Source organism: Acidisoma sp. 7E03, from assembly GCF_054665075.1.
The window spans coordinates 1-55,526 of record NZ_BAAFHE010000014.1; the positions used below are offsets into that span (position 1 = coordinate 1).

Here is a 55,526-nt window from a genome sequence, read left to right on the forward strand (position 1 = left end):
CATGGATGAGCTTGGTGGAGGCGGAGGAGGTGCCCGAGGCGAGGTCCCGCTGCTCGCAGAGGAAGACGCGCCAGCCCCGACCCGTCGCGTCCCGCGCGATGCCGCAGCCGTTCACGCCACCGCCAATCACGGCAAGGTCGTAGATCTGCGATGCAGAGTCCGTGTTCACCGGCGTTTCGTCTCCCGAAGCGCATGTGGCCTGCGCTCTTGAAGGGACCTAAACACGAAATTTCCGAAAGCGCAAGCGATCAAAGCGCGCACAATACGAAAATCGCGCGCGCCGAGAGTTCAGTCGGCTTCTTCCTCCCATTCTCCGCCGGTCTCGATGATCTGGATTCCAAGTCTTTGGAAAATTTCAGTCATTTTCGAAGGAACTTTATCGGTCACCAGCGTATGAATCTCGTCCAGCCGGGCGATCCGCACCGGCGCGCGACGGCTGAACTTGGTCTGATCGGTGACCAGCACCACCTGGCGCGCATTTTCGATTATGGCGCGCGAAACTTGCACTTCGCGCACATCGTAATCCAGAAGGGTGCCGTCTTCGTCGATTGCCGAAGTGCCGATGATGGCGAGATCCACCTTGAACTGGCGTATGGCATCCGCCGCCATCTGCCCCACCACGCCGCCGTCGGTGGGCCGGATGGTGCCGCCCGCGATCACCACGTTGATCGAGCTATTGCGATAGAGCAGGTTGGCAACGTTGATGTTGTTGGTAATGACGAGCAGCCCGGTATGTCCGACCAGCGCTTGCGCCACCTCTTCCGTCGTCGTGCCAAGATTGATGAAGAGCGAGGAGTGGTCGGGAATGAGCTTGGCTGCGGCTTCGCCGATGCGGCGCTTGTTCGATTGCGCGACCAGCTTGCGCGCCTCGTAGGCGAGGTTTTCGACGCCCGAAGCGACGACCGCGCCGCCATGGGTGCGGGTAATCAGCCGCGCTTCGGAGAGATCGTTGAGGTCACGCCGGATGGTCTGCGGTGTCACGCCAAAGCGTGCAACCAGGTCTTCGACCGAAACACGGCCCTTTTCGCGCACGAGACCGACGATTTCTTGTTGGCGGCGGGAGGCGGGGCGGAGAATGTCCATCGAACAGCGATCCTGCAGGTCGAAACTTAGGCGCCGATGCCGACGGGCTGGGCCAGGGCAAGGTTGAAGGCGATGGAGATGCGCAGCGCCTGGCCGCGATAGGGCCGCACCTGGTGGAAGAGCCAGGAGGGAAAGAGAAAGAGAAGGCCGGGGCGGGGCCGGATGGTCTCACCAGAGCCGACAGAGGCGCCGTCTTCCCCGGCGAATTTCAGCCCCGGCGCATACATGCCCGGGCCTGGTCCACGGGGATCGATCATCTCGAACTCTCCTCCGAGCGACGGGTCCTCCGCACAGCCACCGTCATCCACGTAATAGGTGCCAGACCAGAAGCTGCCCGGATGGTAGTGACAGATATTGGCGTCTCCCGGCCCGTTGACGTTGGCCCAGGCCTGCGTCACCCAGGCGGGCGTCACCGGCTGCCCGTGGCGATCCGCCGTCATGCGGTTGGCGACCTGGCGCGCGGCGGCGAGCACTTCTGCAGCCCGCGGGCCACCCCACTCGGCGAAGCCGCGATCCGAATGCCAGCCGCCCGCATTGGACGCCTGGACGGAGGGATGGGCCGCGCGGTGCTCGAGGATAATACGGCGGAGCTCCGCATTGCGCGCCTCCGCGTCCGGCAGTTCGACGGCGGCCACGGGCGTCGCGAAAAGCCCGCGAATGTTGATTTCGATGCGCGCCATGTTCGTTTCTCCCAGCGGCGACCGTGGGCGCGAAAATGCGGCCCGTCAAGCGGGGCGGATGCAGAACGTCGCCGTAAGGCGCGCGCAAGCTCAACCGTGCAGAAGCACAGGCTGCTTCACCTCGGGGTGCCGACCATGGTCTGCTGGCATTGTGACACTTGGAAGGACGGATGGGGCGGGGGCGCGCCGAGGCGCTGCCCGGTCTGCCTCGGCGATGACGCGGATGAATGCCGGCTGGCCGAGGACGAGCAGGAGACGGAGGCGGAGACGGCGCGCCTCGCCGCACGCATCGGCGGCGTCCTGCCGTTCGAGCAGTAGCCGCTGCGCTCTTCGCACGCGGTGGCGTGCGAAGAGACCCGCAGTCAGAAAGTAGTGAGACGCTTCACACCCAGTGGCCTGGGATCCAAACCCAATTGCCACCTCTCCAAGCCCAGTGCGGCGGCTGCCAGCGCCGGCCCGCGACCCGTTCGATGTAATGTCCGCCGATCCATACATAGGTCGCGCCGTTCCAGTGCCAGTGCCCCGGCTCCCACACGAGATAGGGACGTGGTGGCGGAGGGATTACCTCGACGCGCGGCGGTGGCGGCGGCGGAAAGGGGTTGGGTGGCGGCGCGACGGGAGTGACGACACAGCCGGCCAGAGCCAAGGGAAGAAGAGCCAGAAACTGACGGCGCATGAATGCCTCATGATCTGTTGCGGCACGCCTGCGGGCGTGCGCATGCCGAAGACCAGAGGAATGTGGCGGAAACCCGCAAGGTGCCGACACGAAGCCACGCGCCGTTCAAACGTCAACAGGTCAGGCGGAATTTTGAAAATGGTGCCGGCAGTGGGAATTGAACCTACGACCTACTGATTACGAATCAGTTGCTCTACCCCTGAGCTATGCCGGCGTTAGCGGTCGTTTATCGCCATCCCGCGCGCGGTGCAACACCCGAGTTTGCCGGGGGCGGTTCCCTATCGCGCTTGCCTCCGGCGCCGGGGCAGGCCAAGTCTGCGACGATGCGCGAACGGAAGGAGCAGGGCGATGGGCTATGCGGAAGACGGCGTCTGGCATACCGGCTGGTACGACACGAAGTCCCATGGCGGGCGCTTCCAGCGCACGGTCACGCGCTTCCGCAACTGGGTCACGCCGGACGGCAGCCCGGGCCCGAGCGGAGAGGGCGGCTTCCCGGCGGAGGCCGGGCGCTACCGCCTCTATGTCTCGCTTGCTTGCCCCTGGGCGCATCGCACCCTGATCTTCCGCGCCCTCAAGGGGCTGGAAGAGATGATCCCCGTCTCCGTCGTCAACTGGGTGATGCGTGAGCGCGGCTGGACCTTCGATCCCGCGCCCGGGGTGGTCGCCGATCCGGAGGGGGCGGCGACCCTCTTCGATGTCTATTGCCGGGCCGATCCCCGCTTCTCCGGCCGCGTCACCGTGCCCGTGTTGTGGGACAGCCAGCGCCGCACCATCGTCAGCAACGAAAGCGCCGAGATCATCCGCATGCTGGGCCATGCCTTCGACGGTCTCGGCGCGCGGCCGGGTGATTACTACCCCGAGGCGCTGCGGGCCGAGATCGACGCGCTCAACAGCCGCATCTACGACACGGTGAACAACGGAGTGTACAAGGCGGGCTTCGCCACCAGCCAGGAGGCTTATGAGGAGGGCGTCTTCCCGCTCTTCGAAACCCTGGACTGGCTGGAGGAGCGGCTGACAACCCGCGCCTTTCTGTGCGGCGATCTGGTGACGGAAGCCGATTGGCGGCTCTTCACCACGCTCATCCGCTTCGATTCGGTCTATGTCGGCCACTTCAAGTGCAACCTGCGCCGGCTCGCGGACTATCCCGAACTCTGGGACTATACCCGCGCCCTCTACCAGGCGCCCGCTGTCGCCGCGACGGTGAATTTCCAACACATCAAAGGCCACTATTACCAGAGCCATGACATGATCAACCCGACGGGGGTGGTGCCGGCCGGGCCCATCCTCGAACTCGGCTCGCCCACGCGCCGGCATGTGCCAGTGTGAGGCTCAGGGCCGGATGAGCGCTGCCTGATAGGCGGGCGGCGTCGAGAGCAGGAACTGCGCCGCCTGCAGGTCGAGCGAGGAGCCGAGGGCGGCGGGGCAGGCGTCGCGCAGTTGCAGGATCTGCGGCAGGGTGATGCCCGGCCGGGCCGCGCGCTCGGCCTGCAGCGCAGGCGCCAGGGGCTGCTGCCCGGCGGAGAGCGCCTGCAACTGGCTCTCGACCGCGGTCGCATCCCCGCTGGTGCAGACTTGCGGCAGCACCCCGAGCCCCTGCAGCGGCCAGCCGAGCGGGGCGAGAAGCCGGGCCCAGGTCACCAGAAGATGGCCGCCGTCCGGCAGCTGCGTCGCCGCCTGCACCAAACCCTTGCCGAAGGTGGCGCTGCCGATGACGACGCCGCGCCCGTCGTCGGCGATGGCGGCCGACAGCACCTCCGCGGCACTCGCGGTGCGCCCGTCCACCAGCACGGCGACCGGCAGCGCGCCGGACAGGTTCTGGCCCGTCGCGCGCCATAGCTGGTCGGCTTCCGGGTCGCGCCCGACGGCCTGGGCGATCGTGCCGCGCGGGATGAGGCTGTCGGCAACCGTCACCGCCTGCTCCAGCAACCCGCCGCGATTGCCCCGCAGGTCGAGGATGAGGCCGGAGGGCGGGGGCGACGCGGCGAGGCCGGCGGCGAGCTGCGCCTGGAAGGCGGCGGCCGTGCCGGGGTCGAAACCGGTGATCTGGATGAGCAGGTTCGACCCCTGCTGCTGCGAGAAGACGGTGGCAGGGGTCGCCGCGGTGCGGATCATCGACAGGTTACGCACCCGCCCGCGCCGCGGTTCGACGCGCAGCGAAACCTGGGATCCCTCGGCCCCGGTCAGCGCGCCGTTCAGGGTGTAGAGGTCCTCCCCCCGCGTCGCCACCCCGTCGATCGCGAGCACGCGGTCGCCGGGGCGGATGCCGGCGCGGTCCGCGGGGCCGCCTGGCGTCACGCTCTCCACCACGACGTGTCGGCCCTGGTTGCGCAGGCTGAGGCCGGGATCCGCGGGCGGGATGTCCGTCGTCTGCGAATCGGGCGCGACATAACGCGAATAGGGATCGAGGTGATTGAACAACTCGTCGAAGAAGCTCGTCACGATGCCGCCGGTGCCGGCGGCGGCCACGGCCGGGGAGAGCGCCGTCGCCCGGTTACAGAGGAGCGCCGCGAGCGCGCCCCAGGCAGTCGCATCCTCGCCTTTCGGCAGCGGCAGGCTGAGCGCCGGCTGCCCGCGGCTATAGAGCGTGATCTGATGCGCGGTCATCGCCGGAGCGACGGAAGGGTCGAGCGCGGTCAATCCGCGCAGGCCCCAGAGCGTGAGGTCCGCCATGGGAATGGGGGCGAGGGTTCGCGGCTGCATGAAGGCGAAGGCCGCGCCATAGACGCTACCCGCCAGGGCCTGGTTCCAGTTGCTTTGAGCTTCCGCCCGAAAAGGCAGGCTGAGGAACAGGAGGCAGAGAAAGGCGCGTCGCGTCACTGCCGGCGCATACGGGGCTTTTTGCCGCCGCCTCGCGCCTGAGGGCCGGGGCGCTCCGCGCGGCCGGGGCTGCCGAGAATCTGGAACAGCAGCCCCCCGGTCACCGGCCGCGCTTCGGCCAGCCGTACCGACACGGTCTGCGCCAGATGAAAGACCATCCGGCTGCGCTTGCCGCTCAGGCTTTGGGTTGCTTCGTCGTGCATCCAGAAATCATCGGGGAGGCCGCTCAGGGGAATCATTCCGCTGGCGCCCGTGTCCAGCAAAGTAACGAAGAGACCGAAACGCGTCACACCGGAAATCCGCGCATCAAATATGCAGCCGACCTTGTCTGCCATGAAGGCGGCCATGTAGCGGTCGATGGCGTCGCGCTCGGCCTGGGCCGCGCGCCGCTCGGTCGCCGTGATGTGCGCGCAGATGTCTTCCAGATGGGCGGCCTCCTCGGCCCGCAACCCATCCTGGCCGAGGTCCAGGCCTGCGATCAGGGAGCGGTGGACAAGCAAATCCGCGTAGCGGCGAATTGGGCTCGTGAAATGGGCGTAGCGGGTCAATGCCAGGCCGAAATGGCCGATGTTCTCCGGGCTGTATTCCGCCTGGGACTGGCTGCGCAGCACCGCATCGTTGACGAGCGGTGCCTCCTCGGTGCCGGCGACGCGGGCGAGCACCGCATCGAGGTCCCGCGGATGGATCTGGTCGCCGGGCGGCAGAGAAATGCTCATGCCGTGCAGATAGGTGCGCAAGCCCTCGAGTTTAATCTCCGAGGGCGGCGCGTGGACGCGATAGACGACGGGGCGGTGCAGACGTTCCAGTTCTTCGGCCGCCGCGATGTTGGCCAGCACCATGAATTCTTCGATCAGCCGGTGGCTGTCGAGCCGTTGGCGCTTTGTGACGCTCGCAACCCGCCCCTCCGCGTCCAATGCCACCTTCCATTCCGGCAGGTCGAGGTCGAGCGTGCCGCGCTGCCGCCGCGCGCCGAGAAGCTTGGAAAAGGCGCCATAGAGATCGGCGAGTGGCAGGCCCGGCGTCTCCCGGCCCGTATCGCGCGCCTCCTGCACCTCCTCATAGGTCAGCCGGGCGGCCGAGCGCATCAGGCCGCGGCCGAAGCGGTGGGAGATCTTCCGCCCGTCCGCGCCGATGCGCATCTCGGCAAAAAGGCAGGCGCGATCCTCGTTCGGCCGCAGGCTGCACCAGCCGTTGGAAAGGGCTTCCGGCAGCATCGGCACGACGCGGTCGGGGAAATAGACCGAGTTGCCGCGGTCGCGGGCGGAGCGGTCGAGCGCGCTGCCGGTCTTCACGTAATGCGAGACATCGGCGATGGCGACGAGCAGGCGGTAGCCATCGCCCTCCGGCTCGGCGAAGACGGCATCGTCGAAGTCCCGCGCATCGGCGCCGTCGATGGTGACGAGCGGGATCTGCCGCAGATCCTCTCGTCCGTCAGGGCCGACGCCGCGGGCCCGTTCGGCCTCCGCCAGCACTTCGGAGGTGAAGGCGTCGGGAATGTCGAGCGTTGCGATGACCAGCAGGCTGACGGCGCGGGCGCTGGAGGCGTCACCGAGACGCTCCACCACGCGGGCGGGCTTGAGGCCGAGGCCGCCCATGGGCAGCGGCTCGCCGCGCACGATCTCGCCGTCTTCGGCGCCGGCGTTCTCGCCCGGCGGCACCACCCATTCGGCCTTCACCTTCTTGTCGGTGGGCTCGATGCGCATGAGGCTGCCGCGCTTGCGGAAGATGCCGATGACACGGCCGGGCGTGCCCTCGATTCGGCGCAGCGTGCGGCCTTCGTATTTCCGTGCCCCATGCGCGCTGCCGATGGGGCGGATGCGCGCCAGCACGCGCTGGCCGGGAGCGAGCGCGGCCTGGCCGCGTCCCTCGGGTTGCATGAAGATGGTGGGCGCCGGACCGTCGCCGCGCCATTCGGCGGGGCGACCGATCGCATCTCCTTCGGTATCGATGCCGGTGATCTCGACGATGATGGCATCCGGCAGCCGGCCCTGCGGCCGCCGGCCGGTGAAGCGCGCGGGGGCAGGGTGATGCGGCACGCCCCGGTCGGGCATGCGCGGCACCACGGGGCCGGAGGGCGCGGTGAAGCGCTTGTGCCCGGCCGGCGCCAGCTCTCCCTTCTGCGCCATGTCCTTCAGCACCTGGCGCATGGCGACGTGATGCTCCGGCCCGAGGCCGAAGGCGCGCAGCAGCTCCCGCTTGCCCATGCGGCCGGTGCTCTGGCCCAGGAACTCGCGGATCTGCTCGCGGGAGGGAAAGGGGCGGGAGGGCGCGGGCGCCTGCGGCTCCCGCTTCGCTTTCGGCTTCTTGCGGGCGGTCTTGGTCAAGAGGTCGCCATCATTCGGCCGCCTCGCTCGCGGGTTTGGCCGTCGTCTTGCGGGACGCCGGCTTCTTCGCGGCGGCAGGCTTCTTCGCCGTGGCCTTCTTGGGGGCAGCCTTCTTCGGCTTCGGCGCCGCAGTCTCGGCGGATTTCACGGCCTTGCCGCCCTTCGTGGCCTTGCCCCGGGCGGCAGCCCCCTTGGGCTTCAGCTCCTTGCCTTTCTCGGCCAGGAGCGCGACCGCCTCATCCAGTGTGATGTCGTCCATTGAGACATTGCGCGGCAGGTTCGCCACCATCTTGCCGTGCTGGGCATAGGGGCCGAAGCGCCCCTTCTTCACCAGAATGCCCTCGCCATCCTTGGGATGGGCGCCGAGGCTGCGGACGCTGGCGAGCTTCTTGGCCAGCAGATCGACGGCGCGGTTGGCCCCCACCGTCAGCACGTCGTCGTCCCGGTCCAGCGACGCATAGACCGAGCCCATCTTGATGTAAGGGCCGAAGCGACCAATCGCGGCTTCCATTGGCTCGCCCGTCTCGGGGTGCAGGCCGATGAGGCGCGGCAGGCTGAGCAGGCCAAGCGCCTGATCCAGCGTGATGCTCTCGCCGTCCACGCCCCGCGGCAGGGACATGCGCTTGGGCTTCTCCTTCTTGGCCTTCTTATCCTCGGGGGAGGGCGCCGGCGGCTCGCCGAGCTGCACATAAAGGCCGTAGGGCCCGCGCCGCACCGTCACGTCCTCGCCGGTCTCCGGGTCCTGGCCGAGGACGCGCATGCCCTCCTTGAGCGTCTCCTCACCCTCTTCGCCGCCGGAGACGGCGAGGCGGCGCGTGTATTGGCAGGTCGGGTAGTTGGAGCAGCCGATGAAACTGCCATGCCGCCCGAGCTTCAGGCCGAGGCGCCCCGTGCCACAGGCCGGGCAGAGGCGCGGATCGCTGCCATCCGCCGTCGGTGGGAAGAAGTGGCGGCCGAGATCCTCGTCCAGCGCGTTGATGACGTCGGAGATCTTGAGGTCCTTCGTCTGGTCCACGGCTTCCGAGAAGTCGTGCCAGAAGGCGCGCATCACGGCACGCCAGTCGGCCCGGCCGTCGGAAATCTCGTCCAGCTTCTCCTCGAGATTGGCGGTGAAGCCGTAATCCACGTAGCGATTGAAGAAGCTCGAGAGGAAGGCGGTGACCAGCCGGCCGCGATCCTCTGGGATCAGCCGCTTCTGCTCCAGCTTCACGTAGTTGCGGTCGCGCAGCACGGAGAGGGTAGAGGCATAGGTGGAGGGGCGGCCGATGCCGAGTTCCTCCATCTTCTTCACCAGTGAGGCCTCGGTGTAGCGCGGCGGCGGCTGGGTGAAATGCTGGCTGGCCTTCACCTCGCGCTGCGCCAGTGGGTCGCCCTCGCTCATCGGCGGTAGCACGCGGCTCTCGTCGTCCTCCTCCGCCTGGTCGTCGCGGTCCTCGCGATAGAGCTTCAGGAAGCCGTCGAAGGCGAGCAGGGAGCCATTGGCGCGCAGCGTGTCCCCGGCCGCGTCCTTCATGTCGACCACGACCTGGTCGAACTCCGCCTGGGTCATCTGGGAGGCGACGGCCCGCTTCCAGATCAGCTCGTAGAGACGCGCCTGGTCCTGGCTCAGATAGCGCGCCACCCGGTCCGGCTGGCGGCTCACGTCGGTCGGGCGGACGGCCTCGTGCGCCTCCTGGGCGTTCTTGGCGCGGGTGGAGTATTCGCGCGGCGCCGCCGGCAGATAGTCGGCGCCGAAAGCCTCCTTCACATGGCCGCGGATGGCGGTGATCGCCTCGCGCGCCATCTGCACGCCGTCGGTCCGCATATAGGTGATGAGACCGACCGTCTCGCCGCCCAGGTCCACGCCCTCATATAACTGCTGCGCGATGCGCATCGTCTGCTGCGCGCCGAAGCCGAGCTTGCGGCTCGCCTCCTGCTGCAAGGTGGAGGTGGTGAAGGGCGGCATCGGATTGCGCCGCACGCGCTTCCGCTCGATGGAGGCGACCGCAAAGTCGCCGGCCTGCACGGCGGCGCGGGCGGCTTCCGCCGCCGCCTGGTTCGGCAGGTCGAACTGATCGAGCTTCTTTCCCTTGAGATGGGTGAGGCGTGCGGTGAAGGGGGCGCCGCCCGGCGTCGTCAGCAGCGCCTCGATCGTCCAATATTCACGCGCCCGGAAAGCTTCGATCTCGGCCTCGCGCTCGCAGACCAGGCGGAGAGCGACGGACTGCACGCGGCCGGCGCTGCGGCTGCCGGGCAGCTTCCGCCACAGCACGGGGGAGAGGGTGAAGCCCACCAGGTAATCGAGCGCGCGGCGGGCGAGATAGGCCTCGATCAGCGGCTGGTCCAGCTCGCGCGGCGCCTTCATGGCGGCAGCGACAGCGTTGCGGGTGATCTCGTTGAAGGTGACGCGGCGAACCGTGACGTTCTTCAGCGCCCGGCGGTCTTCCAGCATGGCACGCACGTGCCAGGAGATCGCCTCGCCCTCACGGTCCGGGTCGGTCGCGAGATAGAGGGTCGTGCCGGATTTGATCGCCTTGGCGATGGCCGAGACCTGGCGGCTGCCGCGCTCGTCGGCCTCCCAGTCCATCGCGAAGTCCTGATCCGGGCGCACGCTGCCGTCCTTCGGCGGCAGGTCACGGACATGGCCGAAGCTCGCGAGCACGGTATAGCCATCGCCCAGATACTTGTTGATCGTCTTGGCTTTGGCGGGTGATTCGACGACGACGACGTCCGACATGCTGATCCTGAACTAGGCGCCAATCCACCCCTACGCGGCGAGCAGGGCGACCCGATTGCCGGGCAGGGACTCGACGAAGCCACCGAGTTCAAGCTCCAGCAAGGCGGCCACGAGGGCGGCTCTCTCCGTGAACTGGCAGCGTCGGAGCAGATCGTCAACCGATGTCGGCGCGAAGCTCAATAGCGGCAACAGGGTGTGGCGTGCCCGCTCCACGGCCTCGGGGCTCGCCGGCGGCTCCTCCCGAACCGTCTCCGCATCCCGGCTGTCCGCGCTCATCGAGAGGAGATCCGTGCTGCCTTCGGGCAAAAGTGCAAGCACGTCGGCGGCGTTCTCCACCAATGCCGCCCCCTGACGGATGAGATCATTCGATCCCTGGGTGCGCGGGTCGAGGGGCGAGCCTGGCACGGCGAAGACCTCCCGCCCGTTTTCGAGAGCGAGGCGCGCGGTGATCAGACTGCCCGATTGCCGGGCCGCCTCGACCACGACGATCCCGAGGGCGAGGCCGGCGATCACCCGGTTGCGGCGGGGGAAGTGCCGGGCCTGGGGCTCGGTGCCGAGGGGTGCTTCCGTCACCACCGCGCCGCGCTCGGCGATCTGGGTCTGAAGGGCGGCATGGTGGAGCGGGTAGGGCCTGTCGAGGCCGCCGGCGACGGCCGCGACCGTCACCCCTCCGGCGGTTTGCAGCGCCGCCTCATGAGCGGCCGCGTCGATGCCGCGGGCCATGCCGGAGACGACGGTGATGCCGGCGACCGCCAGACCGGCCGCGATATCGGCCGCGATGTGGCGGCCGTTGGAGGAGGCGTTGCGGCTGCCCACGACCCCTGCGGCCCGGCCGCTGAGGCAGGCGGGGTTGCCGAGCACGGCGAGCGCCGGCGGCGGATCGGAGATACGGGCGAGCAGCACCGGATAGTCTGCCATGTGCGGCATCAGGAAACGGCCGCCGAGCCGGTGGGTGGCGGCGATCTCGTCCTCGATCTCGCCCGGGCTCGGCAGAGGCAGGCGGCTGCGGCCAGCCGCGCGGGCGAGGTCGGGCAGGGCCGCCAGCGCCGCCTGGGGCGAGCCGAACCGTTGCAGCAGCCTGCGATAGCCGACCGGTCCCACCCCCTCCGTGCGCGCGAGCCGCAGATGTGCCGCGAGATCGGAGGGGGGCGCGGTCATGCGGCGCCGATCCGGGGTTCCGTGCCGGTCAGCAGCCGGCGGATATTGGCGTGGTGGCGGGCGAGGACCAGCAGCGTGACGGCCAATGCCAGCAGCGCATGCGCGGGCCCTGCGAAGATCCAGGCGAGGAAGGGCGAGGCGACGAAGGCGGCCAGCGCCGAGGCCGAGGAGATTTTGGTGAGCTTGGCGCCGGCGAGCCAGATGAGGCACATCAGGGCGCCTTCGGGCCAACAGGCGGCCAGCGCGACACCCAGGCCGGTCGCCACCCCCTTGCCGCCACGGAAGCCCAGCCAGACCGGGAACATGTGGCCGAGAACGGCGAAGAAGCCGGCCCAAAGCCCGGCATGGCCGTCCGTCCCGCCCCACAGATTGGCGGCGATCAGCACGGCGGCCGCGCCCTTCAGCCCATCGAGCAGAAGGGTAGCGGCGGCCAAGCCCTTCCGCCCCGTGCGCAGCACGTTGGTGGCGCCGATATTGCCCGAGCCGATCTTGCGGATGTCACCGGCGCCGCCGAGGCGCGTCAGGATGAGCCCGAAGGGAATGCTGCCCAGGAGATAGCCGAGAAGGCAGGCAAGCGGCGGCACGTGGTTCATCCGAAGACCCTCCGGCCGGCTTTCCATGTTCCAAGGACACGGCCCTCCACGGCACGGCCGTCGAAGGGCGTGTTCTGCGACTTGCCGGGCAGCTTCCCGGCCTCGATCTTCCAAGCCCGGTCGGGATGGAAGAGGCAGAGATCGGCGGCCGCGCCGCGCGCAATCCGACCGGCTTCCACGCCGAGGACCCGCGCCGGCCCCGCCGTCAGCAAGGCGATCGCGCGCATGAGGCTAATCTGGCCGCTCTGCACCTGGGCGAGCGTGATCGGCAGCAGCGTCGCGAGCCCGGCGCCCCCGGCGGAGGCAAGGGCGAAGGGCAGGCGCTTGTCATCGGCATCGCGCGGCTGATGGTCGGAGGCCACGGCATCGATCGTGCCATCGGCGAGAGCGGCCACCACCGCCTGCCGGTCGACCTCCGTCCGCAGCGGCGGGGAGAGCTTGGCATAGGTGCGGAATTCGCCGATGGCGATTTCGTTGAGGTCGAAATAGGGCGGGGCGGTATCGCAGGTGACGGCGAGGCCCTCGGCCTTGGCGGCGCGGATCAGCGCCAGGGCTTCCGCCGTCGAGACATGGGCGAAGTGCAGCCGGCCCTCGGTGATGCGGGCGAGCGCGATGTCCTGCGCCACCTGGATTGCTTCGGCCGCCGCCGGGATGGCCGGCAGGCCGAGACGGGTCGCGAGTTCGCCTTCGGTCGCGCAGCCGCCCTCGGAGAGCGACGGTTCCTCCGGGTGCTGCACCACGATGCCGCCGAAGGCGCGGGTATAGGAGAGGACGAGGCGCATCAGCCGTGCCGGGCCAATGGTGCGTCCGCCTTCACTGAAGCCGACGGCGCCGGCTTCGCGCAGCAGGCCAAGCTCGGCCATCTGCTCACCGCCGCAGCCGCGTGTCACCGCACCATAGGGCAGGATGGACAGGCTGCCGGTCTCTTCGCCGCGGGCGATCAGCGCGCGCACCAGGGCCGGATCGTCCGTCGCGGGCTTCGAATCGGGCAGGGCGCAGAGGCTGGTGATGCCGCTGGCCGCGGCGGCCCGTGCCACGGACTTCACCGTCTCGCGATATTCCCGCCCCGGCTCGCCGAGTTCGACGCGCATGTCGACCAGGCCAGGGCACAGCACCGCGTCCTGCCCGTCCACCGTCTCCGCACCCTCGGGCCGGCCCTGGCCGCGGCCGATATCGGCGATGCGCCCCCGCTGGATCAGCACGTCGGCGATCGCGTCATGGCCGTTCGCGGGGTCGATCACCCGGGCGCCGGCAATCACCGTGTCGCGCAGCGCCGTCGTCATCATGCCGTCCATCAGTGGCGCCCTCCGAGTGGGGCTGCCGGCGGTCGGGACAGCATGTCGAGCACCGCCATGCGCACGGCAACACCCATCTCCACCTGCTCGCGGATCACGCTGTGGTCGGGGTCGTCGGCGACGGCGCTGTCGATTTCGACGCCGCGGTTCATCGGCCCGGGATGCATCACCAGGGCATCCGGCTTCGCGGCCGCCAGCGCCTGCGCGTCGAGGCCGAAGAAGCGGAAATATTCGCGCGCGCTCGGAACCAGGTTGCGGGACATACGTTCTTTCTGCAATCGTAACATCATGATCACGTCCGCACCCGCAAGTCCAGCCGGCATGTCGTGAAACACCGTGACGCCCAGCGCCGCGATGCTGTTCGGCATCAGCGTCGGCGGGCCGACCACGCGGACATGTGCGCCCATGGCGTTGAGCAGGTGGATGTTGGAGCGGGCGACGCGGCTATGCGCCACGTCACCGCAGATGGCGATGGTGAGGCCTTCCAGCTTGCCGCGATGCCGGCGGATGGTCAGCGCATCGAGCAGCGCCTGGGTCGGGTGCTCGTGCATCCCGTCGCCCGCGTTGATGACGGCCGCTTCCACCTTCTGTGCCAGCAGGTTCGGCGCGCCGGACTGGTCGTGCCGCACCACCAGCAGGTCGCACTGCATAGCGTTCAGCGTCGCTGCAGTGTCGAGCAGCGTCTCCCCCTTCTTCACCGAGGAGGTGGAGACCGACATGTTGATGACGTCGGCGCCCAGGCGCTTGCCCGCCAGTTCGAAGCTGGTGCGCGTGCGCGTGCTGTCCTCGAAGAAGAGGTTGATCAGGGTGCGCCCGCGCAGCCGGTCGCGCTGCGTCTTGCCGGAGCGGTTGAGCAGCGCATAGCTCTCGGCGAGGTTGAGCAGGTCCCCAATGACGAGCGGCGACAGGCCTTCGATCGCGAGCAGGTGGCGCATCGGCGTCCTCTTTCCTCAGACCTGGCTGACGGCGGCGATGCGCGCCAGCGCCTCGGTGCGGCCGAGGGCGGCGAGCGTCGCGTCGATCGGCGGGCTCGTCGTGCTGCCGGTCAGCGCCGCGCGCAGCGGCTGCGCCACCTGGCCGAGCTTCTTACCCTGCGCCTCGGCGAAGGCCCGCAGCGCGGCATCCACACCTTCCGTGGTGAATTCGGTCTCGGCGAGCATCTCCGCCAGCGCCGCCAGCATCTCCCGCGCCTCCGGGGTCAGCTGGGCTTCGGCCTTGGGCTCGAAGGGCAGGGGCAGGGGGCGCGCCAGGAAGGCAGCGGCCTGAGCCAGTTCCACCAGCGTCTTCGCCCGCTCCTTCAGGGCCGGCATCAGCGTCAGGATGCGGCCGCGCGCCGTCTCGTCCAGCGTCAGGTCGCGATTTTCGGAAAGCCGACGGATGACGTCCTCCGCCAGCCGCGCGTCATCCGCCTGCCGCAGCCAGACGCCGTTGAGATGGGTCAGCTTGGCGTAATCCATCCGGCTCGCGGCACGGCCCACGCCGTCCAGGTCGAAGAGCGCGATCGCCTCATCCCGGCTGAGGATTTCCGCGTCGCCATGGCCCCAGCCAAGGCGCAGCAGGTAGTTGCAGAGGGCCTCCGGCAGGAAGCCCTCGCGCTCGAATTCCAGAACGCTGACCGCGCCGTGGCGCTTCGAAAGCTTGGCACCGTCGGCGCCATGGATCAGCGGGATATGGGCGAAGTGCGGCGTCTCCCAGCCCATGGCGTGATAGATCTGCGTCTGCCGGAAAGTATTGGTCAGATGGTCGTCGCCGCGGATGACGTGGGTGATGCCCATGTCGTGGTCGTCCACCACCACCGCATGCAGATAGGTCGGCGTGCCATCGCTGCGCAGGATGATCATGTCGTCGAGTTCGCTGTTGGCGACACGCACGGTGCCCTGCACCAGGTCCTCGACCTCGGTCACGCCCTCGCGCGGCGCGCGGAGACGGATGACGAAGGGCTTGCCCTCCTGCTCCGGGCCCGGCACGCGGTCGCGCCAGCGCCCATCATAGCGCGGCGGCCGGCCGGCGGCCTGCGCCTCGGCGCGCATCTGGTCCAACTCCTCCTTGGTCGCGAAGCAGCGATAGGCATTGCCCTGCTCCAGCATGGCCAGCGCCACCTCGCGGTGCCGCGCCTCGCGGCTCGTCTGATAGACGGGCGGTGCGTCCGCGGTGAGGCCGAGCCAGGCGAGACCGTCCAGGATCACCTGCGTCGCTTCCGCGGTGGAGCGTGCGCGGTCGGTATCTTCGATGCGCAGCAGGAATTCGCCGCCATGATGGCGGGCAAAGAGGAAGTTGAAGAGGGCCGTGCGGGCGCCGCCGATGTGCAGCAAACCGGTGGGGCTCGGGGCGAAGCGGGTGCGGATGCGGGGCGTGTCGGTCATGCCGGCTGCTTAGAGCATTTCCGCCATGGCTGAAACTCTCGCAGAGCGAGGGGCGGCCCCCTTCGCCTCGCGGGTCCGTCTGCGTCTCGGCGCCCGCCTCCTGGCCCATTTTGAGCACTGGGAGGCGGCGGAGCACGGCCGTTTTCTGCCCTGGCTCGCCGTCTTCATGGGGGTGGGCAATCTGATCTTCTTCGGCCTGCCCCGCCTGCCCCCGATCGGGTTTGGCTGGGCCGGGCTCGCGCTCGCTGTCCCCGGCCTCTTCCTTGCCCGCCGCAGCCTGCATGGCCGCGCCGTGGCGCTCTGCCTGCTGGCCCTAGTGCTGGGCTTCCTCGCGGCCGATCTGCGCACCCATGCGCGGCCCGCCTGGCCGGTTCTGCCGCGCCGCGCCGTCATGCTGGAAGGCACGGTCGCAGCCGTCGATCCGCTGCCGCAAGGACGGCGGGTGCTGCTCGGCGCTTTGAGTCTGGAGGATGGGCCGGTGCTGCCCTGGCGCTTTCGCGTGCGGTTGCGGGACAAGGACCAGCGGCCGCTCGCGCCCGGCACGCGCCTGGCCCTGCGTGCCCTGGTGCGGCCCCCCTATGCGCCGAGCTATCCAGGTGGCTGGGATCAGCGGCGGGACGCCTTCTTTCAGGGCCTGGGCGGCATCGGCTTCGCCCTCGGCCCTGTCCACGTGCTCGCCGCACCTCGCGCGACGGGGCCGGCGGGCTTCCTGCAGCATATGCGGGAGGCGGTGGCCGCGCGCATCCTCGCCGCCATTCCGGGCACCGCCGGCGCGGTTGCGGCAACGCTGCTGACCGGCATTCGCTCGGCCATGCCCTATGCCGATCGCGACGCCTTCTCAGTCTCCGGCCTGTCCCACATCCTCGCGGTCGCCGGCCTGCACATCGGCATCGTCATGACCACCGTCTTCTCCGCGTGCCGACTGGCGCTCGCCTGCTGGAGCTGGGCGGCTCTGCGCCTGCCGATCCGGGAGATCGCCGCCTGCGCGGCGCTCGCCGTCGGCGGATTCTATATGCTGATGACCGGCATGCATCTGCCCATTCTGCGCAGCTTCGCCATGGCGGCGCTGGTGACCTTCGGCCTGCTCGTCGGCCGGCGGGCCATTTCGATGCGCAGCCTCGCCTTGGCCGCCGTGCTGATCTTGCTTCTGCAGCCGGAAGCCTTGGCCGGGGTGAGCTTCCAGATGAGCTTCGCGGCCGTCATGGTGCTGATCGCGGGCTATGAGGCGCTACGTGCGCGGCGGATGGCCGCACTTGCGCATCGCCCCGGCCTGCTCGGCTTCTTCCTGCGGGATTTCGCCCTCGTCACGGTGACGAGCATTCTCGCCTCTCTCGCGACGGCGCCCTTCGTTGCCTATCATTTCGGCCATCTGGAACTCTATTCGATCCCGTCGAACATGCTGGCGGTGCCGCTCACGGCCTTCTGGGTCCTGCCCTGGGGGCTCGCCGCCTATGCGCTGATGCCGCTGCATCTCGATGCGCTCGCGCTGGTGCCGATGGGCTGGGGTACCGCCGCCATCCTCGCCATCGCACGGGGGGCGGCGGCGCTGCCCGCGGCCGATCTTGCTCTCGGCGCCATGCCCGGCATCGCGATCGGCCTCGTCGCCTTCGGAATCGTCTGGCTCTGCCTGTGGCAGAGCCGGACGCGGCTACTCGGCCTCGTGCCGTTGCTCCTGGGCCTGCTGCTGCCCCTCTGGCTCGGCGCTTCGCCGGCGGTGCTGGTCTCGGCCGACTTCAGGATGGTCGCCGTCCGCGGGCAGGATGCCGTCTTTCTCGACGCGCAGCGGCCCGATGCCTTCACCCTTGGCGAATGGGCGCGCTTCTGGGCTGGCCGCCCGGTGCGGGGTTTCCCCCCGGCCGGCGGCAAGAGCGGCGGCGTCATCTGCACCGCCGACGGCTGCCTCGCTCCCGGCGGCGTGCTGCTGTGGCGCGCCGCTGCACCGCCCGCGGCCTGCCGCGGCATCGCCCTCATCGTCGCGCTAGCGCCTTGGCAGTTCCGCGCCGGCCCCGGCTGTGCAGGCCTCCCCGTGATCGACCGCGCGGCGGTCGCCGCCGGAGGAGCGGCGGCCGTCTGGATCGGGCAGGGCGGGGTGCGGCTGCGCTTCGATCGGCCGGGCCGCGGCGGCTGGCCCTGGCTTGATCCGCCGGCCCCCGCACCGGAATGAGAGGTGCATCGGAATGGGCTTGGCAATTGCCCGTTAAGCGAACAATACTTCGCCTAAAGGGTGCGATGGCATCCAAGGGTGGGGCGTTCCATGGGCGACAAGACGACGGCGGATACGCGATCCCGGCAGGGATTGCGGCTCGAACAGGCAGCGCGTGCGGCCTGGCTCTACTATGTAGGTCGACGCACGCAGGACGAAGTGGCAGGACAACTCAATATCTCCCGCCAGGCGGCGCAGCGGCTGATCTCGCTGGCGCTGACCGAACGACTGATCAAATTTCGCTTCGATCATGAAGTCGGTCCCTGTATGGAGGCAGGGGATGCGCTCGCGCGGCGCTACGATCTCTCCCTGTGCGAAGTGGTGCCCACCATGGGCAGCAATGCCGCGACCCTCGGCTCCATCGCCATCGCCGGCGCCCAGTTCGTCGAGAAGTGGCTGAGCCAGCGGACGCCCGTCGTGCTCGGCCTCGGTACTGGCCGCAGCTTGCGCGCCATCGCCAACGAATTATCGCCCGTTGCTGCACCGCAACACAAAATCTTCTCCCTCTGCGGCAGCATCCTGCCCATGGGCCGCGCCATCGCTCTCGACCCCGTCCTGCGAATCGCTGAGCTCTCCGGTGCCCAATGCTTCTCTCTTCCCTGTCCGGTGATCGCTGCGACGGTGGAGGAGCGCGACGTGTTGCAAAAGCAACAGCCCTATCAGACGATGCGGGAGCTGCTGCCGCAGGCGCGTTGCCTGCTGGTGGGTGTGGGCTCGGTCGACTGGAAATGTGCACTGCACAATGACGGTTGCGTCTCCGACGTCGAACTCACCTCTCTCATCGAAGACGGCGCAGTGGGCGAGATCTGCGGCTGGTCCTTCAATGCGGAAGGCCAGCTTCTGGGCGGTCCCGTCAACGAGCGCGTAGCGGGTGTCTGGAACCTCGCGCTGCAGACGAGTGCGCTCCGCGTCGGCGCCGCCTTCGGCCTGCAGAAGGTGGCGGCCATTCGCGCCGCCATGCGCGGCCGCATGATCCAGGGCCTCATCACCGACGAAGTGACGGCACAAGCCCTGCTCGCCGAGTGAGGGCGGAGGCGATGTCAGCGCCTTGGCTCTTGACAGTGCCGCAATGTCTTGATGTTCTGCTCGCGGGATGGGCATACGCTCGGTCAAGGGCGATGCCGGCAATGGACACGAACCAAGGGAACAGGAAATGCGTCTAAGAGCGATCGCGGCCTTTACGGCTGCCTTTATGGCCGGCACCTGCCTCGCCGCCCATGCGACGACCATTACCATCGCGACCGTGAACAACTCGCAGATGGTCGCGATGCAGAAGCTGTCGTCGATCTGGGAGCAGAAGACCGGCAATCACATCAACTGGGTGGTGCTGGAAGAGAACGTGCTGCGCCAGCGCGTGACGACCGACATCGCGACCCATGGCGGCCAGTTCGATATCGTGACGCTCGGTTCCTACGAGACCCCGATCTGGGGCAAGCAGGGCTGGCTCGCCCCCGTTGGCGACATTTCCGGCTATGACTACAACGACGTCTTCGAATCCGTCCGCCAGGCGCTGAGCCAGGGCGGCAAGCTCTATGCGCTGCCCTTCTACGCCGAGAGCTCCTTCACCTATTATCGCAAGGACCTGTTCCAGCAGGCCGGGCTGACCATGCCCTCCAACCCGACCTGGGCGCAGATCGACCAGTTCGCGGCCAAGCTCACCGACAAGGCGAAGCAGCAGTACGGCATCTGCCTCCGCGGCAAGCCGGGCTGGGGCGAGAACATGGCCTTCTTCGACACGCTCGTGAACACCTATGGTGGCGAGTGGTTCAACAAGGACTGGCAGACCCAGATCGACACCAAGCCGTGGCACGATGCGCTGACCTTCTACGTGCACCTGCTGCGTGACTATGGCCCGCCGGGCGCCAGCTCCAACGGCTTCAACGAGAACCAGGCGCTCTTCTCCACCGGCCATTGCGCCATGTGGGTGGACGCGACCTCGGGCGCCGGCCTGATCTACGACAAGAACAGCAGCCAGGTGTACGACAAGACCGCCTTCACCGCCGCCCCGGTGGATGTGACGCCGAACGGCTCGCATTGGTTCTGGGCCTGGGCGCTCGCCATCCCCTCCACCTCGAAGAACGTCGCGGTCGCGAAGGACTTCATGGCCTGGGCTACGTCGAAGGACTACATCAATCTGGTGGGCGAGAAGGACGGTTGGACCACCCTGCCGCCGGGCACCCGCCTCTCCACCTATGACAACCCGGAGTATCTGAAGGCTGCGCCCTTCGCCGGCGCGGTGAAGACGGCGATCCTGACCGCCGATCTTGACCACCCGACCAAGGACCCGGTGCCCTATACCGGCATCCAGTACGTCTCGATCCCGGAATTCCAGGCGATCGGCACGACGGTCGGCCAGCTCGTCGCGGCGGCCCTCACCGGCCAGCAGACGGTGGATGGCGCGCTCAAGGAAGCGCAGTCCTCCGTCTCTTCCACCATGGAGCAGGCCGGCTACACGCAGTGAGCCGCGTCTGAGGTGAAACGGGGGGCGGTCCGGTGACGTGTCGCCGGGCCGCCCAACTGTCTAGAGCGGCAGCGTGCTGCGCGAACCGCGCAGGCGTGCCGCAGCTTCGGAAAGGATCGTCATGAGTGCCACCTCATTGAGTGGGAGAGGGGCCCGCGCCGGGCGCGCCAAGGGCCGCGGCCCGGGTGGCGGCGTCAACACCCTGCCGCTGCTCGCCCCCTCGGTCGTCCTGCTGCTGATCTGGATGATCGTGCCGCTGGCGATGACGCTGTATTTCTCCTTCCGGCGCTACAACCTGCTCAACCCGATGATTCACGGCTGGGCTGGATTCAAGAACTTCAAGTTTCTCTTCCGCGATCCGGCGCTCGCCCATTCCCTGCTGGTGTCGGTGGTCATCGTCGTCGGCGTCATCGTCATCACCGTCTGTCTCGGTGCGGTGCTCGCCGCGATCTTCAACCAGCCCTTCCGCGGCCAGGGCATTGCCCGCGTGCTGATGATCTCGCCCTTCTTCGTCATGCCGACGGTCAGCGCACTGGTCTGGAAGAATTTGCTGCTCGATCCGGTGAACGGCCTCTTCGCCGCCATCTTCCGCATGCTGGGGCTGCAGCCTGTCGCCTGGTTCAGCGTCTTCCCGCTGGGGTCGGTGATGATGATCCTCTGCTGGGAGTGGCTGCCCTACGCCTTCCTCATTCTCTTCACCGCCCTGCAATCGATGGATGAGGAGCAGCTTGAAGCCGCGCGGCTGGACGGCGCATCGCCCTTCGACATCTTCTTCTCGATCCAGCTGCCGCACATGGCGCGTGCCATCTCCGTCACCATCATGATCGAGATGATCTTCCTGCTCGGCATCTTCGCGGAAATCTATGTCACCACCGGTGGCGGCCCGGGCTTCGCGACGACGAACCTGACCTTCCTGATCTACCAGCGCGCACTGCTCGCCTTTAACGTGGGTGGGGCTTCGGCTGCCGGTGTCATCGCCATCATTCTCGCCAATATCGTCTCCGCTTTTCTCACGCGGAGCGTCGCAAAGAGGCTCGAGGTATGAGCTACGGAGTGGCCAAGAAGGGCAGCCCGATCGCCGGCACTATTGCCTGGATCTCCGCCCTCGTCATGTTCTTCCCCATCGCCTGGATGGTGCTGGCGAGCTTCAAGACCGAGGTGCAGGCGGTGCAGACACCGCCCGTCCTCTTCTTCATGCCCACGCTGGTCAATTACCGGGACATCTTCCAGGAAGCGAACTACCTTCTCTTCGCCTGGAACAGCGTCGCGATCTCGGTGGGCGCCACGCTGCTGTCGCTGATCGTGGGCGTGCCGGCGGCCTTCGCCATGGCCTTCTACCCCTCGCACCGCACGCGCGGCCTGCTGCTCTGGATGCTGTCGACCAAGATGCTGCCGGCTGTCGGCGTGCTGGTGCCGATCTACCTGCTGTGCCGGGATGCCGGCCTGCTCGACAGCAAGACCGCGCTGATCGTCATCAACATGCTGAGCAACCTGCCGATCGCGGTCTGGATGCTCTACACCTTCTTTCGTGATCTGCCGAAGGACATCATCGAAGCAAGCCGCATCGACGGCGCCAATCTGCGCCAGGTGCTGGTGCATGTGCTGCTGCCCCTCGTCATGCCGGGCATCGCTTCCACTGGCCTGCTCGGCATTATCCTCTGCTGGAACGAGGCGTTCTGGAGCCTGAACCTCACCGCGCATCACGCGGCGCCGCTCACCGCCTTCATCGCCAGCTTCTCCGCGCCGCAGGGCCTCTTCTGGGCCAAGCTTTCCGCGGCATCGGTTCTGGCGATCGCGCCTATTCTCATCTTCGGCTGGATCAGCCAGAAGCAGCTCGTCAGTGGCTTGACCTTTGGAGCTGTGAAATGAGGCTGGAAAACAAAGTTGCCGTCATCACCGGGGGCGCGCGCGGCATCGGCCGCGCCATCGCCACCCGCTATGCCGCCGAAGGCGCGCGCGTTGTGGTGGCGGACATCAACGGGGCGGAAGCGGAGACGGTGGCGGCTGCGATCGGGTCGGGCGCCATCGGCGTCGGGCTCGACGTCACCAAGCAGGCCTCGATCGACGCCATGGTGGCGACGGTCGTAGAGCGCATGGGCCGGATTGACATCCTGGTCAACAACGCCGGCATCTTCGAGATGGCGCCGCTGCTGGAGGTGACGCGCGAGAGCTACGCGAAGCAGTTTGCCGTCAACGTCGAAGGCCTGCTCTTCACGCTGCAGGCGGTGGCGCGCCAGATGGTGGCGCAGGGCGAGGGCGGCAAGATCGTTAACTTCTCCTCCCAGGCCGGCCGCCGGGGGGAGGCTCTGGTCACCGTCTACTGCGCCTCGAAGGCCGCCGTGATCAGCCTGACGCAGAGCGCGGGCCTCGCGCTCATCAAATACGGCATCAACGTCAATGCCATCGCGCCGGGCGTCGTCGACACGCCGATGTGGGACGTGGTGGATGCGGCCTTCGCCAAATACGAGAACCTGCCGCTCGGCGAGAAGAAGCGCCAGGTGGGTGCGGCCGTCCCCTATGGCCGCATGGGCTTCCCCGAGGACATGACGGGCGCTGCCGTCTTCCTCGCGAGTTCCGACGCCGATTACATCTGCTGCCAGACGCTGAACGTCGACGGCGGCAATTGGATGAGCTGAAGAACAAGCCGGGTGCGGCGGTTAACCGCCGTGCCCGCCCGCGCTGTGCCGTTCAAGCGTCGGTGACGGACAGATAAACCAGCGTCTGGTTCAGCAGCATGTGGGCGATTTCGCCGAAGCTGATCGGCCCGGTGATGGGCCCGGTCTGCTTTCCTTCCAGCTCGGCATAGAGATAGTTGAGGATGCAATTGCAGGAGAGCGTGATCGACGTTCCCTGCAGGCCCTCCAGCTTCTGCTCGAAGCGGGCCATGTAGTTGTCCACCGGGCGGGCAAAGCGGTACTCGACCTCTTTGAAGACCGGCGCGAAGAATTCGACCGAGCATTCAATGTCGTCGATCGACCGGATCGACACGTTGATCAGTGCGCCGTTGTAGTCGGCGACCAGGGGCAGCTGGATGTCGATGCCGGCGGCGTTGATGTAGGCCGCCAGATTGCCGGGCTTGCCGTCGATCAGGCAATCATCCTCTACCGTCTCGAAACCTTCCACCGGGAAGGTCAGCACCGGTCCGTCCCCCGGCTCGAACAGGTTGATGGTGTCGAGCCGGCCGCGCTTGTTCGGCGGCAGGGTCACGTGCAGGGCGGCGGCGCGGTCGGCATGAGCGGTGCCGGAGCCCGCGAAGCTCTTGGGTGTGCGTTTGCCGATCTGGTCCAGGCCGACGCCGGAGACCCAGCCGAAGAGCGGGGACTGGAAGACGCCGGGATAGCTCCGGACATTGCGGGCGAAGTCCTCGAGGAGGGGGGAGAGCCCCGGCACGATCAGGGCGGTGAAGCCGTGGCTGGAATAATGTTGGCCGATGTCTCGCAACTCCCGGGCGTTGTAGGAGCGGACATGGCCGGAGGCCACGACCGGCGTCAGGTCGTTGACGAAGATGCGGTCGTCGCACGGCGTGCCGCCGGCTTCTGTCATGAAATAGGCTGCCGTGCCGCCGACCCATCGTCCGGCCGGCAGGGATGCCAGCAGCGCCTCGCTGCCTGCCAGCAGGAGGACGTGGTCCTGCTCGATGAGGGCGGAGACCTCCGCGACCGTCATGAGAAGCGGGTTCGTCATGCGTGTGATCCCCCGGGGGCGATGTCAGCCGAAGATCGACGCAAGGCCTTCTTGCGCGACAGATGTATTTCTTACGGAATAAAAATGAAGCTTCGGTATGCAGCGGCTTGCCAGGGCAGGTGGTCCCGCGTTCCGCATCGCGCCGACGCCGGGTGAAGCCTCAGACGCAGAGGGGCCGCAGGCGGCGGAGGTGATCGGGCATTTCCCGCGGCCCGATTTCCGCAGCCCGCAGCAACTGGTCGAAATGGCCGATCAGGGCGCGGATATGCTCCCGCTGATGCAGAACCAGGAAGGATTGGCCGATATAGAGCGCAGCGCGGATCGGCCCGTAGAGGGTGATGGGCGCCGCATAAAGCGCCCGGCCGTCGAAGAGGAACCAGCGGAAGCGCGGATACAGCTCCTCGCAGAGCGTGATCAGGTGGTCGATCTGGGCACGGCGCGTCTCGGCGGGAATGCCGCGCCAGCGGCCCTCGCCACGCGCGAAGGTTTCCATCACCTGCGCGGGCATGGCCGCCTCCATGTCCGTCTCCGGCCGCCGCAGATAATCGAGCCTGGACTGGGTGATTTCGATGCGGCGCTGCGGGGTGAGGGCAAGGAAGCGGGCATACTCGTATTCGATCACCGCCTCGGTCTTCAGCACGTCGGGGAAGGTCACCGGCACGTGGCGAATCTTGTAGCCGGCCGCCTCGTCCAGCCAGCTCATCAGCCGCTCGTCCACCGGCGACAGCGCGTCGCGCTCGAAGCTCAGCGCCTCGCTGATCAGGCCGGGCTCGGTCTCCTCCACCTCGCGCAAGCCCAGCAGCCAATCGAGCGAGACCTGTCCGAGCCGCGCGATGGCGGCGACCGACTCGAGCCGCGGCAGCCGGTCGTTCGCGGGTGAGAGGATCTGCGACAGGGTTGAGCGGTCGATGCCGGCGCGCTGCGCGAAGGCGCTCTGGTTGAGGCCGCTGCGCGCCATGACCGTCAGCAGGCGTTCGCGGAAGAGGCGGACGAGGTCGGCGCGATCGGCGGAGGTGAAGCTCATGCTGTGGATTATAACGCAATTTGACTTTCCACACCATGAATGTCGTTTTCGTTACGTATGTCACGCAAGATGCGCATTATCCACGATCACGGATAGGTTTAGCTCTTGAGGGCGCGATATCCACGACACAACATGTGGCTATGCCTTCTCGCGCCGCTCTGTCCCGCCCTGCCGTTGAGTGGCCGACTCTCGGCCTCTGCCTCCTCATCTACGGCGGCTGGGCCTTGCTCACCTGGCTCTACCGCGAACTGCCCTGGCCGCTGCTCGCCGCCTTGGGCGGCTGGACTCTGGCCTGGCAGATGTCCCTGCAGCATGAGGTGCTGCACGGGCACCCCACGCGCTGGCGGACGGTGAACGATGCCCTGGGCTTTCCGCCGCTAACCCTCTGGCTGCCCTACCGCGTGTATCGTGCGAGCCATCTGCGCCATCACCGGGATGCCCATCTCACCGATCCCTTGGAAGATCCTGAGAGCTATTATCTGACCGAGGCGCGCTTCGGCCGGCTCGGCCCTTGGGCGCGGGCCTTCCTCCGTTTCACCCATACCTTCGCCGGCCGCGTTACCTTCGGGGCGCTGCGCAGCCTGGTGCTGTTTCTCTGGCAGCAGGCAGGTGCCTGCTGGAAGGGCGCGCCGCTCGCCCGGCGCATCTGGTTCTGGCATCTGCTCGGCGTCGCCGTCGTCCTCGCCTGGGTCTGCGGCCTCTGCGGCATGCCGCTGTGGCTCTATCTGCTGTGCTTTGTCATCCCGAGCCGTATGCTCGCCTCCATCCGCTCCTTCGCCGAGCATCGGGCGGCGCCAGACGCGGATGAGCGCACGGCGATCGTGGAACGGGCGCCGCTGCTCGGGCTGCTCTTCCTGCACAACAACCTGCATGCCGTGCACCATGCGCGGCCGGGCCTCGCCTGGTATCGCATCCCGGCTTTCTACCGCGCCCACCGCACGGCGGTGCTGCGCGCCAATGGCGGGCTGGTCTATCGCGGTTATCTCGACGTTGCGCGCCGCTATCTGCTGACGCCGCATCATGCCGGGCCGCATCCGGGCTTCCTCGTCCCCCGCGCCCCGCTGCCGGGCGAGGCGGCGCCGCTGCCTCAGGCGAGCGTGGGATATCCGAGCGCGGCCGACTCCGCGTCGTATTCCGTCACCCGGTCATAGGCGCCGGCCTGCGGCGGGGCGATGCGCCGGATGGCGAGCGTGGCCAGCGCCGCGGCCAATGCGGCGGGCGGAAAGGGGCCGCAGAGCAGGGCCGTCAGCCGCTGGGCGAGCGTGGGCGGCGTAGCGGCCGCGGTGATGAAGGGGATGGCGGGCGAGTCCGGGGTTTCGGCCAAGACGCGCAGCGGCGCGGTCAGGGCAGGGCGGAAGCGCGCGGCATAACCGAAGGTTACGCAGTCGATCGCCGCCGCATCGGCCTCCCCTCGGCCCACCGCCTCCATGCTTGCGACATGGCTGCCGGTGACCAGGGTCTCGCTGAAGAAGCGGCCAGCGCGGGTCCAAGGGGCGAAGAGGCGGCGCGGCAGGTTCATGCCCGAATTGGAGTCCCGACCATTGAGGGCAAAGCGCCGGCCGCGCAGGCTCTCCAGCGTCCAGAAGGGCGCCTCGCGGCGCACCACGAGGAAGGAGCAATGCGTCGGCACACCGTCCGCGCGCAGCCGGCAGCCCGGCAGGTCGTAGAGCGGTGTGCCGAGCAAGCGATACTGGCCGGCATAGAGGGTCTTCAGCGGATAGCCGCACATCTGGCTGAAGACGGTCCCCGGGTCGATCGCCTCGGGCAAAGCGAGGCCCGCCGGCGCCAGTGCGTCGGGTAGCGCCGCATCGCCCAAGGCTGCGCGCAGCGCCGCCCACAGCGCCGCATTGGCGACCGCCATTTCCGGCAGTGCATACATGGGAAGCTGGGCGAGGAGGCTCATCGCGTCAGCGTCTCGACTTCGGCGAGGAGGGCGGCGATCTCCGCCGCCGCCTGGGATTTCGGGCTCGCCTCCGTCACCCCGAGGCCCTGGGCGAAAGCGTTGGCGAAGCCGGCGCGGTTGCCGAGCGTGGCCGAGAGCAGCGCGTAGCCGGCGCTCTGCGCCTCCCGCTCCACCTGGCTGCGCAGTCGGGAGGCGGCAGGGGCACGGTTGAGCAGCAATCGCACCGTCCGCTTCTCGGCGGCGGCCAGAGCCACCGTGCCGGCGGCCGCCCACAGGTCGGGCGGGCTCGGCTGCAAGGGTACCAGCACCAGGTCCGCGGCCCGGATGGCGCGCTTCGCCTCGGCCTCCACCTGCGGTGGGGTATCGACGATCACCACCGCATGGCTTGCCGTCAGCCGCTCCAGTTCCGCCTGCAGGCGCCAGCCCGAGACGTCGGAAAAGCCGATGGCGGGCAGGGGCTTGCGGCTCGCCGCGCGCAAGGCGTGCCAGCGGGTCAGGCTCTTTTGCGGATCGATGTCGAGCAGGCAGACCCGTCGGTCGGCGGCCATCGCCGCCGCCAGATTCGCGGCGATCATGCTTTTGCCGGCGCCGCCCTTCTGCTGGGCGACCGTCAGGACCAGGGCCATGGCACGACTCCGTTGCGGCGCAGCATGAATAGGACCGCGCCGCAGGCCCTGGCGTCAACGTCAGTCCGCGGCGTCCGCCACCTTCTGCCAGCCTTCGGAGGCGAGGGCGTGTAGGATTTCGTCTTCGCCGCACATGCCGAGGATCTGGCCGCCCTGGGTCACCAGCACTGGCATGCCGGTGGCCTGGCGCAGCTGGATGACGGTCTTCATCGTCGCCTCGCAGTCAACCGCGGCACAGACGCCGGCGCCGGGCAGGTCGAGGTCGCTCTCGACCGCGGCCACGGGCACGGGAACGCCCGCCGCCGTCACCGCGCTGCCGGGCACGGTGCCGGCGCTCTTCAGCAGCACTGGCCGATGCGGGTCGAGCACCGCCCAGCCGTCGCGCGCGGCGAGCTTGTCGAGCGGCGTCATGAAGGTGCGTCCGCGCAGCACGTTCAGCGGGTTCATGTGCTGCACGAATTCGCGCACGTAATCATTCGCGGGCGTCAGCACGATGTCTTCGGGGCTGCCGGCCTGGATGATGCGGCCGCCTTCGAGGATCGCGATCTGATTGCCGAGCTTCAGCGCCTCGTCGAGGTCGTGGCTGACGAAGATGATCGTCTTCCGTACCTCCTTCTGCAGCGCCAGCAGCTCGTCCTGCAGCTTGGTGCGGATCAGCGGGTCGAGGGCGGAGAAGGGCTCGTCCATCAGCAGGATGTCGGCATCCGTTGCGAAGGCGCGGGCCAGGCCCACGCGCTGCTGCATGCCACCCGACAGTTCGCGGGCGTATTTGTCGGCCCATTTGTCGAGGGCGACGAGCTTGAGCTTTTCGTCGACGATCCGGCGGCGCTCGGCCGGGCCCATGCCGCGCAGTTCGAGGCCGAGGCCGACATTTTCCCGCACGGTGCGCCAGGGCAGCAGGGCGAATTGCTGAAACACCATGGCGATGCGCCGCGTGCGCATGAAGCGCAGCGTCGCACGGTTACAGCTCGCGATGTCTACCGTTTCGTTCTCGTTCTTCACGAGCACGCGGCCGCGGGTGACCGGGTTGAGGCCGTTGACCGCGCGCAGCAGCGTCGACTTGCCGGAGCCCGACAGGCCCATGAGCACGCAAATCTCGCCTTCGCGCACGGTGAGCGACGCATCCTTCACACCCATCACCACGCCGGTCTTGGCCAGAATCTCTTCGCGGCTATGGCCCGCATCCATCATCTGCATCGCTTCCGCCCGGGCGCGCGCGCCGCCCCGGCCGGAACCCGTGAACAGAATGTCGACGTGGGAGAATTCGATCGCGGTCTTATGCTCGGTCATGGGTTCAGCCCTCGCTGTCACGCGGACGGCAGACGCGGTCCAGGATCACTGCCAGGACGACGATGCAAAGGCCGGATTCGAAGCCGACATCGACGCGCAGCGTGTTGAGTGCGCTCACCACCGGAACGCCGAGGCCACCTGCACCGACGAGCGCCGCGATCACCACCATGGAGAGGCTGAGCATGATGCATTGGGTGAGGCCGGCCAGGATGGTCGGCAAGGCATGCGGCAACTCCACTTTCCACAGCAGTTGGCTCTTTGACGCACCGAAGGCTTCGCCCGCTTCGATCAGTGCGGGCGGCACCGAGGCAATGCCGAGCTGGGTCAGGCGGATGGGGGCGGCGATCGCGAAGATGATGGTGGAGATCAGGCCAGGCACGGCACCGAGGCCGAAGAGCACCACGGTCGGGATCAGATAGACGAAGGTCGGCAGCGTCTGCATCAGGTCGAGCAGCGGCCGCACCAGGGTGAAGAGCCAGGGGCGATGGGCGCAGGCGATGCCTATCGGCACGCCCAGCACCATCGAGATGACGGTCGCGAAGATGATGAGCGAGGTCGTCTCCATCGTCGCCGACCAGTAGCCCTGGTTGAGGATGAAAAGCTGGGCGATGATGACGAAGACGACGAGTTTCCAGGAGCGCTGGATGGCATAGCAGAGCAAGCCGACCGCGAGGATCAGGAGGATGGCCGGAATGGCCTCCAGCACGGCGGTCAGACCGTTGATCGCGGCGCCGACACCGTTCGAGACAAGATCGATGACGTCGGACCCGCTGATCGAGTTGACGATGTTCGCGATCCAGTCGCCGAGCGGAATCTTGTGGCCTGAGACGAGATCGGCCAGCCCATTCAGCATGCGGTACTCCACGGCAAGAAGGTTCGCGCCAACGATCCCGCGCATGAGATCATAAGCCCGGGGGCTGCGCTTGGATTTTTTGCCATCCGGCGTCGCTCGAATGCGACGCCGCCCGGCCGGGACGAGGAGGTTCGCAGACCGGGGCGGGCAGGGACCCGCTGCAAGAACTGCGCGGGACGCATGGCCTTCCGAACCTTATGCCGGAAGGCCATGGCTCACTCTTACAGCCCGAGGGCCTTCTTCACAACCGGCAGCGCCGGCTGGTTGCCGTCGAAGGTGGTCACGCCGTCCAGCCACCGGGTCATTGCGTCCGGATGCGCCTTCAGCCACTGCGCGGCCGCGGCCTGCGGGTCCATCTTGTCGTACATGATGGAGCCCATGATCGTGTTTTCCATGTCCAGCGTGAACTTGAGCTGGGTGAGGAACTTGCCGACGTTCGGACACTCCTTCACGTAGCCGCCCGAGGTATTGGTGTAGACGGTGGCGCCGCCGTAGTTCGGCCCGAAGATCGCATCACCGCCCGACAGATACTTCATGTCGTATTTGGTGTTCATCGGGTGGGGTTCCCAGCCGAGGAAGACGATCGCCTTGTGCGCCTTGGTCTTGCGCGTCACTTCCGCCAGCATGCCCTGTTCAGAGGACTGGACAAGCGTGAACTTTCCGACACCATCGGTGTTGTTCTTGATCATGTCGAGGATGAGGCGGTTGCCGTCATTGCCCGGCTCGATGCCGTAGATCTTGCCGTCGAGCTGCTTGTAGAACTTCGGAATGTCCTGGAAGGACTTCAGGCCCTCGTCATAGAGATAGGTCGGGACGGCCAGGGTATATTTCGCGCCGTCCAGATTGGCGCCCAGCACGTCGACCGTCTTGTCCGCAACATAGGGTTTGATGTTGTCGGCCATCGTCGGCATCCAGTTGCCGAGGAAGACGTCGATCTTCTTCTGCTTCATTTCCTCGAAGGTGACGGGCACGGAGAGGATCGTCGTCGTCGTCTTGTAGCCGAGCGCGTCCAGAATATAGGTCGCGGTACCGGTCGTCGCCGAAATGTCCGTCCAGCCGACGTTGGAGAAGGAAACGTTCTTGCACGAGGCCGGGTCGCCCGCGGCCTGGGCGGCGGCGCCCAGGCTCATGCTGCCTGCGATCAAACCGAATGCCGCCACAGCCTGAAGAAGGTGTCTACGCATCTGCCGTCCTCTCTTGCACGAATGGGAAGGTCTTGAATGCTCAGGGCCGCTCCGCCCGGAGCCGTGAGATTGAACATACTTTCAATCTTTCGCGGCGGTCACCCCTTTTTATCGCGAAAAGGAGAGCAAAGAGATGATTTTTTGGAGGGGATTGGCAAAACTGCTGCCGATATGAGCAACATTTGCCCATAAATAGATCGAATGAGCGGCAAACGTGATCGCGCTTGATTGAACGTTCAAGCAATTATAGAAACGCGGGACGGCCCTGGTGCCGGTTATGGGTTGGAGAGACGCTTGTCACGACGGGATTCCGAAGACACGCGCCGGAAGCAACTGATCGACACGACGATCCTCGTCATGGCCAAGGTCGGCTTCCATGCGACGACGCTCGGCCTCATCGCCAAGCAGGCGAAAGTCTCGGCCGGTCTCGTCGCGCATTATTTCGGGGATAAGGAAGGGCTGCTGGAAGCAACGCTCCGCAGCCTCGCCTCCCGGCTCAGCCGGGCGGCCTCCGCGCGCCTCCAGGCGGCGCGCAGCCCACGTGCGCGGCTGCAGGCGGTGATCGACGCCAACCTCGCGCCCGAAGAAATGGATTCCGAAACGAGTGCGGTCTGGCTTGCCTTCTGGGGCCAGGCCAAGCATTCCGATCGTCTCAAACGCGTGCAGCGCATCTATCAGCTGCGGGTGCTCTCCAATCTGCGGCACGCCCTCCGCGAGCTTGCCCCCGCGGAGGATGTCGAGCGGCTTGCCGTCATCATCGCCGCCATCATCGATGGGCTCTGGCTGCGCACGACCCTGGCTGCCGCCTGGAGCCCCGCCGATTCGGAAACCGCCCGCCGCATCGCGGCCGGCTTCGTCGACACGCAGCTTGCCGCGGTCTTGGAAGGAAGTTCGATGTCCCATGCCTCCGGCGCCGCCGCGCCCAGCCCGCGCCTCGCCAATTGGATCGACGGCGCCTATCGCCCCGATGCCAAGGCGGAGACCTTCGTCACGCGCAATCCCGCGACCGGCGCGGTGCTGGCCGAGGTCGAGATCGCCGATGCCGCAGCCTTGGAGGCCGCGATCCTCGCCGCCCGGCGCGGACAGAAGGCTTGGGCGCGGATGACGGGGATGGAGCGCGGCCGCATCCTGCGCCGCGTCGCCGAGTTGCTGCGGGCGCGCAACGATGCGTTGGCCGCGCTCGAAACTCAGGATACCGGCAAGCCGATCCAGGAAACCTCGGTGGTCGACGTCATTTCGGGCGCCGACTGCATCGAGTATTTCGCGGGTCTCGCCGGCGGCATCGCAGGTGAGAGCGTGGATCTCGGCCCTGCGGCCATGGGCTATACCCGGCGGGAGCCCTTGGGGCTGGTCGCCGGCATCGGCGCCTGGAACTACCCGATCCAGATCGCCTGCTGGAAGGCAGCCCCCGCGCTCGCCGCCGGCAATGCGATGATCTTCAAACCCTCCGAACTCACGCCCCTCTCGGCCTTCAAGCTCGCCGAGATCATGAAGGAGGCGGGTGTGCCGGATGGCGTCTTCACCGTGCTCGCGGGTGACGGGCGCACCGGGGCGCTGCTCTCCACCCATCCGGCCATCGCCAAGATTTCGCTGACCGGCTCCGTGCCGACGGGGAAGAAGATCATGGCGGCAGCGGCCGAGACCCTGAAGCAGGTGACGCTCGAACTCGGCGGCAAGTCTCCGCTGATCGTCTTCGAGGATGCCGATATCGAAAGCGCCATCGGGGGCGCCATGCTCGGCAATTTCTATTCCGCCGGGGAGGTCTGCTCCAACGGCACGCGCGTCTTTGTCCATCGCGCGATCAAGGAGAAATTCCTTGCCCGCCTGCTGGAACGGACGGCGGCGATCCGCCTGGGCGACCCGATGGACCCCGAGACGCAGATGGGTGCGCTGATTTCGGAAGCCCATCTGCAGAAGGTCCTCGGCTTCGTCGCGCGCGGCCAGGCCGAGGGGGCGAAGCTCCTCTGCGGCGGCCAGCGCGTAACGGAAGGCGCTTTGGCCCAGGGCAATTTCGTGAGTCCGGCCATCTTCGACGCGACCGGCGACGATCTCACCATCGTCCGTGAGGAGATTTTTGGGCCCGTCATGACCATCCTGACCTTCGATGACGAGGAAGAGGTGATCGCCCGCGCGAATGAAACGGAGTTCGGCCTGGGTGCCGGCGTCTTCACGCGCGATCTGGCGCGTGCCCATCGGGTGGTGGCCGCCCTCGAAGCCGGCACCTGCTGGATCAACACCTACAACATCACACCGATCGAACTGCCTTTCGGCGGCTACAAGCAATCCGGCCTTGGGCGGGAGAACAGCCGTGCCGCGCTCGATCACTACACCCAGATCAAGAGCGTCTACGTGGCGCTGACCCCGGTGGAGTCCCCCTACTGATGTCGCGCTTCGATTACATCATCGTCGGCGCGGGTTCCGCCGGTTGCGTGCTCGCCAACCGCCTGACGGAGGACGGCAAGACCACCGTCCTCGTGCTCGAATATGGCGGCTCCGATTCCTCGATCTTCATCCGGATGCCGGCGGCGCTCTCCATTCCGATGAACAAGGAGAAGTACAACTGGTTCTACGAGACCGAGCCTGAGCCGCATCTCGGTGGCCGGCGGATGCACACGCCGCGCGGCAAGGTGCTCGGCGGCTCCTCCTCGATCAACGGCATGGTCTATGTGCGCGGCAATGCGATGGACTTCCAGAACTGGGAAGCGCTCGGCGCGCGCGGCTGGAACTACGCCCAGGTGCTGCCCTATTTCAAGCGGGCCGAGCATCGAGAGGAAGGGGGAGACGAATATCGCGGCGGCGATGGGCCGCTCCGCACCTCCTATGGGCCGACGAAGAATCCACTCTACCGGGCTTGGGTCGAAGCTGCGAAGCAGGCGGGTTATCCCGAGACCTCCGACATCAACGGCTACCAGCAGGAAGGCTTCGGCCGCATGGACATGACGGTCAGTCATGGCCAGCGCTGGAGTGCGGCGACCGCCTATCTCAAGCCCGCCATGAGCCGGCCCAATCTCGAAGTGCGCACCGGGGTCCTCGCCAAGCAGATCGTCTTCCAAGGCCACCGCGCAACGGGCGTTCGCTACCTGCGCGGCGGGCAGGAGCTCGAAGCCCATGCGACGCGCGAGGTCATCCTGGCCGGTGGACCGATCAACTCACCGCAACTTCTCAAACTGTCTGGCATCGGGCCGGCTGCCGAACTCGCCGAACACGGCATCGGCGTGCTGGCAGACCGGCCCGGTGTTGGAGAGAACCTACAGGACCATCTGGAATTCTATTTCCAAGTGGCGGTGAAGGAACCCATCACGCTCTTCTCCGCGCAATCCTTGCTCGCCAAGGGCATGATCGGCGCTCGCTGGATGCTGATGAAGGACGGGCTCGGCGCCACCAACCATTTCGAGACCTGCGGCTTCATCCGCAGCCGCGCCGGCATCCCCTGGCCGGACATCCAGTACCACTTCCTGCCGCTTGCCATCTCCTATGATGGTAACAGCCTGGCAACGGAACACGGCATGCAGGCCCATGTCGGGCCGATGCGCTCCAAGAGCCGCGGCTGGGTGCGCCTGCGCTCGGCGGAGGCGCGGGAGAAGCCGCGCGTCTTCTTCAACTATATGAGCCACCCCGATGATTGGGAGGAGATGCGGGCCTGCGTGCGCCTCACCCGGGAAATCTTCGGCCAATCCGCCTTCGATCCCTATCGCGGGCGGGAGATCCAGCCGGGCGCAGATTGCGTGACAGACGAGCAGATCGACGCCTTCATCGCCCAGAAGGTGGAGAGTGCTTATCACCCCTCCTGCACCTGCAAGATGGGCGATCCGGCCGATCCCATGGCGGTGGTCGATCCCGAAACCCGTGTCATCGGCGTCGAGTCCTTACGCGTCGTCGACAGTTCCATCATGCCGCAGGTGACCACCGGCAATCTCAACGCGCCCACCATCATGATCGGCGAGAAGGCGGCGGACCACATCCGGGGGCGGCCGATGCTCGCCCCCTCCAACGCGCCTTTTTATCAGGCTGGTCACTGGGAAACCGCGCAGCGCTGAGGCAGAAAGGCGGGCGGCGGGCAGGGGAGCCTGCCGCTTCCACCTTTGGCCGGACAGGAGAAATCTGCGCGCATGCCGATCGTTGCCTATATCGCCGCCCTGCTGGTGTTTCTGGCGCTCGACCTCATCTGGCTCGCGGTGATGGGGGCGAGCTATCGCAGCGTGCTCGGGCCGATGCTGACCTCCAACATCCGTTGGGGCGCGGCCGCGCTCTTCTATCTGCTCGACATCCTCGGCCTCATGATCTTCGTCATGATGCCAGGCCGCGCACGGGGTGCCGCGTGGGTGCTGGTGCATGGCGCGCTCTTCGGCCTCTTTACCTATGCCACCTATGATCTCACCAACCTGGCGGTGGTGAAGAACTGGACGACACAGCTCGCCGTGGCTGATGTCCTTTGGGGCATGGTCGCCTCCGCCGTCGCCTCACTCTTCGGCTGGGCGATGATGCGCGAGCGCGGCGGCAGCCGCCGCCGGCGCTGACAGGAAAAAGCCCGGGCGCTGGCGCACCCGGGCTTCTGCCGTCTCGAGCCTGAACCGAGGCTCAGACGACGCTGAGCTTGACGTCGATATTGCCCCGGGTCGCGTTGGAGTAGGGGCAAACCTCGTGCGCCTTGGCCACCAGTTCTTCCGCCGCCGCGCGGTCGACGCCCGGCAGCGACACCGCGAGCGAAACTTCGAGGCCGAAGCCGCCTTCGGAGCGCGGGCCAATGCCCACCGTCGCCGTCACGGTCGCATCGGCGGGGACCTTCGCAGACCCACCCTGGGAGGCGACGAACTTCATCGCGCCGATGAAGCAGGCGGCATAGCCGGACGCGAAGAGCTGCTCGGGGTTGGTCCCTTCGCCGCCGGCGCCGCCGAGTTCCTTCGGTGTCGCGAGCTTCACCGAGAAATTGCCGTCGAGGGTGCCGGACTGGCCGTCGCGGCCACCGGTGGCGCGGGCGGCGGTGCTGTAGAGGACGTTCACGGACATGGCTTCGTTCCTTTCAAGTGCTCTATAAGATATCGCGATATTGAATCGCATGCGACTTAGATAGCTGAGTCCGGGGTCGGCGTCAATCCTTGCGATTGGATCGTGCACGACCTATCTCAACCTTGTGATAGCGCGTGCGGGAGACCCCTCATGATCGAACTGCCGGAGCGGATGCCCGATCTGTCGGAGCTTCTCTGTTTCGCCGTCTATTCAACCAGCCATGCCTTCAACCGGGTTTACAAGCCGCTGTTGGACCCGCTTGGGCTCACCTATCCGCAATATCTGGTCATGGTGCAGCTCTGGGCGGAGGACGGGCAGACGGTAGGCGCCCTGGCTGGCCGTCTCTTCCTCGAGTCCAATACCTTGACGCCCCTGCTCAAACGGTTGGAGGCGCAGGGGCTTGTGCGGCGCAGCCGCGACGCGGCGGACGAACGCCAAGTCCGGGTCTTCCTCACCGAGGATGGCCGGACCCTGCAAGCGCGCGCCCAGAGCGTGCCAGCCTGCGTCTTCGCGGCGACAGGCTTCGACCTGCCGCGGCTGCAAGCCTTGACGGGGGAGGTGACGGCGCTGCGCCGAAGCTTGTTGCGCCCGACAAATGAGCCGTGAGGAGGCGCCGAGACTGCTCAAACCTCCGCGATCTGCTCTGGTCGGCAACAAAGTGATCAGCTGCATTGCTGTCCTCTGTTGCCTCACTCTCTTGGGAGCGGCATCGTCCCGACCGCCTTGAACGGGTTTCTCCTCAAGCCCGAAGCACCCTTAGGAGGCAATGGTCGCGGGAATGTTTTCGGCAATCGGTGGTGAAGTCAGTCGGCTGATCCAAGACTTTGACTGGAGCAAGACGCCGATCGGTCCATTGCAGGACTGGCCGCAGAGCCTGCGCTCGGTCACGCAGATGCTGTTGCTCTCGCCGGTGCCGATCGTCCTGCTCTGGGGCGAGGACGGCATCATGATCTACAACGATGCCTATTCCGTCTTCGCCGGCCAGCGGCATCCTCGGCTGCTTGGCTCGAAGGTGCGGGAAGGATGGGCTGAGATCGCCGATTTCAACGACAATGTGATGCGGGTCGGCCTCTCCGGCCGGACGCTCGCCTTCCGCGATCAGGAGCTGGCGCTGGAGCGCCGGGGCAAGCTCGAGCCGGTGTGGATGGATCTCGACTATTCCCCGGTTCTGGACGAGAGCGGCAAGCCCGCAGGCGTCATCGCCATCGTCGTGGAGACAACCGAAAAGGTTTTGGCGCAGAAGCGCCTGGCAGCCAGCGAACGACGCTTTCGTGCGCTGACAACCGCCACCGCCGACATCATCTACCGGATGAGCGCCGACTGGCGGGAGATGCGGGAGTTGGACGGCCGCAACTTCCTTGCAGACGTGGACGTGCCGAGCATCGCCTGGATGGAGGATTACCTGTTTGAGGAGGATCGCCCACTGGTGGAGGCCGCCATCGCCGAGGCGGTGGGAGCCGTGAAGCCATTCCAACTCGAGCATCGTGTCCGCCGTGCCGACGGCTCGATCGGCTGGCTCTTTTCGCGCGCCGTTCCGGTGACGAACGACGCCGGCGAGGTCATCGAATGGTTCGGTGCCGCATCGGACATCACGGAGCGTGTTCGCACCACTGAGCATCTGCGGCTTGTCGTCAACGAGCTCAACCACCGGGTGAAGAATACCCTCGCCATGGTGCAGGGGATCGCCCGGCGCACCTTTCGCTCGGCCAGCGACGTGGCGCAGGCGCAGGAGCAGTTCGGCGCCCGCCTCGTGGCGCTTGCCCAGGCCAATGATCTGCTGACCGGTGAACGCTGGGCCGGCGCTTCCCTCAAATCCGCGATCGAGCAGGCGGTGCGTCCGCACCAGCACGATGCCGCGCGCTGCGTGATCGAGGGCAGGGATCTCCGCATCTCGCCCAAGACCGCGCTTGCGATCACGATGGCAGCCCATGAGCTGGCAACGAACGCGGTGAAGTACGGGGCCTGGTCGAATGACCACGGCACGGTGGTCATCACCTGGGGTACCGAGGGCGGGTCTTTCCACATCGAGTGGCGGGAGGAAGGCGGGCCGCCGGTGGTCCCACCTCTGCGGCGCAGCTTCGGCTCCCGCATGATCGAGCGCGGCCTGGCGGGGGAGCTCGGCGGTACCGTGTCGTTGCACTTTGATCCCGCCGGGCTCCGCTGTGTGGTCGAGGCACCGCTGAGCCTGGTGGTGGAGCTCTAGCGAGACCATGCGTATCCTGGTCGTCGAAGACGAAATGACGATTGCCTTCATGATCGAGGATATGCTCGTGGAACTGGGCCACGAGGTGGTAGAGCTTGCGATGCGCCTGCCGGAGGCTCTGAAGGCCGCGGAACGGCCGGACATCGATCTCGCCATCCTCGACGTCAATCTCGATGGGCTGCGGTCCTTTCCGGTGGCCGACGTTCTGATCGGCCGCGGCATCCCCTTTGCCTTTGCAACCGGCTACGGGGCGGCCGGGCTCGATGCCGGCTATCGGGATCGGCCGGTGCTGGCCAAGCCCTTTCTGCTCTCCGACCTCAAGAAGCTGCTGACCGACGCCTGCGCGGCATGATCGCCGTCAGCCGCCGGCTTCCAGCGTCTCTTTCGCCTGGGCGGCAGCGGCCCGCATCTCTGCCGTGGGCTTCGGGAAATGCGGGTCGATCCGCAGCAATGCCTGGCGCAGGGCATGGGCCACCAGCAGCCGCGCCACCCATTTGTGGTCCGCCGGAATGACGAACCAGGGCGCGTGCGGCGCCGCGGTGCGGCCGATCACCTGCTCATAGGCGTGCGCGTAGCGGTCCCACAGCGCCCGTTCGCTCATGTCCGAAGCGTCGAACTTCCACAGCTTGTCGGGTCGGTTGATGCGGCGCAGAAAGCGGCGGCGCTGCTCGTCTTTCGAGATGTGCAGGAAGAATTTCAGAACCGGCAGGCCTTGGCGGCCGAGATAGCGCTCATGCCCCGCAATGTCCTCCAGCCGGTGTTGCCAGATCTCCTCCGTGCGCTCCGGCTTCGGCAGGTGTTCGGCGGCCAGAAGCTCGGGATGCAGCCGGGTGATCAGCACCTCCTCGTAATAGCTGCGGTTGAAGACGGCGATTTCGCCCCGCAGCGGCAGCCCCTGGCTGGTGCGGCGCAGGAAGTCCTGCCCCAATTCCTCGCGCGAAGGCTGCTTGAAGGAGGTGACGCGCACGCCCTCCGGATCGATGCCGCGGAAGATGTGCCGGATGGTGCTGTCCTTGCCGCCTGCGTCCATGGATTGCAGGATGACGAGCATGCCCCAGCGCTTGGCGGCAAACAGCCTCTGCTGTAGCCGGGCGAGGGCCGCCACCTCGCGCTGCAGCGCCGCCTGTCCGCTCTTCTTGTCCAGCCCGTCGATGCCGCAGGCCGTCGGCCAATCCTTCAGATGGATCTTTCCCGGCTCCGTCACCATGCTGCGCTCGAGCAGCGCCGTCAGGGCCGGCAGGGGGGTGGATTCCTCAGCCATCCTCGTCCTCCTCGGTGGGCGGCTTGTGTGTCCGGGCCGCCTTCTTTCTATCCGACGGCGGCGGCCGCAGGGGAACCCGTCCGCTGCGCAAGCCCGGCCCGCACCCGTTCGACCTCAGCTCCCGTGACGCGCAGGGGCGCGTAGCCTGCGGCCTCCATCTGCAGCGTGACGTCCTGCCGCGCCTGGCCCCAGGCGGGGTGCAGTTCCGTCAGCGCGTCGCCCGCGAAACTCGCCCGGTCGCCCGTGTCCAGATAGCTCTCCGCCGCTAGGTTCTCCGCCAGCAGCACGTCATGCGCCGGCAGCTCGACGTGAAAATAGGTCACCTCGGGCCAAGGCTCCTGCCGGATCGCCCGGCCGTCGATCAGGTGTTTCACCGGAATCAGAACGCTTTCGACGAAGAGCGCGTGGTCGGGCGACAGCAGCAGCGCGCGCGCCGGCTGCATCGGCCCGAAGGCATGGGCCAGGATGCGCACCGGCTGCACGGCCTCGGGGCTCGGGTGGCGCGCGCAATCCACGCGGCGATGACCGATCCAGATTATTGGCTGCGGTCTGCCGCTCAGCGTCTGCACCTGGTCGCCGACCGCGAGCAGCTCGACGGGCACCGGGCCGTGCGGCGTCGCGATGCGCGTGCCGGCGGCGAAGCAGGCGATGCTCGTCAGCGACAGCGTATTGTTGCTGCCGGCCGAGAAGGCGAAGCCGCCATAGGCGAGGCTCGGGTCGAGGGCGAGATTGGCGAGATTCGTGCCGTCGTCGAAGATACCCAGCAGCCCATTCGCATAGTTGTAGCTGTAGAGCGCGTTGTAGGTGAGGGCGCCGAATTCGATGGTGCCGCTGTCGGCGGTGAAGCCGTAGATCAGCGCATCCAGCCCACTCGTCAGAATGTTGCTGTCCGCGGAGGTGAAGTCGAGCACGCCTCCTTGGCCCAGGAAGCTGATGGAGACGGCGCTGGTGCCGCCGCCGATCTGCACCTGGCCGGTACTGCCGATGATGAGGCTGCCGCCGCCGCTCGCGCTGCCGAGGCCGAGCTCCCCCTGGTCGACGAGCTGGCCGTTGACGGTGAGGGTGCCGGGCAGGCTGCTGCCGACAATGCTGTAGCCGATGGCGGCCGATTGCGTCGTCACCACGCCCGTGGCCGTGATCTCGGCCGTGCCCCCATAGATGTTGAAACTCTCGCTTTGCACCTGGCCCGCTTCGGTGAGAATGGCCGCGTTGAAGGTGGCGGCGCCGCTCGCCGTGACGGTGCCGCCCGTGGCGATGCTGAAGGTGGCGGCGGACGCGACGAGGCCGGCCGTGGCGATCGTACCGTCGGCCGAGACGGTGACACTGCCGCCCGTCGCGGTGAAGCCCGTGCCGGTCACGGTGAGGCTTGCGGGACCGAGGCCACCCAGGGTGAGGCTGCCGGCATTCTGCGCGAAGTTTCCGACGGTCGCTGCTCCGGAGTCCAGCATGATGGTGCCGTTGTTCACGTTGAGCGATCCGCTGACGCTCAGGCTGCCCTGGTCCAGCGTCAGCACGCCGTTGCCCGCGACGAGAAAATCCCCCGCCGTGATGTCGGTGGTGGGGGCACCGCCGACCGTGAGCGATCCGCCCTGATCGATGATCAGTTGCACGGTCATGCCCGGAGGGGCGGAGAGGGTGAGGGCGCCGGCCGTATTGCCGCCCGTCGTGACCGTCACGACGTAGCTCGCGGCGATGGCGCCGAAATCGTCGCTGAGCATCACGGCACCCGCCGCACTCGGCGCCAGGCCGGAGGACCAGTTCGCGGCAGTGCTCCAATCGCCGCCTTGGGCGTGGCTCCAGCGGGTGCCGCCCGCCGCATTGGCGAGTTCGACGGCCGCCCGCGCCTGGATCAGCCCCGCGCCGGTATTGGGCAGGTTCGAAGCGACGGGAATGGTCGACTGCACCAGAAGCGCGGTCAGTTGCGCCGTTGTCAGCGCGCCGTTCGCCTGCAGCATGAGGGCTCCGACCGCGCCCGCATTGGGGGCGGCCGCCGAGGTGCCGTTGAAGGAGAGGAAACCCGGAACCGTCGTGCTGGAACCGGAGACGCTGGTATAGGTCGGCAAGTTGGGCGTGACCGGCACGGGCAGCAGATTGCCGTTCTGGTCGTAGAGGATGACGCCCGGCCCGGTGGAGGTATAGCCCGCGGGGATCGGCGTGCCGCCATAGGCCGGCGTGTTGGTGTAGGTAACGGCGCCGACGACGTTGGTGTCCGACAGCAGCTCATGGCCGAGAATGTTGCCGGTGCCGCCGCCCGCCGCGCCGTTGACGATCGAAATCGCGGTATTGAAGTTGCTGACGATGAAATTCTGCCCGATCGGCACCGTGCCGCCGTTCTGCACGACGACGACGCGAAACTGAGTGGAGGCGGTGGTGTTGGTATAGACCAGGAACTGGGCCGGGTCGTCGCCCATTGCATTCAGTGTCGACGAGGCAACGACATTGCCCTGAGCGTCGAGAAGATAGAAAGCGAGGCTGTTGGCGGCCCCGCCGCCGCCGGTGCCGATGCTGGCGAAGGGCTGCGCCCATTCCAGCAGCAGCTTGCCCGTGACATTGAGCGGAATGGTGACGTCGAGATAGGGGCTGTCATTGCCGAAATTCTGTGCGACCACGTCGCCGATGCCGGGAATGGTGGTGGAGAGCGGGGTAAAGCCCTGCTGGATGTAGTCGGCACCGTCATTGCCGGCCGCCGAGAAATAGTTCACGCCGGCCGCGACCGCGGCCTGGATAGCGCGGTCCAGCACCGTTCCCGTCTGGTAGAAGGATTCTTCCGGCCCATAGCCGAGATCATCGATGATGACGGTGCAGCCGGCATTCTGCAGCGCGGTGACGGCGGCCGCGCAGGATTCGACCGAATCGCCGCCCGCCGCGAAATAGTAGCTGGCATTGGGTGCGATCTGGTAGGCGAGTTCCATCATCGCCTGGCCTTCGTCGTTGCCCGCCGCGGCGTCATTCAAGACAGTGACGGACGCTGGCAGATAGCCGGCGGCGACATTGGCGGGGGCGCCGCCATTCGCGTCGTAACTGTCGGAGATGATTCCGATCTTGATGCCTTGCCCTGTCACGCCGTAGAGGGCGGTCGCCACATCCGCGCCCAGCGCCGTTGCGGCAGCATCAAGTCCCGACATCATTCCGTTTCCCGCTCTAAGAGATGGGCTTCTCTCTAGACGTGAAACGGTTTCTCATGCAAATCGAAATTGGATCGTGACGATCGCCGCCGTCGTGCCCCCGTTAGTCCCTGTCAGTTTTGAAGCGATAGAGGGTGGTCGAGCGGAAGATGTGGCCGGGCAGCAGGGTAGTGGTCGGGAAATCGGGCTTGTTCGGCGAATCGGGGAAATGCTGCGTCTCGAAGCAGAACGCGTCGGACTGGCGATAGGCGACGCCCGCCGTGCCGGCCGATCCGCCGCCGAGATAATTCGCCGTATAGAATTGCAGGCCGGGCTCCGTCGTTTCCACCTCCATGATCCGTCCGGTCTTCGGGTCATAGGCGCGGGCGGCGAAGGTCAGCGCCTGCGGGCTCGGCTTCTCCAGCACGTAGTTATGGTCGTAGCCGTTCTGGCGCAGGATCTGCGGATGCGGAATGCGGATGCCGGCGCCGATCGGCTTCGGCGTCCGGAAGTCGAGCGGCGTGCCGGCAACGGGTGCCAGCTCCCCGGTCGGAATCCCGGTCAGGTCCACGGGCGTGAAGCGCTCGGCGTTGATCTCGACGATATGATCGAGCACCGAGCCCTGGTCGTTGCCGGCGAGGTTGAAATAGGCGTGATTGGTGAGATTGATGACGGTCTCCGCCGTGGTCACCGCCTGATAGTCGATCCGGAATTCATTGGCTTCCAGCACGGTGTAGACGACCTCGACCTTCAGCGTGCCGGGGAAGCCTTCGTCGCCGTCGGGGCTCGTATGGCTGAGCACGGCCGAAAGGGTCAGACCGCTTTGCGCAGCCTTCACCTCCCACAACGCCTTGTCGAAGCCGGCCAGGCCGCCATGCAGCGTGTTCGGGCCGTTGTTGGCGGCGAGGCTGTAGGTCTTGCCCCCGAGGCTGAAGCGCGCGCCGCCGAGGCGGTTGGCATAGCGGCCGATGATGGCGCCGAAATAGCCGGGATTGGTCTCGTAGAGCGGCAGATCGGCGTGATCGAGCGTGACGTTGGCGAAGCGGCCATGGCGGTCGGGCGCCATCAGGGCGGTTACGATGCCGCCGCGGTCGAGGAAGCGCAGCTCGAACCCGGCGGCATTCCGCATCCGGTATTCGGTGACCTCCTCCCCGGTCGACAGGCGGCCGGCGCTCTGCCGGCTGAGGCTGATGCCCATGTCGCTCGCTCGTCCGCCCATACCGCGCTTCCTTCTGGTGCTTGGGGGCCGACCCTAGCCGCAGCCCGCGGCCAAGCCCAGGGGTTCTCCTTCGATTGTTGTTTCCTTTTCGTTCCTAGCTTGCTACCTGTGGTTGCGAAGGAGTCCGGCATGAGCCTCGCCCCCCGTCTGTCGTCCGCATCGGCTCTTCCGCCTTCCACCGCCGCGCAGGATCGGCGAGGTGTGGCAGCGGTGCGCGCCGCCCGGGGGCGGCGGGCGCAGCGTGCCGGCCTGGATGGGGAGGGGCGGGTGGTCACCGCCCTCCGCCGGGATGGCTGGCATATCCATGGCCAGCGGCTGCGCACCCCGGCCGGCGAAGTCGACATCGTCGCCGAGCGGGACGGCCTGCTCACCCTGGTCGAGGTGAAGAGCCGGCCTGATCTGCGCAGCGGCATGGAAGCGGTCAGCCCGCGCCAACAGCGGCGGCTGATGCAGGCGGCGGCCATCCTGCAGGGCGAAAATCCCGATTGGGGGCGCCGGGGCATGCGCTTCGACGTCTGGCTCGTCGATGCCGCGGGCGGCCTGCATCACGTGCCCGATGCCTTCCGCGATTTCGGCTGAACCGCCTTCCGCCAGGATGGTGACCGCGCGGGGTGGCTTTTCGGGCGAATGCCTCTATCTCTAGGGCCGGTTCCGAGGTTCGGCCTCGCCCCAGCGATAGAGCAAGGAACGCATGACCAATTCCCCGACGATCGCGCCGCTCGACCGGCGCACCGCGCTTTTCCTCGATCTCGATGGCACCTTGCTCGACATCGCCCCCCGCCATGATGCGGTGGCCGTGGCGCCCGGCCTGCCGGAGGTCATCGCCCGCCTCGCGCGCAGCCTGGGCGGGGCCGTCGCCGTCGTCACCGGGCGCCCGCTCGCGGATGTCGATCGCCTCTTTCCCGCGCTCCCGGTCGCGGTCGCCGCGGAACATGGTGCACGGCTGCGCTTGCCCGATGGGTCGCTGCAATTGCACAGCGCCGATCTCCCCTGGCGGACGGAGTGGCTTGCCCGGCTGCGTGATGCCCTGCCGCGCTGGCCGGGGGCTTTCATCGAGGAGAAATCCATCGGCTTCGTGCTGCATTTCCGCCAGGCCCCGCAATTCGGCGAGGCGATCGGAGCGGCGATGCGCGACATGGTGGCGGAAGCCGGGGGCGCCGCCGAACTCCTGCCCGCCCTCATGGCCTTCGAGGTGCGGGCGGCCGGCGTCGGCAAGGGTCATGCCGTCCGCCACCTGATGGCCGAGCCGCCCTTCGCCGGCCGTATCCCGGTCTTCATCGGCGACGACGTGACGGATGAGGAGGGGATGGCGGAAGCAGAGGCCCAAGGCGGTCGCGGGCTGCACGTCGCCCGCGCCTTCGGGGGTGAGCCTTCTGCCGTACGGGCCTGGCTCGCCGCCATGGCGGATCGGCTGGACGAGGTCCGAGTCTAACCCCATCTCCGCCGGTCGACCCGCTCAACGAAAGGAAGCGCTTTGTCTCGCCTCGTCATCGTCTCCAACCGGGTGCAGATTCCGACGGAAAAGGCCCCGCGTGCCGGCGGCCTCGCGGTGGCGCTCGGCAGCGGGCTCGTGCCCGGCACTCTGTGGTTCGGCTGGAGCGGCAAGCGCGGCCATGGCGGCCGCACGCCCACGCTGCACGAGGCGCAGGGCGTCACCTATGCCACCATCGACGTGACCGATAAGGAATACAACGATTACTACGTCGGTTTCTCGAACGGCGCGCTCTGGCCGCTGCTGCATTACCGGCTCGATTTCCTTGATTTCTATCGCCACCAATATGCCGGCTACCGCCACGTCAATGCCTATTTCGCGGAGGCGCTGCAGCCTCTGCTGCGCGACGACGATCTCATCTGGGTTCACGACTATCAGCTGATCCTGGTGGGCGAGGCGCTGCGCGCCCGCGGCGCCGGCCAGCGTCTCGGCTTCTTCCTCCACATCCCCTTCGTGCCGCCGGAAATTCTCGACGCCATGCCCTGCGGCCGGGAGCTGCTGCAGGGCCTCTGCGCCTATGACGTCGTCGGCTTCCATACCGACGAGCACCGCCACGCCTTCCTCTCCTGCGTCGAGACCTTCCTCGGCATCACGGCCGATGCGGATGGACGCTTCCACTACGAAGGGCGCGAGATCCGCACCATCAGCGACCCCATCGGCATCGACGCCGAGGAATTCGCGTCCATTGCCGCACGCACCTCGCGTGGGGCCGAGGTGCGGCGCATCCGCGAAAGCCTGTTCAGCCGTGCGCTCGCCATCGGCGCCGACCGGCTGGATTATTCCAAGGGACTTCCCAATCGCTTTCGCGCCTTCGACCGGCTGCTCGATCGCTTCCCCGAACACCGCGGCAAGGTCTCGATGCTGCAGGTGGCGGCGCGTTCGCGCGAGGATGTCGACCGCTATCAGCAGCTGCGCCGCTCGCTCGACCGGCTGGTGGGAGACATCAATGGGCGCTATTCGGAGTTCGACTGGATTCCCATCCGCTACATGACGCGCGCGCTCTCCCGCAAAAGCCTCGCGGGCTTCTATCGCGTGGCACGGGTGGGCCTCGTGACGCCGCTGCGCGACGGCATGAACCTCGTCGCCAAGGAATATGTCGCGGCACAGTCGAGCGCGGATCCGGGCGTTCTCATCCTGTCGCGCTTCGCCGGTGCCGCGGAAGAGCTGCGCGAGGCGCTGATCGTCAATCCCTTCGATGCCGACGAGGTGGCGGAGGCGATCAACAAGGCGCTGACGATGGAGCTTGGGGAGCGGAAGGAGCGGTGGCAGGCGCTGCGCGAGCGCGTCTGGGCCGGAACGCCGCAGCAATTCACCGATACCTTCCTGCGGGCACTGCGGCCCTGAGGACAGGCACGGCCGGGTGGTGCCCGGCCGTGTCGCGGGATCTTACTTCAGGTTACGCAGGCACTTGGCCGCCGCCATGGCGGAGGGGCGGGCATCTGCCTGCTTCACTTCGCCCTGCATGATCAGGCCAAAGGTGGTGGATTTGAGGAGGTCGCGCATGTCGGTGGTCGGCGTCATCTTGGGCGCGGCCGCGTCGTAGATCGACTTCGCCTCCGGTGTCAGCTTGGCGGCGCAAGCCTGGGCCGCGGCGGGATCGGCCGCATGGGCGGCGAGCGGGGCCAGCAGCGGCGCTGCCGTGAGAAGGGCCGCGCAGCGGCGGGAGAAGATGGAAAGGGCCATGCCTGGAACTCCTGTTGCAGCCGAGGCGTGTCCTCCGCCTCCTCTCCACAATCTAGTCGCTCGGGGCATGATCGTCATGAGGAACCGGCGAGATTTCTCATCAAAGGCGGGGGCTTACGGCGTCGGCTCTGCCGCCGGCTGGTGTGCCACCACGCGGTTTCGCCCCGACCGCTTGGCGGCGTAGAGGGCGCGGTCGGCGTTTTCGATGAGCTGATGCAGGCTTGGTGCATCTGCGCTGCGCGTCGCAAGGCCGATGCTGGTGGAGAGGACGATGGCGCCGCCAGGCCCCGGCAGCCGGCAGGCGGCGACCCGCTGCCGCAAGGCTTCGGCCCGCTCGGCGACCTCGGGTTGTGGGCCTGACAGCAGCAGTGCGAACTCCTCCCCACCGAAGCGCGCCGCAAGCTCGCCAGGCCGCAGCGCCTCGGTCGCGAGCTTTGCCACCGCAACCAATGCCTCGTCACCCCGGTGATGGCCGAAGGTGTCGTTGAGAACCTTGAAGTGGTCGAGGTCGAGCAGTAGCAGCGCACAAGGCGCCGCGTCGGCCGGTTGCGCGAACAGGCCCTCGGCCACTTCGAAGAAGCGGCGGCGATTGGCGAGGCCGGTCAGCATGTCGGTCTCGGCGAGCCGCCGCAGCTCGTCCTCCAGCCGTCTCTGTTCGCTGATGTCCCAATAGACGAAGGCGTAATGGGTGCCGATCTTGCTCATCATGTTGTGCAAGGTCCGGTACTGCCCGTCCCGGCACAGAACGCGCCATTCGAGATGCTGCGGCTCGGCCGGGTTGAGCTCGATCGCCGCTTGCGCGGCCTGCCATTTGCGCAGTCCCTCCGCCCGCTCCACGGGGTCCGGGAAGGCCCGCTCGAACCATTCGTAATGATCGATGTCGTAATAGGGGTCGTATTGATAAAGCTCGTCCGAATAGGCGTTGTAGAAGATGGCCCTCCAGGACGCGTCGAAGAGATCGATGCCGATCGGCAGCGCCTGAATGATGCTGCGGAAGGTCGTCTCGGCGCTGTAGGCGCCATTGCTCGCATCTTCGAAGAAGGGCGTGCGCTCGTCCACCGTCACTGCCCACAGGTCGGGTTCGGGCAGCGGCGCCAGGTGTATGATCAAGCGGCGAGACCCGGCCGGCGTCTCGCCGAGAAGGGTGAGGCTGCGGCGCGCCGGGTCGCGCCGGGCGCCGTCGAGAAAATCCAGCAGCGCCTCTGCGGCGCCCGCGCCCAGCATGGCGGCGAGCGACAGGGGCGTCTCCGAGGGCACAAGGGCGAGGAGACGGCACAAGGCCGCGTTGCAGCGTGACGCGCGGCGGCCTGCCGCATCCAGAATGAACATCGGGGCGTGGACGTAATCGATCCAGCCTGCTTCGCCCGAGGAGGGCGCTGCCACGTCGGAGCGCGGAGAAGGCAAGGGCTGTGTCGTCATCGATCCATGAATTCAGCGGTCCCGCCGTGGCGGTTCAGAACTCTATGCCCTCCTGCGCCTTGATTCCAGCATGGTAAGGATGTTTCACCGCCGCCATCTCGGTCACCAGGTCTGCCGCCTCGAGCAGTGCTGCCGGCGCGTTGCGGCCGGTGACGACGACATGCAGCTCCGGCCGCCGCGCGCCCAAGGCCTCCAGCACGCCGACGAGCGGGAGATAGTCGTAGCGGAGCGCGATGCAGAGCTCGTCCAGCACCAGCAGGCCGAGCTCCGGCCGCGCCATCTGCCGCAGGGCTTCATCCCAGGCGCGGCCGGCGGCCGCGATGTCCCGCGCGCGGTCCTGCGTCTCCCAGGTGAAGCCTTCGCCCATGCTGTGCCAGGTGAGCTGGTCGCCGAAGGCCGCGAAGGCCATGCGCTCGCCCGTGCTCCAGGCGCCCTTGATGAATTGCACGATGGCGACTGGCCGGCCGCGGCCCAGCATGCGCAGCGCCAGGCCCATCGCCGCCGTGCTCTTGCCCTTGCCGGGCCCGGTATGGACCATGAGCAGGCCCTTGGTCTGGGTCTTGGACGCAACCTCCGCATCCTGCACCGCCTTGCGGCGGGCCATCTTCTCCCGCCAACGGGCGGCATCCTCGGTCTCTTCGGTCATTTCACCACCATCGGCAGGCCGGCCACCATGAACAAGACGTGCTCGGCACGGGCTGCGATGCGCTGATGCAGCAGCCCGGCCTGGTCGCGGAAATCGCGCCCCAGCCTGTGCTCGGGCACGATGCCCAAGCCCACCTCGTTTGCGACGAGCACCGTCGGCGCGGCGCGGCCGTCGAGGACGGCGAGCAGCGCCTCGGTCGCGGCCGCCACGTGACGCTCGCCGAGCATGAGGTTGGTGAGCCACAGCGTCAGGCAATCCACCAGCACCGGCGCGTCTCCGGCAGCAGCCAGTGCCTCGGCCAGGGCGAGCGGGGCATCGAGCGTGCGCCAGTCGGCGCTGCGCCGCGCCCGGTGCGCCGCGATGCGCGCACGCATCTCCTCGTCCCAGGCCTCGGCCGTGGCGATGTACGTCCAGGGCGGGGGCAGCGCCATCACCAGCGCCTCGCCGTGGCGGCTCTTGCCGGAGCGCGCCCCGCCGAGGATCAGGGTCACGCTGCTCTCTGATTGACGGGCCATGCTTCGGGCTTCTAGATCATCGCCGATGGTTCCTCCAACGGCCTTCGGCCGCGGGGAGGATGAAAAGGGAATGCGGTGCGGGGCCCATCTTCGACAGGGTCCCAAAGCCGCGGCTGCCCCCGCAACTGTGAGCGGAGAGCCTTGCCGGCATTTTCCACTGGGCTTCGGCCTGGGAAGGACGCCGGATGGGTGCCTGATCCGCAAGCCAGGAGACCTGCCATCCGCCAGACTGTCAGGTCCTTCCGGGCGGGGTGCCCTGGAACATGGCCTCTTCGTTTCGCCGCGGTGCTGTTGCCCGTGGCCGCATCCCCGTATCCGCCCGGCGTCCGGGCGCCTGATGGAGCGGAGATCGCGCCTTGGTTCCTCCTGCCTGCCTGCATGTCTGCGTCACCTGCGGCCATCCCGATGAGCCGCGGCCGGGCCGTGTGCTGCATGACCGGATCGCCGCCCTCATGGGCCCGGACGAATCCTTCACGCTGAAGCCGGCCACCTGCCTCGCCCGCTGCGGCGAGGGCTGCAGCCTCGCCGTCTCCGCCCCCGGCAAATGGGGCTATCTGCTGAGCCGGCTCGAGCCCGATCTCGCGGAGGACGTCCTCACCTACGCCCGCGCCTATGCGGCGCATGAGACCGGGGCGCTGCTACCCAGCCGCCGCCCCGAAAGCCTTCGCACCCTCGTCGTCGGGCGTATCCCGGCGCTGGAGACCGCCGCATGAGCCCGCGCATTCCGGCCACCATCATCACTGGCTTCCTCGGCGCCGGGAAGACGACGCTGGTGCGTCATCTCCTGCAGAACGCGAACGGCCGCCGCATCGCGGTGCTGGTCAACGAATTCGGCTCCCTCGGCGTCGACCGCGGCGTGCTGGAGGGTTGCGGCATCGAGGGGTGTGACGAGGACCAGATCGTCGAACTCTCCAACGGCTGCCTCTGTTGCACGGTCGCCGACGAGTTCCTGCCAGCCATGGAAGCGCTGCTCGACCGGCCGAAGCCGCCGGAGCATATCGTCATCGAAACCTCGGGCCTTGCTCTGCCGAAGCCGCTGCTGAAGGCTTTCTCCTGGCCCGGCATCCGCGCGCGCGTGACGGTGGATGGCGTCATCGCGGTCGTCGATGGCCCGGCCGTCGCCGCCGGGCGTTTCGCGGACGATCCGGAGGAAGTCGCCCGCCAGATGGCGGAAGACCCCTCGCTGGAGCACGACAATCCGCTTGCCGAAGTCTATGAGGATCAGCTCGGCTCGGCCGATCTCGTGCTGCTGAACAAGACCGATCTGCTGGCCGAGAGCGACATCGCGGGCCTCGCCGCCGGCGTCGCGGCGCAGCTGCCGCGCGCGGTGAAGGTGCTGCCGAGCCGCGAAGGGCGGATCGACCCGGCGATCCTCCTCGGCCTCGGCGCCGCCGCCGAGGACGACCTTGCGAGCCGGCCGTCACATCATGACGGGTTGGACGAGCACGAGCATGATGATTGGGACAGTTTTGTCGTGCCGCTCGGCCCGCAAACCGCGCCCGAGCCGTTGGTCGCGCGCCTGCAGAAAGCGGCCGCCGAGCACGACGTGCTGCGCATGAAGGGCTTCGTGCGGATCGAGGGCAAGCCGCTGCGCCTGCTGGTCCAGGGCGTGGGCAGCCGCTTCCGCCAGGAATACGACCGCGCCTGGAAGCCGGGCGAAGCCGCGGGCGGCATCGTCGTCATCGGCCGCAAGGGGCTCGATCAGGCGGCCATCACCGCGGCCATTCAGGGCTGAGGGCCGAGCGGCCGCGCCATGCACATCCTGTTCCGGGAAAGCCATGGGCTGGAGGAGGGAGAGACCGCGGTCGAACCCGGCGGCGCGCCCGCCGATCTCCTGTTCCTGTCCTTCTCGGACAGCGATCTGGCGGCCGCCATCGCCGCCCCCCTGCCGGCGGGCTTCCCGAGCCTCCGCGCCGACCGCATCGGCCGCTTCCTGCACCCGCTCTCGGTCGATCTGCTCTGTGAACAGATCGTCTCCGGCGCGCGGCTCGTCATCATCCGCCTGCTCGGCGGCATCGACTATTGGCGCTATGGCGTGGAGGAAATCGCAGCCACCTGCCGTGCCCGAGGCATCCCGCTTGCTGTGCTGCCGGGGGACGGGAAGGGTGAGGATCCGACGCTTGCTGCGCTCTCCACCCTCGACCCCAGCGTGCGCCTGACGATCGGTGATGCGCTGCGCCAGGGTGGCCCGGTGCAATTCGCCCGCGCCTTCCAGGCCGCGGCCCATGCGGCTGGTCTTTGGGCCGAAGCCCCGCCGACCGCCGAAGCGCTGCCCGACTGCGGGCTCTGGGGCTGTGCCTCCGGCAATCCCGATGCCCTCGTCGTCTTCTACCGCTCGCATCTCCTCGCTGGGGAAACGGCGCCGGTGGCCGCCCTTCTGGCAGCCCTCGCGACGCGCGGGCTCGGCACCCGCGCCCTCTATGTCGACAGCCTGAAGAACCCGGCGAGCATCGCCTTCGCGCGCGATTGGCTGATCGCCTGGAAGCCGGCGGTCATCCTCAACTGCACGGGGTTCTCGGCGCGTCTCGGCGAGGCGCCGTCGCCACTGGAAGCCGCCGGCTGCCCCATCCTGCAATGCGTCCAGGCAGGCACGCCGCGCGCCGCCTGGGCCGCTTCGGCGCGCGGCCTGTCGCAAGCCGATCTCGCCATGCAGGTGGTGCTGCCCGAGGCCGATGGCCGGCTGCTGACGACGGTGGTTTCCTTCAAGGAGCGGGACGAGGCGGGCCGCGCCACGCTGGTGCCCTATGAGGAGGGCATCGCGCTCGCTGCCGATCGCGCCGCCGGCTGGGCGCGGCTCGCGGAGACGCCTGCGGCCGAGCGCCGTCTCGCCCTCATCCTCTCCAACTATCCCGGCGCCGAAGCCTCGGGGCATGAGATCGGCTATGCCGTCGGGCTCGACAGCATCGCGAGCGTGCAGGCGATCCTCCGCGCCCTCGCGGCCGAAGGCTACATGACCGGGGAGGTCGACCTCGCACCACTGAAACGTGGGGAGGCGGTACAGGCGGGGCATGTCCTCGTCGCGGTTCAGCCCGATCGCGCGGCGGGCGACCGCAGGGCCGGCTATCATGATCCGGACACGCCACCCTCCGCGGCCTATCACGCCTTCTACGAGGGGCTGCGCGGCTGCCACGCTGTCATTCATCTCGGCACCCACGGCACGCTGGAATGGCTGCCGGGCAAGGCGGCGGCGCTTTCGGCGGCGTGCTGGCCGGCGCGGCTGCTCGGCGGCCAGCCTGTGCTCTATCCTTTCATCGTCAACAATCCGGGCGAGGCGGCGCCCGCCAAGCGGCGGCTCGGCGCGGTCACCATCGGCCATCTCACCCCGCCCTTGCAGCGCGCCGGCCTTCACGGCCGGGCGGCGCGGCTGGAACGTCTCATCGAGGAATTCGCAGGCGCCGACGGGCTGGACCGGCGCCGTGCCCTCGCGCTGAAGACGAAGATTCTGCAGGAGGCGACGGCATCCGGCCTGCTCGCCGAAAGCGGCGTCGCACCCGACGCGGATGCCGATGCGGCCCTAGCCCGGCTGGATGCCTATCTCTGCGATGTCAAGGACATGCAGGTGCGGGACGGGCTGCATGTTTTCGGCCGCAGCCCCGAGGGCGCCCCCCGCGCCGGCCTGCTCGCCGCCCTTCCGGAAGGCTCGGCAGAGTGGGTCGATGCCTGTGGGCATGCCGAGATGGCGGCGCTCTTGGCGGGGCTCGACGGGCGCTTCGTCCCGCCTGGGCCCGCCGGCGCGCCGACGCGGGGCCGGGCGGAGGTGCTGCCCACGGGCCGCAATCTCGTCACCTTCGATCCGCGGCTCATCCCCAATGCCTCGGCCCTGCGCCTGGCTGAGAAGGCGGCGCGCAGCCTGCTCGCCCGCCACCTCCAGGAACAGGGGGAGTGGCCGCGGTCTCTGGTGCTCGATCTCTGGGGCAGCGCCACCTTGCGCACGGGGGGCGAGGATTTTGCCCTTGCCTTGGTCCTGCTTGGTGCCCGTCCGCTGTGGGATGCCGGCACCGGCCGCGTCAGCGGTTTCGAGATCCTCCCCCTCGCCGAGCTTGACCGGCCGCGTGTCGATGTCTCCTTGCGCATCTCTGGCCTCTTCCGGGATGCCTTCGCCGGCCAGATCGCCCTGTTCGACCAGGTCGTGACGGCGATCGCCGCACGGGACGAAGCGCCTGAGATGAACCCGCTGGTGGGCGCGGCTGGCGCCCGCGTCTTCGCGCCGGCCGATGGCCGCTACGGCAGTGGCGTTGATCTCGCCGCCGGACATGGGGAGATCGCACGCGCCTATCTCGGCGCCCAGGTGGCGCTTGGTGGTGCGGGGGATTTCGCCACCCGCATCCGCGCGGCGGACGGCTTCGTCCATGTCCAGGATCATGGCGAGACCGATCTGCTGGAAAGCCCGGATTATGCCGCGCATGAGGGCGCCTTCGCCGCCGCCGCCCGGGCGCTGGGCGCGGCACCCGCGCTCTATCACCTCGATACCGCCGACCCGGAGGCGCCGAAGCCCCGCAGCCTGCCGGAGGAGATCCGCCGTGTTACGCGCGCCCGCGCCGCCAATCCGCGCTGGATCGCGGGGCAGATGCGCCACGGCTTCCGCGGGGCCGCCGAGATCGCGCGCGGGGCCGAAAGCCTGCTCGGCTTCGCGGTGACGCTCCCCGAGCGGTTCGACGCGCAATTCGATCTTCTCTTCGATGCCACGCTCGGGGAGGAGGCAGTCGCGGCCTTTCTCGAGACGGAGAATCCCGAAGCCGCGCGGATGCTGCGCGCCCATTTCGCCCGGGCGCTGCGGGACGGGCTGTGGCGGCCGCGCCGCAACAGCCTGCCCGGGCTCCAGCCCGAAGCAGCGGCATGAGCGACGCACCCCTCATCCGGGGCTGGTGCCCGAGCCTGTTCCGCCCGATGGAATCCGGGGACGGCTGGCTCGCCCGTATCCGGCCGCAGCGCGGCGCGCTGCCGGCGGGCCTTCTTCGCGCGGCAACCGAGGCCGCCAGTCGCTACGGCAATGGCCTTTTCGAGATCACCAACCGCGCCAATCTGCAGATCCGGGGCCTCACGCCCGCGACCATCGCGCCCTTCACGGCGGCGATGGAAGCCGCCGGGGCCGCAGCGGGCGAGGGCACGCGCATCCTCATGGCGCCGCTGCCCGATGACGATCTGCGGGCGCTCGCCGATGAGATCGACGCGGCCTTGCCGGAGGGGCTGCCGGCGAAATTCGGCATCCTGCTCGATGGCGGCGCCCTGCCGCTCCCCGGTGTCACGCTGGACGTGACGGTCCGCCGGGCAAGCGACGGCTGGCAGGTGAATGGCGCGGCGGTTCCGCGTGCCGACATCGCGGCCTATGTCGCGCGCATCGCCCCCATCAGCGCACGCATCTCGGCGCGTAGCGCGCCGCCGCCGCTTGGCGCCCATGCTGGCTTCGTCCTCATCGCTCCGCCTTTCGGCCAGATGCGGGCGGCGGCGGTTTCGGCGCTCGCCGAGCTGGCAGAGACCCATGGCGATGGCGTGCTGCGGCCGACGCCCTGGAAAAGTATTGTGCTCGCCGGTGTCGGGGATGCCGCAACCGTGCTGCGCGCGGCCTCGGCCCTGGGCTTCATCACCGGTCCCACGGATGGGCGGCTTTCAATCCTGGCCTGTCCCGGCGCGCCCGCCTGCGCGCGCGGCGCGGTTGCCACGCATGAAGCGGCGACGGCACTCGCCGTTCACCGCCGTGCCGGCGACCCGAAAGTCCATCTCTCCGGCTGCGCCAAGGGCTGCGCCCATCCCGGGGCGGCGCCCGTGACCCTCGTCGGCCGCGCCGGTGTTTTCGATCTTGTCCGAAACGGAAAAGCCGCCGATACCCCGGCCTTTCCTGGCCTCACCCTGGCGGAACTCCCCGCGCTGATGCAAAGCCTGCCCGCATGACCGAGCGTTATGATTATATCCGCGAGGGGGCCGCGATCTACGAACGCTCCTTCGCCATCATCCGGGCCGAGGCCGATCTCTCCCGCTTCTCGGAGGTGGAAGCGCGTGTCGCCGTGCGCATGATCCATGGCTGCGGCATGGTGGAGGTGGCGGAC

The 55,526-nt window shown here is 67.8% G+C and carries 50 protein-coding genes, 1 tRNA gene and 1 riboswitch (1 of these 52 running past the window's edge); of the genes, 23 read left to right on the forward strand and 28 right to left on the reverse strand.

All coding sequences use genetic code 11. The features are described from left to right. The 3 genes from ACYQ6W_RS18975 to ACYQ6W_RS18985 form a co-directional block, all read right to left on the reverse strand. Window positions 1-169, reverse strand: a 169-nt coding sequence (locus ACYQ6W_RS18975) for an FAD-dependent oxidoreductase (RefSeq protein WP_459677653.1), incomplete at its 3' end; no start/stop codon positions are given. Between the two features lie 119 nt (window positions 170-288). Continuing rightward, a complete protein-coding gene (locus ACYQ6W_RS18980; RefSeq protein ID WP_459677534.1) occupies window positions 289-1,083 on the reverse strand; it encodes a DeoR/GlpR family DNA-binding transcription regulator in 795 nt (264 codons plus the stop codon). A 26-nt stretch (window positions 1,084-1,109) separates the two neighbouring features. Beyond that, complete coding sequence (locus ACYQ6W_RS18985; RefSeq protein ID WP_459677535.1) at window positions 1,110-1,763, reverse strand: TIGR02466 family protein; 654 nt, start codon at window positions 1,761-1,763, stop codon at window positions 1,110-1,112. A gap of 96 nt (window positions 1,764-1,859) precedes the next feature. Between ACYQ6W_RS18985 and ACYQ6W_RS18990 the strand changes: the two genes are divergently transcribed. Then, the gene (locus ACYQ6W_RS18990) at window positions 1,860-2,081 is read left to right on the forward strand and encodes a hypothetical protein (RefSeq protein ID WP_459677536.1); all 222 of its coding nucleotides are present in this window, start codon (window positions 1,860-1,862) and stop codon (window positions 2,079-2,081) included. 64 nt (window positions 2,082-2,145) lie between these two features. Here ACYQ6W_RS18990 and ACYQ6W_RS18995 read toward each other — a convergent pair whose 3' ends face one another. Beyond that, window positions 2,146-2,439, reverse strand: coding sequence for a YXWGXW repeat-containing protein (locus tag ACYQ6W_RS18995; RefSeq protein ID WP_459677538.1), 294 nt, complete (start codon window positions 2,437-2,439; stop codon window positions 2,146-2,148). Between the two features lie 139 nt (window positions 2,440-2,578). Further along, window positions 2,579-2,653: transfer RNA gene (locus tag ACYQ6W_RS19000), tRNA-Thr, on the reverse strand. 134 nt (window positions 2,654-2,787) lie between these two features. Between ACYQ6W_RS19000 and ACYQ6W_RS19005 the strand changes: the two genes are divergently transcribed. Beyond that, entirely contained in the window at window positions 2,788-3,765 is a 978-nt protein-coding gene (locus ACYQ6W_RS19005) for a glutathione S-transferase family protein (RefSeq protein ID WP_459677539.1), read from the forward strand. A 3-nt stretch (window positions 3,766-3,768) separates the two neighbouring features. Here ACYQ6W_RS19005 and ACYQ6W_RS19010 read toward each other — a convergent pair whose 3' ends face one another. Genes ACYQ6W_RS19010 through gltX form a run of 8 tightly spaced genes read right to left on the reverse strand, consistent with a single transcriptional unit; the run spans window position 3,769 to window position 15,705 of the window. Next, on the reverse strand, window positions 3,769-5,256 hold the full coding sequence (locus ACYQ6W_RS19010) for a S41 family peptidase (protein WP_459677540.1): 1,488 nt from the start codon (window positions 5,254-5,256) through the stop codon (window positions 3,769-3,771). Beyond that, the gene (rnr, locus tag ACYQ6W_RS19015) at window positions 5,253-7,580 is read right to left on the reverse strand and encodes a ribonuclease R (RefSeq protein WP_459677541.1); all 2,328 of its coding nucleotides are present in this window, start codon (window positions 7,578-7,580) and stop codon (window positions 5,253-5,255) included. Before rnr ends, ACYQ6W_RS19010 begins: the two co-directional genes overlap by 4 nt. A 10-nt stretch (window positions 7,581-7,590) precedes the next feature. After that, window positions 7,591-10,296 (reverse strand): type I DNA topoisomerase, encoded by a 2,706-nt coding sequence (topA, locus tag ACYQ6W_RS19020; protein ID WP_459677542.1) that lies wholly within the window; start codon window positions 10,294-10,296, stop codon window positions 7,591-7,593. Window positions 10,297-10,326: 30 nt separating this feature from the next. Continuing rightward, on the reverse strand, window positions 10,327-11,454 hold the full coding sequence (gene dprA, locus ACYQ6W_RS19025) for a DNA-processing protein DprA (RefSeq protein WP_459677543.1): 1,128 nt from the start codon (window positions 11,452-11,454) through the stop codon (window positions 10,327-10,329). Continuing rightward, entirely contained in the window at window positions 11,451-12,047 is a 597-nt protein-coding gene (gene plsY, locus ACYQ6W_RS19030) for a glycerol-3-phosphate 1-O-acyltransferase PlsY (protein ID WP_459677544.1), read from the reverse strand. The genes dprA and plsY overlap by 4 nt, the downstream gene beginning before the upstream one ends. After that, a complete protein-coding gene (locus tag ACYQ6W_RS19035) occupies window positions 12,044-13,342 on the reverse strand; it encodes a dihydroorotase (protein ID WP_459677545.1) in 1,299 nt (432 codons plus the stop codon). The genes plsY and ACYQ6W_RS19035 overlap by 4 nt, the downstream gene beginning before the upstream one ends. Further along, on the reverse strand, window positions 13,342-14,277 hold the full coding sequence (locus ACYQ6W_RS19040) for an aspartate carbamoyltransferase catalytic subunit (protein ID WP_459677547.1): 936 nt from the start codon (window positions 14,275-14,277) through the stop codon (window positions 13,342-13,344). Before ACYQ6W_RS19040 ends, ACYQ6W_RS19035 begins: the two co-directional genes overlap by 1 nt. Window positions 14,278-14,292: 15 nt before the next feature. Continuing rightward, entirely contained in the window at window positions 14,293-15,705 is a 1,413-nt protein-coding gene (gltX, locus tag ACYQ6W_RS19045; RefSeq protein WP_459677548.1) for a glutamate--tRNA ligase, read from the reverse strand. A 25-nt stretch (window positions 15,706-15,730) separates the two neighbouring features. On the opposite strand from gltX, the gene ACYQ6W_RS19050 reads away from it, so the two are divergent. From ACYQ6W_RS19050 to ACYQ6W_RS19075, 6 genes are all read left to right on the forward strand, one after another. Then, a complete protein-coding gene (locus ACYQ6W_RS19050; RefSeq protein ID WP_459677550.1) occupies window positions 15,731-17,869 on the forward strand; it encodes a ComEC/Rec2 family competence protein in 2,139 nt (712 codons plus the stop codon). Between the two features lie 90 nt (window positions 17,870-17,959). Further along, window positions 17,960-18,934, forward strand: coding sequence for a sugar-binding transcriptional regulator (locus ACYQ6W_RS19055; RefSeq protein WP_459677551.1), 975 nt, complete (start codon window positions 17,960-17,962; stop codon window positions 18,932-18,934). A gap of 127 nt (window positions 18,935-19,061) precedes the next feature. Then, on the forward strand, window positions 19,062-20,369 hold the full coding sequence (locus tag ACYQ6W_RS19060) for an ABC transporter substrate-binding protein (protein WP_459677553.1): 1,308 nt from the start codon (window positions 19,062-19,064) through the stop codon (window positions 20,367-20,369). Between the two features lie 121 nt (window positions 20,370-20,490). Continuing rightward, complete coding sequence (locus tag ACYQ6W_RS19065; RefSeq protein ID WP_459677554.1) at window positions 20,491-21,414, forward strand: carbohydrate ABC transporter permease; 924 nt, start codon at window positions 20,491-20,493, stop codon at window positions 21,412-21,414. Continuing rightward, the gene (locus ACYQ6W_RS19070; RefSeq protein WP_459677555.1) at window positions 21,411-22,238 is read left to right on the forward strand and encodes a carbohydrate ABC transporter permease; all 828 of its coding nucleotides are present in this window, start codon (window positions 21,411-21,413) and stop codon (window positions 22,236-22,238) included. The genes ACYQ6W_RS19065 and ACYQ6W_RS19070 overlap by 4 nt, the downstream gene beginning before the upstream one ends. Next, a complete protein-coding gene (locus tag ACYQ6W_RS19075) occupies window positions 22,235-23,005 on the forward strand; it encodes an L-iditol 2-dehydrogenase (protein WP_459677556.1) in 771 nt (256 codons plus the stop codon). The genes ACYQ6W_RS19070 and ACYQ6W_RS19075 overlap by 4 nt, the downstream gene beginning before the upstream one ends. A 52-nt stretch (window positions 23,006-23,057) precedes the next feature. On the opposite strand, the gene ACYQ6W_RS19080 is transcribed toward ACYQ6W_RS19075, so the two are convergent. Both ACYQ6W_RS19080 and ACYQ6W_RS19085 read right to left on the reverse strand, forming a co-directional pair. After that, entirely contained in the window at window positions 23,058-24,053 is a 996-nt protein-coding gene (locus tag ACYQ6W_RS19080) for a DUF6976 family protein (protein WP_459677557.1), read from the reverse strand. 160 nt (window positions 24,054-24,213) lie between these two features. Continuing rightward, the gene (locus ACYQ6W_RS19085) at window positions 24,214-25,077 is read right to left on the reverse strand and encodes a helix-turn-helix domain-containing protein (protein WP_459677558.1); all 864 of its coding nucleotides are present in this window, start codon (window positions 25,075-25,077) and stop codon (window positions 24,214-24,216) included. A 140-nt stretch (window positions 25,078-25,217) separates the two neighbouring features. On the opposite strand from ACYQ6W_RS19085, the gene ACYQ6W_RS19090 reads away from it, so the two are divergent. Then, window positions 25,218-26,228: a fatty acid desaturase gene (locus ACYQ6W_RS19090; RefSeq protein WP_459677655.1), complete on the forward strand. Its 1,011-nt coding sequence runs from the start codon at window positions 25,218-25,220 to the stop codon at window positions 26,226-26,228. Here ACYQ6W_RS19090 and ACYQ6W_RS19095 read toward each other — a convergent pair. From ACYQ6W_RS19095 to ACYQ6W_RS19115, 5 genes are all read right to left on the reverse strand, one after another. Further along, complete coding sequence (locus tag ACYQ6W_RS19095) at window positions 26,165-26,980, reverse strand: phosphate/phosphite/phosphonate ABC transporter substrate-binding protein (RefSeq protein WP_459677559.1); 816 nt, start codon at window positions 26,978-26,980, stop codon at window positions 26,165-26,167. The genes ACYQ6W_RS19090 and ACYQ6W_RS19095 overlap by 64 nt on opposite strands. Then, complete coding sequence (gene parA, locus ACYQ6W_RS19100) at window positions 26,977-27,606, reverse strand: ParA family partition ATPase (RefSeq protein ID WP_459677561.1); 630 nt, start codon at window positions 27,604-27,606, stop codon at window positions 26,977-26,979. Before parA ends, ACYQ6W_RS19095 begins: the two co-directional genes overlap by 4 nt. Before the next feature lie 60 nt (window positions 27,607-27,666). Further along, entirely contained in the window at window positions 27,667-28,896 is a 1,230-nt protein-coding gene (gene choV, locus ACYQ6W_RS19105) for a choline ABC transporter ATP-binding protein (RefSeq protein ID WP_459677562.1), read from the reverse strand. 4 nt (window positions 28,897-28,900) lie between these two features. Next, window positions 28,901-29,794: a choline ABC transporter permease subunit gene (choW, locus tag ACYQ6W_RS19110; protein ID WP_459677563.1), complete on the reverse strand. Its 894-nt coding sequence runs from the start codon at window positions 29,792-29,794 to the stop codon at window positions 28,901-28,903. A 176-nt stretch (window positions 29,795-29,970) separates the two neighbouring features. After that, on the reverse strand, window positions 29,971-30,933 hold the full coding sequence (locus ACYQ6W_RS19115; protein WP_459677565.1) for a choline ABC transporter substrate-binding protein: 963 nt from the start codon (window positions 30,931-30,933) through the stop codon (window positions 29,971-29,973). Window positions 30,934-31,227: 294 nt separating this feature from the next. Here ACYQ6W_RS19115 and betB point away from each other — a divergent pair, with 294 nt between their 5' ends. The 3 genes from betB (at window position 31,228) to ACYQ6W_RS19130 (ending at window position 35,450) form a co-directional block, all read left to right on the forward strand. Next, entirely contained in the window at window positions 31,228-33,315 is a 2,088-nt protein-coding gene (gene betB / locus ACYQ6W_RS19120) for a betaine-aldehyde dehydrogenase (RefSeq protein WP_459677566.1), read from the forward strand. Then, a complete protein-coding gene (betA, locus tag ACYQ6W_RS19125; protein WP_459677568.1) occupies window positions 33,315-34,970 on the forward strand; it encodes a choline dehydrogenase in 1,656 nt (551 codons plus the stop codon). The genes betB and betA overlap by 1 nt, the downstream gene beginning before the upstream one ends. A gap of 72 nt (window positions 34,971-35,042) precedes the next feature. Beyond that, complete coding sequence (locus tag ACYQ6W_RS19130) at window positions 35,043-35,450, forward strand: DUF2177 family protein (RefSeq protein WP_459677569.1); 408 nt, start codon at window positions 35,043-35,045, stop codon at window positions 35,448-35,450. A gap of 61 nt (window positions 35,451-35,511) precedes the next feature. Here ACYQ6W_RS19130 and ACYQ6W_RS19135 read toward each other — a convergent pair whose 3' ends face one another. Then, a complete protein-coding gene (locus ACYQ6W_RS19135; protein ID WP_459677570.1) occupies window positions 35,512-35,940 on the reverse strand; it encodes an organic hydroperoxide resistance protein in 429 nt (142 codons plus the stop codon). A gap of 150 nt (window positions 35,941-36,090) precedes the next feature. Here ACYQ6W_RS19135 and ACYQ6W_RS19140 point away from each other — a divergent pair, with 150 nt between their 5' ends. The 3 genes from ACYQ6W_RS19140 (at window position 36,091) to ACYQ6W_RS19150 (ending at window position 38,495) form a co-directional block, all read left to right on the forward strand. Then, a complete protein-coding gene (locus ACYQ6W_RS19140; RefSeq protein WP_459677572.1) occupies window positions 36,091-36,546 on the forward strand; it encodes a MarR family winged helix-turn-helix transcriptional regulator in 456 nt (151 codons plus the stop codon). Window positions 36,547-36,718: 172 nt separating this feature from the next. Continuing rightward, a complete protein-coding gene (locus ACYQ6W_RS19145; protein ID WP_459677574.1) occupies window positions 36,719-38,143 on the forward strand; it encodes a sensor histidine kinase in 1,425 nt (474 codons plus the stop codon). 7 nt (window positions 38,144-38,150) lie between these two features. Beyond that, window positions 38,151-38,495 carry a response regulator gene (locus ACYQ6W_RS19150; protein WP_459677575.1) on the forward strand — a complete coding sequence of 115 codons (345 nt, stop codon included), beginning with the start codon at window positions 38,151-38,153 and terminating at the stop codon, window positions 38,493-38,495. Between the two features lie 6 nt (window positions 38,496-38,501). Here ACYQ6W_RS19150 and ACYQ6W_RS19155 read toward each other — a convergent pair whose 3' ends face one another. The 3 genes from ACYQ6W_RS19155 to ACYQ6W_RS19165 form a co-directional block, all read right to left on the reverse strand. After that, on the reverse strand, window positions 38,502-39,404 hold the full coding sequence (locus tag ACYQ6W_RS19155) for a PPK2 family polyphosphate kinase (RefSeq protein ID WP_459677577.1): 903 nt from the start codon (window positions 39,402-39,404) through the stop codon (window positions 38,502-38,504). Between the two features lie 47 nt (window positions 39,405-39,451). Continuing rightward, a complete protein-coding gene (locus tag ACYQ6W_RS19160; protein ID WP_459677578.1) occupies window positions 39,452-42,529 on the reverse strand; it encodes a Hint domain-containing protein in 3,078 nt (1,025 codons plus the stop codon). Between the two features lie 103 nt (window positions 42,530-42,632). After that, window positions 42,633-43,727: an aldose epimerase family protein gene (locus ACYQ6W_RS19165; RefSeq protein WP_459677580.1), complete on the reverse strand. Its 1,095-nt coding sequence runs from the start codon at window positions 43,725-43,727 to the stop codon at window positions 42,633-42,635. Window positions 43,728-43,856: 129 nt separating this feature from the next. On the opposite strand from ACYQ6W_RS19165, the gene ACYQ6W_RS19170 reads away from it, so the two are divergent. The 3 genes from ACYQ6W_RS19170 (at window position 43,857) to ACYQ6W_RS19180 (ending at window position 46,563) form a co-directional block, all read left to right on the forward strand. Continuing rightward, the gene (locus ACYQ6W_RS19170) at window positions 43,857-44,306 is read left to right on the forward strand and encodes a YraN family protein (protein ID WP_459677581.1); all 450 of its coding nucleotides are present in this window, start codon (window positions 43,857-43,859) and stop codon (window positions 44,304-44,306) included. 112 nt (window positions 44,307-44,418) lie between these two features. Then, complete coding sequence (gene otsB / locus ACYQ6W_RS19175; RefSeq protein ID WP_459677582.1) at window positions 44,419-45,159, forward strand: trehalose-phosphatase; 741 nt, start codon at window positions 44,419-44,421, stop codon at window positions 45,157-45,159. 42 nt (window positions 45,160-45,201) lie between these two features. Next, window positions 45,202-46,563 (forward strand): alpha,alpha-trehalose-phosphate synthase (UDP-forming), encoded by a 1,362-nt coding sequence (locus ACYQ6W_RS19180; RefSeq protein WP_459677583.1) that lies wholly within the window; start codon window positions 45,202-45,204, stop codon window positions 46,561-46,563. A gap of 42 nt (window positions 46,564-46,605) precedes the next feature. Here the strand turns inward: ACYQ6W_RS19180 and ACYQ6W_RS19185 are convergent, their stop codons facing one another. The 4 genes from ACYQ6W_RS19185 to cobU all read right to left on the reverse strand — a co-directional run bounded on the left by ACYQ6W_RS19185 (window position 46,606) and on the right by cobU (window position 49,482). Further along, window positions 46,606-46,902 carry a hypothetical protein gene (locus ACYQ6W_RS19185; RefSeq protein ID WP_459677584.1) on the reverse strand — a complete coding sequence of 99 codons (297 nt, stop codon included), beginning with the start codon at window positions 46,900-46,902 and terminating at the stop codon, window positions 46,606-46,608. A 114-nt stretch (window positions 46,903-47,016) separates the two neighbouring features. Next, a complete protein-coding gene (locus tag ACYQ6W_RS19190; protein WP_459677585.1) occupies window positions 47,017-48,321 on the reverse strand; it encodes a sensor domain-containing diguanylate cyclase in 1,305 nt (434 codons plus the stop codon). 34 nt (window positions 48,322-48,355) lie between these two features. Then, window positions 48,356-48,967, reverse strand: coding sequence for a cob(I)yrinic acid a,c-diamide adenosyltransferase (gene cobO, locus ACYQ6W_RS19195; protein WP_459677586.1), 612 nt, complete (start codon window positions 48,965-48,967; stop codon window positions 48,356-48,358). Continuing rightward, a complete protein-coding gene (gene cobU, locus ACYQ6W_RS19200) occupies window positions 48,964-49,482 on the reverse strand; it encodes a bifunctional adenosylcobinamide kinase/adenosylcobinamide-phosphate guanylyltransferase (RefSeq protein WP_459677588.1) in 519 nt (172 codons plus the stop codon). The genes cobO and cobU overlap by 4 nt, the downstream gene beginning before the upstream one ends. 9 nt (window positions 49,483-49,491) lie before the next feature. Beyond that, window positions 49,492-49,718: riboswitch (cobalamin riboswitch) on the forward strand. 120 nt (window positions 49,719-49,838) lie between these two features. Here cobU and ACYQ6W_RS19205 point away from each other — a divergent pair. The 5 genes in view from ACYQ6W_RS19205 to ACYQ6W_RS19225 are tightly spaced (at most 18 nt apart) and all read left to right on the forward strand, a layout consistent with a single transcriptional unit that may run on beyond the window. Next, window positions 49,839-50,195 carry a DUF1636 family protein gene (locus ACYQ6W_RS19205; RefSeq protein WP_459677589.1) on the forward strand — a complete coding sequence of 119 codons (357 nt, stop codon included), beginning with the start codon at window positions 49,839-49,841 and terminating at the stop codon, window positions 50,193-50,195. Next, window positions 50,192-51,217 (forward strand): cobalamin biosynthesis protein CobW, encoded by a 1,026-nt coding sequence (gene cobW / locus ACYQ6W_RS19210; protein ID WP_459677590.1) that lies wholly within the window; start codon window positions 50,192-50,194, stop codon window positions 51,215-51,217. The genes ACYQ6W_RS19205 and cobW overlap by 4 nt, the downstream gene beginning before the upstream one ends. Before the next feature lie 18 nt (window positions 51,218-51,235). Further along, entirely contained in the window at window positions 51,236-54,322 is a 3,087-nt protein-coding gene (locus ACYQ6W_RS19215; protein ID WP_459677591.1) for a cobaltochelatase subunit CobN, read from the forward strand. Next, complete coding sequence (locus ACYQ6W_RS19220) at window positions 54,319-55,371, forward strand: hypothetical protein (RefSeq protein ID WP_459677592.1); 1,053 nt, start codon at window positions 54,319-54,321, stop codon at window positions 55,369-55,371. Before ACYQ6W_RS19215 ends, ACYQ6W_RS19220 begins: the two co-directional genes overlap by 4 nt. Then, a protein-coding gene (locus ACYQ6W_RS19225; protein ID WP_459677594.1) for a precorrin-8X methylmutase crosses the window boundary here: on the forward strand, window positions 55,368-55,526 show its beginning. 474 nt of this gene lie beyond the right edge of the window; 159 of the gene's 633 nt are visible here — the first part of the coding sequence; the start codon lies at window positions 55,368-55,370; the stop codon falls past the right edge of the window. Before ACYQ6W_RS19220 ends, ACYQ6W_RS19225 begins: the two co-directional genes overlap by 4 nt.

Coding starts and splice junctions, on each gene's coding strand:
- plsY (WP_459677544.1), bottom strand. CDS start 12,047: ATGAACCACGTGCCGCCGCTTGCCTGCCTTCTCGGCTATCTCCTGGGC.
- ACYQ6W_RS19095 (WP_459677559.1), bottom strand. CDS start 26,980: ATGAGCCTCCTCGCCCAGCTTCCCATGTATGCACTGCCGGAAATGGCG.
- ACYQ6W_RS19140 (WP_459677572.1), top strand. CDS start 36,091: ATGATCGAACTGCCGGAGCGGATGCCCGATCTGTCGGAGCTTCTCTGT.
- ACYQ6W_RS19055 (WP_459677551.1), top strand. CDS start 17,960: ATGGGCGACAAGACGACGGCGGATACGCGATCCCGGCAGGGATTGCGG.
- ACYQ6W_RS19155 (WP_459677577.1), bottom strand. CDS start 39,404: ATGGCTGAGGAATCCACCCCCCTGCCGGCCCTGACGGCGCTGCTCGAG.
- ACYQ6W_RS19135 (WP_459677570.1), bottom strand. CDS start 35,940: ATGTCCGTGAACGTCCTCTACAGCACCGCCGCCCGCGCCACCGGTGGC.
- ACYQ6W_RS19080 (WP_459677557.1), bottom strand. CDS start 24,053: ATGACGAACCCGCTTCTCATGACGGTCGCGGAGGTCTCCGCCCTCATC.
- ACYQ6W_RS19050 (WP_459677550.1), top strand. CDS start 15,731: ATGGCTGAAACTCTCGCAGAGCGAGGGGCGGCCCCCTTCGCCTCGCGG.
- ACYQ6W_RS19145 (WP_459677574.1), top strand. CDS start 36,719: ATGTTTTCGGCAATCGGTGGTGAAGTCAGTCGGCTGATCCAAGACTTT.
- ACYQ6W_RS19150 (WP_459677575.1), top strand. CDS start 38,151: ATGCGTATCCTGGTCGTCGAAGACGAAATGACGATTGCCTTCATGATC.
- ACYQ6W_RS19060 (WP_459677553.1), top strand. CDS start 19,062: ATGCGTCTAAGAGCGATCGCGGCCTTTACGGCTGCCTTTATGGCCGGC.
- ACYQ6W_RS19160 (WP_459677578.1), bottom strand. CDS start 42,529: ATGTCGGGACTTGATGCTGCCGCAACGGCGCTGGGCGCGGATGTGGCG.
- ACYQ6W_RS19070 (WP_459677555.1), top strand. CDS start 21,411: ATGAGCTACGGAGTGGCCAAGAAGGGCAGCCCGATCGCCGGCACTATT.
- ACYQ6W_RS19035 (WP_459677545.1), bottom strand. CDS start 13,342: ATGGACGGCATGATGACGACGGCGCTGCGCGACACGGTGATTGCCGGC.
- ACYQ6W_RS19190 (WP_459677585.1), bottom strand. CDS start 48,321: ATGACGACACAGCCCTTGCCTTCTCCGCGCTCCGACGTGGCAGCGCCC.
- ACYQ6W_RS19005 (WP_459677539.1), top strand. CDS start 2,788: ATGGGCTATGCGGAAGACGGCGTCTGGCATACCGGCTGGTACGACACG.
- parA (WP_459677561.1), bottom strand. CDS start 27,606: ATGGCCCTGGTCCTGACGGTCGCCCAGCAGAAGGGCGGCGCCGGCAAA.
- ACYQ6W_RS19170 (WP_459677581.1), top strand. CDS start 43,857: ATGAGCCTCGCCCCCCGTCTGTCGTCCGCATCGGCTCTTCCGCCTTCC.
- ACYQ6W_RS19040 (WP_459677547.1), bottom strand. CDS start 14,277: ATGCGCCACCTGCTCGCGATCGAAGGCCTGTCGCCGCTCGTCATTGGG.
- ACYQ6W_RS19165 (WP_459677580.1), bottom strand. CDS start 43,727: ATGGGCGGACGAGCGAGCGACATGGGCATCAGCCTCAGCCGGCAGAGC.
- cobO (WP_459677586.1), bottom strand. CDS start 48,967: ATGACCGAAGAGACCGAGGATGCCGCCCGTTGGCGGGAGAAGATGGCC.
- gltX (WP_459677548.1), bottom strand. CDS start 15,705: ATGACCGACACGCCCCGCATCCGCACCCGCTTCGCCCCGAGCCCCACC.
- ACYQ6W_RS18995 (WP_459677538.1), bottom strand. CDS start 2,439: ATGCGCCGTCAGTTTCTGGCTCTTCTTCCCTTGGCTCTGGCCGGCTGT.
- ACYQ6W_RS19075 (WP_459677556.1), top strand. CDS start 22,235: ATGAGGCTGGAAAACAAAGTTGCCGTCATCACCGGGGGCGCGCGCGGC.
- ACYQ6W_RS19130 (WP_459677569.1), top strand. CDS start 35,043: ATGCCGATCGTTGCCTATATCGCCGCCCTGCTGGTGTTTCTGGCGCTC.
- ACYQ6W_RS19220 (WP_459677592.1), top strand. CDS start 54,319: ATGAGCGACGCACCCCTCATCCGGGGCTGGTGCCCGAGCCTGTTCCGC.
- choW (WP_459677563.1), bottom strand. CDS start 29,794: ATGCGCGGGATCGTTGGCGCGAACCTTCTTGCCGTGGAGTACCGCATG.
- otsB (WP_459677582.1), top strand. CDS start 44,419: ATGACCAATTCCCCGACGATCGCGCCGCTCGACCGGCGCACCGCGCTT.
- cobW (WP_459677590.1), top strand. CDS start 50,192: ATGAGCCCGCGCATTCCGGCCACCATCATCACTGGCTTCCTCGGCGCC.
- cobU (WP_459677588.1), bottom strand. CDS start 49,482: ATGGCCCGTCAATCAGAGAGCAGCGTGACCCTGATCCTCGGCGGGGCG.
- ACYQ6W_RS18980 (WP_459677534.1), bottom strand. CDS start 1,083: ATGGACATTCTCCGCCCCGCCTCCCGCCGCCAACAAGAAATCGTCGGT.
- topA (WP_459677542.1), bottom strand. CDS start 10,296: ATGTCGGACGTCGTCGTCGTCGAATCACCCGCCAAAGCCAAGACGATC.
- ACYQ6W_RS19185 (WP_459677584.1), bottom strand. CDS start 46,902: ATGGCCCTTTCCATCTTCTCCCGCCGCTGCGCGGCCCTTCTCACGGCA.
- ACYQ6W_RS19090 (WP_459677655.1), top strand. CDS start 25,218: ATGCCTTCTCGCGCCGCTCTGTCCCGCCCTGCCGTTGAGTGGCCGACT.
- ACYQ6W_RS19085 (WP_459677558.1), bottom strand. CDS start 25,077: ATGAGCTTCACCTCCGCCGATCGCGCCGACCTCGTCCGCCTCTTCCGC.
- ACYQ6W_RS19115 (WP_459677565.1), bottom strand. CDS start 30,933: ATGCGTAGACACCTTCTTCAGGCTGTGGCGGCATTCGGTTTGATCGCA.
- choV (WP_459677562.1), bottom strand. CDS start 28,896: ATGACCGAGCATAAGACCGCGATCGAATTCTCCCACGTCGACATTCTG.
- ACYQ6W_RS19215 (WP_459677591.1), top strand. CDS start 51,236: ATGCACATCCTGTTCCGGGAAAGCCATGGGCTGGAGGAGGGAGAGACC.
- dprA (WP_459677543.1), bottom strand. CDS start 11,454: ATGACCGCGCCCCCCTCCGATCTCGCGGCACATCTGCGGCTCGCGCGC.
- ACYQ6W_RS19065 (WP_459677554.1), top strand. CDS start 20,491: ATGAGTGCCACCTCATTGAGTGGGAGAGGGGCCCGCGCCGGGCGCGCC.
- ACYQ6W_RS18985 (WP_459677535.1), bottom strand. CDS start 1,763: ATGGCGCGCATCGAAATCAACATTCGCGGGCTTTTCGCGACGCCCGTG.
- betA (WP_459677568.1), top strand. CDS start 33,315: ATGTCGCGCTTCGATTACATCATCGTCGGCGCGGGTTCCGCCGGTTGC.